Source organism: Delftia sp. 60 (assembly GCF_002754395.1).
GTDB lineage: Bacteria > Pseudomonadota > Gammaproteobacteria > Burkholderiales > Burkholderiaceae_C > Comamonas > Comamonas acidovorans.
In genome coordinates this window covers 3904047-3961516 of the sequence record NZ_PEFD01000001.1, presented here as the reverse complement: position 1 = coordinate 3961516, position 57470 = coordinate 3904047, and the positions used below count along the sequence as shown (strand labels likewise).

General features: G+C 65.6%; 48 protein-coding genes and 3 pseudogenes (1 of these 51 only partly in view). 20 read left to right on the top strand and 31 right to left on the bottom strand.

From position 1 onward, the window contains the following. The 3 genes in view from CLV01_RS17965 to CLV01_RS17955 are tightly spaced (at most 37 nt apart) and all read left to right on the top strand, a layout consistent with a single transcriptional unit that may run on beyond the window. Positions 1 to 184 carry the final stretch of an ABC transporter ATP-binding protein gene (locus CLV01_RS17965; RefSeq protein ID WP_099733621.1) on the top strand. It extends 605 nt beyond the left edge of the window, so 184 of the gene's 789 nt are visible here — the last part of the coding sequence; its start codon lies beyond the left edge, outside the window; it ends in the stop codon at positions 182 to 184. Next, entirely contained in the window at positions 171 to 950 is a 780-nt protein-coding gene (locus tag CLV01_RS17960; protein ID WP_257221372.1) for a (2Fe-2S) ferredoxin domain-containing protein, read from the top strand. Before CLV01_RS17965 ends, CLV01_RS17960 begins: the two co-directional genes overlap by 14 nt. Before the next feature lie 37 nt (positions 951 to 987). After that, entirely contained in the window at positions 988 to 1560 is a 573-nt protein-coding gene (locus tag CLV01_RS17955; RefSeq protein ID WP_052151713.1) for a zinc-ribbon domain containing protein, read from the top strand. On the opposite strand, the gene CLV01_RS17950 is transcribed toward CLV01_RS17955, so the two are convergent. Then, positions 1532 to 2488 carry a LysR family transcriptional regulator gene (locus tag CLV01_RS17950; protein ID WP_180288423.1) on the bottom strand — a complete coding sequence of 319 codons (957 nt, stop codon included), beginning with the start codon at positions 2486 to 2488 and terminating at the stop codon, positions 1532 to 1534. The two genes, CLV01_RS17955 and CLV01_RS17950, sit on opposite strands and share 29 nt — an antisense overlap. Before the next feature lie 166 nt (positions 2489 to 2654). On the opposite strand from CLV01_RS17950, the pseudogene CLV01_RS17945 reads away from it, so the two are divergent. Together CLV01_RS17945 and CLV01_RS17940 are read left to right on the top strand one after the other, a co-directional pair. Further along, positions 2655 to 3979: pseudogene (locus tag CLV01_RS17945) on the top strand (serine hydrolase domain-containing protein). 126 nt (positions 3980 to 4105) lie between these two features. Next, a complete protein-coding gene (locus CLV01_RS17940) occupies positions 4106 to 5938 on the top strand; it encodes a methyl-accepting chemotaxis protein (protein ID WP_099733625.1) in 1833 nt (610 codons plus the stop codon). A gap of 68 nt (positions 5939 to 6006) precedes the next feature. Here CLV01_RS17940 and CLV01_RS17935 read toward each other — a convergent pair whose 3' ends face one another. After that, the gene (locus CLV01_RS17935; protein ID WP_099735113.1) at positions 6007 to 6999 is read right to left on the bottom strand and encodes a Bug family tripartite tricarboxylate transporter substrate binding protein; all 993 of its coding nucleotides are present in this window, start codon (positions 6997 to 6999) and stop codon (positions 6007 to 6009) included. A 268-nt stretch (positions 7000 to 7267) separates the two neighbouring features. On the opposite strand from CLV01_RS17935, the gene CLV01_RS17930 reads away from it, so the two are divergent. Continuing rightward, positions 7268 to 7936, top strand: coding sequence for a GntR family transcriptional regulator (locus CLV01_RS17930; protein WP_099733626.1), 669 nt, complete (start codon positions 7268 to 7270; stop codon positions 7934 to 7936). A gap of 72 nt (positions 7937 to 8008) precedes the next feature. Here the strand turns inward: CLV01_RS17930 and CLV01_RS17925 are convergent. Next, a pseudogene (locus CLV01_RS17925) lies at positions 8009 to 9609 on the bottom strand (gamma-glutamyltransferase family protein). A gap of 283 nt (positions 9610 to 9892) precedes the next feature. Here CLV01_RS17925 and CLV01_RS17920 point away from each other — a divergent pair. Then, the gene (locus tag CLV01_RS17920; RefSeq protein ID WP_099733628.1) at positions 9893 to 10594 is read left to right on the top strand and encodes a GntR family transcriptional regulator; all 702 of its coding nucleotides are present in this window, start codon (positions 9893 to 9895) and stop codon (positions 10592 to 10594) included. Positions 10595 to 10615: 21 nt separating this feature from the next. On the opposite strand, the gene CLV01_RS17915 is transcribed toward CLV01_RS17920, so the two are convergent. Then, a complete protein-coding gene (locus tag CLV01_RS17915) occupies positions 10616 to 11599 on the bottom strand; it encodes a DNA-binding protein (RefSeq protein ID WP_013802420.1) in 984 nt (327 codons plus the stop codon). Positions 11600 to 11860: 261 nt separating this feature from the next. Between CLV01_RS17915 and CLV01_RS17910 the strand changes: the two genes are divergently transcribed. Beyond that, the gene (locus CLV01_RS17910) at positions 11861 to 13012 is read left to right on the top strand and encodes a site-specific integrase (protein WP_099735114.1); all 1152 of its coding nucleotides are present in this window, start codon (positions 11861 to 11863) and stop codon (positions 13010 to 13012) included. A 36-nt stretch (positions 13013 to 13048) separates the two neighbouring features. Here CLV01_RS17910 and bioB read toward each other — a convergent pair whose 3' ends face one another. Both bioB and CLV01_RS28885 read right to left on the bottom strand, forming a co-directional pair. After that, a complete protein-coding gene (bioB, locus tag CLV01_RS17905) occupies positions 13049 to 14110 on the bottom strand; it encodes a biotin synthase BioB (RefSeq protein ID WP_012205605.1) in 1062 nt (353 codons plus the stop codon). A gap of 28 nt (positions 14111 to 14138) precedes the next feature. Then, entirely contained in the window at positions 14139 to 14459 is a 321-nt protein-coding gene (locus tag CLV01_RS28885; RefSeq protein ID WP_143290025.1) for a hypothetical protein, read from the bottom strand. A 54-nt stretch (positions 14460 to 14513) separates the two neighbouring features. On the opposite strand from CLV01_RS28885, the gene CLV01_RS17900 reads away from it, so the two are divergent. Then, positions 14514 to 16493 (top strand): UvrD-helicase domain-containing protein, encoded by a 1980-nt coding sequence (locus CLV01_RS17900; RefSeq protein WP_099733629.1) that lies wholly within the window; start codon positions 14514 to 14516, stop codon positions 16491 to 16493. Positions 16494 to 16500: 7 nt separating this feature from the next. Here the strand turns inward: CLV01_RS17900 and CLV01_RS17895 are convergent, their stop codons facing one another. The 16 genes from CLV01_RS17895 to CLV01_RS17825 all read right to left on the bottom strand — a co-directional run bounded on the left by CLV01_RS17895 (position 16501) and on the right by CLV01_RS17825 (position 33521). Continuing rightward, on the bottom strand, positions 16501 to 16971 hold the full coding sequence (locus tag CLV01_RS17895) for a VOC family protein (protein ID WP_013802423.1): 471 nt from the start codon (positions 16969 to 16971) through the stop codon (positions 16501 to 16503). A 77-nt stretch (positions 16972 to 17048) separates the two neighbouring features. Beyond that, positions 17049 to 17891: a YdcF family protein gene (locus tag CLV01_RS17890; protein ID WP_099733630.1), complete on the bottom strand. Its 843-nt coding sequence runs from the start codon at positions 17889 to 17891 to the stop codon at positions 17049 to 17051. 9 nt (positions 17892 to 17900) lie between these two features. Continuing rightward, positions 17901 to 18728 carry a lectin gene (locus tag CLV01_RS17885; protein ID WP_034393555.1) on the bottom strand — a complete coding sequence of 276 codons (828 nt, stop codon included), beginning with the start codon at positions 18726 to 18728 and terminating at the stop codon, positions 17901 to 17903. Between the two features lie 156 nt (positions 18729 to 18884). Then, the gene (locus CLV01_RS17880) at positions 18885 to 19649 is read right to left on the bottom strand and encodes an enoyl-CoA hydratase (protein WP_099733631.1); all 765 of its coding nucleotides are present in this window, start codon (positions 19647 to 19649) and stop codon (positions 18885 to 18887) included. Continuing rightward, on the bottom strand, positions 19646 to 20833 hold the full coding sequence (locus CLV01_RS17875) for a CaiB/BaiF CoA transferase family protein (protein ID WP_043821980.1): 1188 nt from the start codon (positions 20831 to 20833) through the stop codon (positions 19646 to 19648). Before CLV01_RS17875 ends, CLV01_RS17880 begins: the two co-directional genes overlap by 4 nt. 9 nt (positions 20834 to 20842) lie before the next feature. After that, entirely contained in the window at positions 20843 to 21826 is a 984-nt protein-coding gene (locus CLV01_RS17870; RefSeq protein ID WP_099733632.1) for a Bug family tripartite tricarboxylate transporter substrate binding protein, read from the bottom strand. Positions 21827 to 21934: 108 nt separating this feature from the next. Further along, positions 21935 to 22834, bottom strand: a complete 900-nt coding sequence (locus CLV01_RS17865; RefSeq protein WP_099733633.1) for a LysR family transcriptional regulator — start codon at positions 22832 to 22834, stop codon at positions 21935 to 21937. Between the two features lie 70 nt (positions 22835 to 22904). Then, positions 22905 to 25202, bottom strand: coding sequence for a putative bifunctional diguanylate cyclase/phosphodiesterase (locus CLV01_RS17860; protein ID WP_099733634.1), 2298 nt, complete (start codon positions 25200 to 25202; stop codon positions 22905 to 22907). A 111-nt stretch (positions 25203 to 25313) separates the two neighbouring features. Further along, positions 25314 to 26318, bottom strand: a complete 1005-nt coding sequence (locus CLV01_RS29670; protein ID WP_257221370.1) for a methyl-accepting chemotaxis protein — start codon at positions 26316 to 26318, stop codon at positions 25314 to 25316. Further along, entirely contained in the window at positions 26315 to 26923 is a 609-nt protein-coding gene (locus CLV01_RS29665; RefSeq protein ID WP_257221369.1) for an MCP four helix bundle domain-containing protein, read from the bottom strand. The genes CLV01_RS29670 and CLV01_RS29665 overlap by 4 nt, the downstream gene beginning before the upstream one ends. 584 nt (positions 26924 to 27507) lie before the next feature. Further along, entirely contained in the window at positions 27508 to 28146 is a 639-nt protein-coding gene (eda, locus tag CLV01_RS17850) for a bifunctional 4-hydroxy-2-oxoglutarate aldolase/2-dehydro-3-deoxy-phosphogluconate aldolase (protein ID WP_099733636.1), read from the bottom strand. Beyond that, positions 28131 to 29957, bottom strand: a complete 1827-nt coding sequence (edd, locus tag CLV01_RS17845; protein ID WP_099733637.1) for a phosphogluconate dehydratase — start codon at positions 29955 to 29957, stop codon at positions 28131 to 28133. The genes eda and edd overlap by 16 nt, the downstream gene beginning before the upstream one ends. A gap of 110 nt (positions 29958 to 30067) precedes the next feature. Then, on the bottom strand, positions 30068 to 31087 hold the full coding sequence (locus CLV01_RS17840; protein WP_012205590.1) for a TRAP transporter substrate-binding protein: 1020 nt from the start codon (positions 31085 to 31087) through the stop codon (positions 30068 to 30070). A 28-nt stretch (positions 31088 to 31115) separates the two neighbouring features. Then, positions 31116 to 32396, bottom strand: coding sequence for a TRAP transporter large permease (locus tag CLV01_RS17835; protein ID WP_013802434.1), 1281 nt, complete (start codon positions 32394 to 32396; stop codon positions 31116 to 31118). Between the two features lie 12 nt (positions 32397 to 32408). Beyond that, positions 32409 to 32915, bottom strand: coding sequence for a TRAP transporter small permease (locus CLV01_RS17830; RefSeq protein WP_099733638.1), 507 nt, complete (start codon positions 32913 to 32915; stop codon positions 32409 to 32411). Between the two features lie 18 nt (positions 32916 to 32933). Continuing rightward, positions 32934 to 33521 carry a gluconokinase gene (locus tag CLV01_RS17825; protein WP_257221368.1) on the bottom strand — a complete coding sequence of 196 codons (588 nt, stop codon included), beginning with the start codon at positions 33519 to 33521 and terminating at the stop codon, positions 32934 to 32936. A gap of 156 nt (positions 33522 to 33677) precedes the next feature. On the opposite strand from CLV01_RS17825, the gene CLV01_RS17820 reads away from it, so the two are divergent. After that, positions 33678 to 34772: a LacI family DNA-binding transcriptional regulator gene (locus CLV01_RS17820; protein ID WP_012205586.1), complete on the top strand. Its 1095-nt coding sequence runs from the start codon at positions 33678 to 33680 to the stop codon at positions 34770 to 34772. A gap of 36 nt (positions 34773 to 34808) precedes the next feature. Here the strand turns inward: CLV01_RS17820 and CLV01_RS17815 are convergent. The 5 genes and pseudogenes from CLV01_RS17815 to scpA all read right to left on the bottom strand — a co-directional run bounded on the left by CLV01_RS17815 (position 34809) and on the right by scpA (position 43024). Continuing rightward, positions 34809 to 35779: pseudogene (locus tag CLV01_RS17815) on the bottom strand (chemotaxis protein). 152 nt (positions 35780 to 35931) lie between these two features. Continuing rightward, positions 35932 to 37980 (bottom strand): acetyl-CoA carboxylase biotin carboxylase subunit, encoded by a 2049-nt coding sequence (accC, locus tag CLV01_RS17810; protein ID WP_063326165.1) that lies wholly within the window; start codon positions 37978 to 37980, stop codon positions 35932 to 35934. A 211-nt stretch (positions 37981 to 38191) separates the two neighbouring features. Beyond that, the gene (locus tag CLV01_RS17805; RefSeq protein WP_012205581.1) at positions 38192 to 39724 is read right to left on the bottom strand and encodes an acyl-CoA carboxylase subunit beta; all 1533 of its coding nucleotides are present in this window, start codon (positions 39722 to 39724) and stop codon (positions 38192 to 38194) included. Between the two features lie 56 nt (positions 39725 to 39780). Beyond that, positions 39781 to 40821, bottom strand: a complete 1041-nt coding sequence (gene meaB / locus CLV01_RS17800; protein WP_099733640.1) for a methylmalonyl Co-A mutase-associated GTPase MeaB — start codon at positions 40819 to 40821, stop codon at positions 39781 to 39783. A gap of 25 nt (positions 40822 to 40846) precedes the next feature. Continuing rightward, positions 40847 to 43024 (bottom strand): methylmalonyl-CoA mutase, encoded by a 2178-nt coding sequence (gene scpA, locus CLV01_RS17795; RefSeq protein ID WP_099733641.1) that lies wholly within the window; start codon positions 43022 to 43024, stop codon positions 40847 to 40849. A gap of 114 nt (positions 43025 to 43138) precedes the next feature. Between scpA and CLV01_RS17790 the strand changes: the two genes are divergently transcribed. Beyond that, positions 43139 to 43774, top strand: a complete 636-nt coding sequence (locus CLV01_RS17790; RefSeq protein ID WP_012205578.1) for a GntR family transcriptional regulator — start codon at positions 43139 to 43141, stop codon at positions 43772 to 43774. Positions 43775 to 44050: 276 nt separating this feature from the next. Then, positions 44051 to 45994: an AMP-dependent synthetase/ligase gene (locus CLV01_RS17785; protein ID WP_099733642.1), complete on the top strand. Its 1944-nt coding sequence runs from the start codon at positions 44051 to 44053 to the stop codon at positions 45992 to 45994. 137 nt (positions 45995 to 46131) lie between these two features. Here CLV01_RS17785 and CLV01_RS17780 read toward each other — a convergent pair whose 3' ends face one another. The 4 genes from CLV01_RS17780 to CLV01_RS17765 all read right to left on the bottom strand — a co-directional run bounded on the left by CLV01_RS17780 (position 46132) and on the right by CLV01_RS17765 (position 49459). Then, positions 46132 to 47733 (bottom strand): methyl-accepting chemotaxis protein, encoded by a 1602-nt coding sequence (locus tag CLV01_RS17780; protein ID WP_099733643.1) that lies wholly within the window; start codon positions 47731 to 47733, stop codon positions 46132 to 46134. Between the two features lie 280 nt (positions 47734 to 48013). Next, positions 48014 to 48358 carry a FlxA-like family protein gene (locus CLV01_RS17775; protein WP_099733644.1) on the bottom strand — a complete coding sequence of 115 codons (345 nt, stop codon included), beginning with the start codon at positions 48356 to 48358 and terminating at the stop codon, positions 48014 to 48016. A 63-nt stretch (positions 48359 to 48421) separates the two neighbouring features. Then, on the bottom strand, positions 48422 to 48718 hold the full coding sequence (locus tag CLV01_RS17770; RefSeq protein WP_012205574.1) for an AzlD family protein: 297 nt from the start codon (positions 48716 to 48718) through the stop codon (positions 48422 to 48424). Between the two features lie 3 nt (positions 48719 to 48721). After that, a complete protein-coding gene (locus CLV01_RS17765) occupies positions 48722 to 49459 on the bottom strand; it encodes an AzlC family ABC transporter permease (protein ID WP_016446045.1) in 738 nt (245 codons plus the stop codon). Here CLV01_RS17765 and CLV01_RS28880 point away from each other — a divergent pair. From CLV01_RS28880 to CLV01_RS17725, 8 genes are all read left to right on the top strand, one after another. Next, positions 49450 to 49653 carry a hypothetical protein gene (locus CLV01_RS28880; RefSeq protein WP_143290026.1) on the top strand — a complete coding sequence of 68 codons (204 nt, stop codon included), beginning with the start codon at positions 49450 to 49452 and terminating at the stop codon, positions 49651 to 49653. The two genes, CLV01_RS17765 and CLV01_RS28880, sit on opposite strands and share 10 nt — an antisense overlap. 126 nt (positions 49654 to 49779) lie before the next feature. Further along, positions 49780 to 50094, top strand: a complete 315-nt coding sequence (locus CLV01_RS17760; RefSeq protein WP_099733645.1) for a DUF4148 domain-containing protein — start codon at positions 49780 to 49782, stop codon at positions 50092 to 50094. Between the two features lie 164 nt (positions 50095 to 50258). After that, entirely contained in the window at positions 50259 to 50795 is a 537-nt protein-coding gene (locus CLV01_RS17755; protein ID WP_043791990.1) for a MarR family winged helix-turn-helix transcriptional regulator, read from the top strand. Between the two features lie 69 nt (positions 50796 to 50864). Then, positions 50865 to 52340 (top strand): efflux transporter outer membrane subunit, encoded by a 1476-nt coding sequence (locus tag CLV01_RS17750; protein ID WP_099735115.1) that lies wholly within the window; start codon positions 50865 to 50867, stop codon positions 52338 to 52340. Positions 52341 to 52472: 132 nt separating this feature from the next. Then, on the top strand, positions 52473 to 53834 hold the full coding sequence (locus CLV01_RS17745) for an HlyD family secretion protein (protein WP_099733646.1): 1362 nt from the start codon (positions 52473 to 52475) through the stop codon (positions 53832 to 53834). Positions 53835 to 53879: 45 nt separating this feature from the next. Then, positions 53880 to 55514, top strand: coding sequence for a DHA2 family efflux MFS transporter permease subunit (locus CLV01_RS17740; RefSeq protein WP_013802448.1), 1635 nt, complete (start codon positions 53880 to 53882; stop codon positions 55512 to 55514). 168 nt (positions 55515 to 55682) lie between these two features. Next, positions 55683 to 56774, top strand: a complete 1092-nt coding sequence (locus tag CLV01_RS17730; protein ID WP_099733647.1) for an MBL fold metallo-hydrolase — start codon at positions 55683 to 55685, stop codon at positions 56772 to 56774. Positions 56775 to 56856: 82 nt separating this feature from the next. Beyond that, on the top strand, positions 56857 to 57267 hold the full coding sequence (locus tag CLV01_RS17725) for a polyhydroxyalkanoate granule-associated phasin (protein WP_013802450.1): 411 nt from the start codon (positions 56857 to 56859) through the stop codon (positions 57265 to 57267). The last annotated feature ends 203 nt before the right edge of the window (positions 57268 to 57470 follow it).

The following is a 57470-nucleotide window of genomic DNA, read 5'->3' as shown; positions in this document are numbered from 1 at the left end:
CGCCGCCTACTACTGCGACCGTCTCTATCTCATGGAACAAGGCCGCATCGTTGCCCATGGCACACCGGCCCAGGTACTGACCCCGGCCACCATCGGCCAGGTCTACGGCGTGGCTGCCGAGGTGGACATCCATGCCGCCACCGGCCGGCTGCGCATCAGCTTCATTCCCGATGAACTCCTCTGAAACATCCATCCCGCCCGGGCCCGACGCCGTGATCGTGCTGGGCCGCGGCGGCACGGGCGCAGCATCGCGCCAAAGCCTGATCGAACTGGCCGATGCCTTGCGCCAGACGCTGGAGCCGGCCTGCAAGGTCGTCACATCCTTCGTGGACAAGGCCGCACCCTCGCTGCCCGAGGCGCTGCAGCAATGCCTGCCGGCACGCTCCATCGTCGTGCTGCCCCTGTTCGCGCCCGAAGAGCCTGCCCTGCTGCGCTGGCTGCACAAGCTGGCCATGCGCTGGCGCTCGCAACTGCCGGACCAGACCGTGCAGGTGCGGTTTGCCGACCATCTGCTGGGTGCTGCGACCATGCCCGCGCTGCTGCTGTCTCAGATGGCCCAGGCCCTTCAGGCCCCAGACATTGCCGAGACCGCTGGCGACCAATGGCAGCACGATCCCCAGGCCTGGTCCCAGGTGCCGGACCACCAGCACCACGCCCTGGTCTGCACGGGGCCGCGCTGCACCGCCCTGGGCGCCGTGGCCGTCTGGCAAAGCCTGGGCGAGGCCGTGCAGGCCAGCAGCGAACTGCGTGCCAGGCTGCGCCTGCTGCAGACCAGCTGCCAGTACCCCTGCAACCATGGCCCGCTGGCCATCGTTTATCCGGACGGCGTCTGGTACGGGCGGCTGACAGTCGGGAATGCGGCCCAGGTGGTGGAGGCCCATGTGCTCTCGCGGCAGGTTTGTGCGGAGCACCACGTGCACGGGCCTGTGGAGCTTTTCTCGGACTCGTGAGACCATATTTCGCCAAGCATTCCCCTGATCAAATCCGATGACGCTTGATCTGCCCGACGATATCGTTGCCCATCCCCTATATGGCTCGAAGCCGATGCACTCAGGCGTCAGCCTGCCCAATGCGGTCTTTGCCCGCGCTCATTGGAGCTATGGCAGTGAACGCTTTTTCCCGGAATCAGCCCTCATCGCTGATACCACCAAGCAAAATTACAACGTCTTCCCCCGCTATTGCTACGTCGACATCCTCAAGCATTGCAGAGGCTGTGACCGCCCCTTCATCTTTTTTGCGATGGAGCAGAAGCACTGGTTCGAGACCTTGCGTTTCTATGTCGATGCTGACTGCGTCCATTGCACGGAGTGCGGCAAATCGCGGCGCAGGGCTAAACGACGCGTGACCCTCCATGCACATCTTGCGAAAAAGAAGGATTTGAGCGACGAGGAGTTCATGCATTTTGTGGACAACACAGTCCACTTGCTCCAGGCCGGCTTTCTCAAGAATCTCTCCAGACTGGGGCAACTGAAAAACCGGGCCATGGCACGCATGCCTGAGTACAGCGGCACCAGGCAGTTGGAAGAGGCCCTCAGGTGCCTGCGGGCAGGGTCTTCTTGACGGCAGGCTGTGCCGTCTCCAGCTTAGCCAGCCTCACCGCCACAAAATCCCGCAACGCACGCACCAGCGGCGTGAACTGCCTGCGACTGGGTGCGACCAGGAACAGGGGCACGCACTCGGTCGTCCAGTCGGTGCACAGCGCAAGAAGGCGGCCCCGGGCCAGGTCCTCGGCCACGTCGAAATACGACTTGTAGGCAATCCCCCGCCCAGCCACGGCCCAGCGCCGCACGGCATCTCCGTCATTGGCCACATTGCGGCCGCGCACCCGGACATGGACGGGCTCAGGTACGGCAGCCCCCTGCCCTGCCGGCCAGAAGCTCCAGCGGTCGTGTACTTCCTCGCCCAGCATGAAGCACAGGCAGTCATGGCCGGTCAGGTCGTGGGGGGTGGCGGGGGCGCCCCGCTGCTGCAGATAGGAAGGCGCGGCGCAGAGCACGCGGCGGTGCGTGTCCGACAGCGGCAAGGCCACCAGGCTGGAATCCTGCGGCCTGCCATAGCGAAAAGCCGCGTCCACAGGCTCGCTGTAGACATTGGCTGCGCGGTCGGACAGGTGCAGGCGCAGATCCACGCCTGCGTGCTGGCTCTGGAATTCGTCCAGCCAGGGCATGAGCACGTTGCGGCCCAGGTCGGAGGGGGCGGCCAGTTGCAGCGTGCCGCGCAAAGCGGCCTGGCCGCCAGCCAACTGGTCGCGCACCTGGCGCAGGCCGGCCAGCGCGGGGCGGCAGTGCTCCAGAAACAGCTCGCCCTCCTGCGTGAGCCGCAGGCTGCGCGTGGAGCGCACGAACAGGGTCACGCCCAGCTCTGCCTCCAGCCGCTTGAGCGCTGCGCTGGCGGCAGCCGGGGTCAGGTCCAGGGCACGCGCCGTGGCCGAAAGGCTGCCGCTGTCTGCGGTGCGCACGAAGATATCCAGGTCTTGCAGGCTTTTCATGGGCATTCGCCAAGCTTTGATTTTCAAAAACTATTTGAAGCTTAGTCCAACGAGAAAGCCATTTGTCGCGCTTGCGCCAACTGGGCGCAGGGCCTGGGATGGAAGCTGGCTTCCATCCTTTGGCAGCGGATCTTGGCGCCGCGGCAACCGTAGTATGGTTGCCGCCATGCAGCTCAAACATTTCGCCGGTGCCCTGGCTGGCAGCCTTGTGTTCGCCACAGCCACGGCAGGGGTCACCGCAGCCAAGACCCCCTCCTATCCCGATGCCGATGCCAGCGACCCCGCAAAGCTGGGCTGGATGGTGGGCTCGCCGCCACCGCCGGACCGCATGCTGCGCTTCGACGACGGCTCCTATTTCCAGTTTCCCGCCATGCGCTGGAGCGTCTCGCACTTTCGCCAGCTCATGCCCACGGTGAATGTGTCACGCGGCCTGGCGCCTGCGGCGCCGCTGGCCCAGGCGCTGCGCGAAGACATTGACGAGTTGCGCTTCACGCCATTGGGTGCCAGCCAGCCCATGACCTGGCGCGATTCGCTCAAGGCCAACTACACCGACGGCATCGTGGTGCTGCACAAGGGCCGCGTGATCTATGAGCGCTACTTCGGCGTGCTCAAACCCGAAGGCCAGCACGGCGCCATGTCGGTGACCAAGTCCTTCGTCGGAACACTGGCGGCCATGCTGGCTGCCGAGGGGCAGCTCGACCCTCGCGCCGCGTGTCGGAATACGTGCCTGAGCTGGCGGCCTCGGCCTTCGGCAATGCCACGGTGCGCCAACTCATGGACATGACCACGGGCATTCGCTTCAGCGAAGACTATGCGGACCCCCAGGCCGAGGTCTGGGCGCACGCGGCAGCGGGCAACCCGCTGCCCAAGGCCAAGGACTACACCGGCCCGCGCAGCTACTACGAATTCCTGCAGACCGTGAAGCCCGAAGGCGTGCACGGCAAGGCCTTCGGCTACCGCACGGCCAATACCGATGCGCTGGGCTGGGTGCTGGCGCGCGTGAGCGGCCAATCGGTGGCCGAACTGCTGTCCGAGCGCATCTGGAGCCGCCTGGGCGCCGAGCAGGATGCCTACATGTCGGTGGACTCCACAGGCACGCCCTTTGCAGGCGGCGGCCTGAACCTGGGCCTGCGGGACCTGGCGCGCTTTGGCGAGATGCTGCGCAACCGGGGCCAGTTCAACGGCCAACAGATCGTTCCCGCAGCCGCCGTGGACGACATCCGCCGTGGGGGCGATGCGGCGACCTTTGCCAAGGCCGGCTACAAGCTGCTGCCGGGCTGGACCTACCGCAACATGTGGTGGGTCACGCACAACGCCCATGGCGCCTTCGCGGCACGCGGCGTGCATGGCCAGACCGTCTACATCGATCCCAAGGCACAGATGGTGATTGCGCGCTTCGCCTCCCACCCGGTGGCTGGCAATGCGGCCAATGATCCGACCTCGCTGCCGGCCTACGAGGCCCTGGGCCGGATGCTGGCTGGGGAGCGCTGAAGCACTGAAGGGGCGGCAATTCCCCGCATAGGCTTCGGCGGCCAGGGGGCACCGCCTGCAAGGACGCGTATTGTCAAGAAAATTTGCTAACGTATGTAGCATCTTCTTGCAATAAGTAATTCTTCTATGTTCCAGTCCCTGCGTGCGCGACTCATCGCGCTCAGCGTGGCCATCGTCACCGTGGCCATGCTGGCCCTGGCCATTGCCAACTTCCTCACGGTGCAGCGCCATGTGCTGTCCACCCTCGACGACCAGAGCCGCCAGCTGGTGAACGCCCAGGCCCAGGTTCTGGGCGAATGGGTGGCGACCAAGCGCCTGCTGACCCATACCCTGGCGCAGGCGGTCGATACGCCGGACCCGCGTGCCGTGGTCCAGGCGCTGCGCGATGGCGGAGGCTTCTCCGACGCCTATTTCGGCTACACCGACAAGCGCATGTTCTTCCTCAACGAGATGGCTGCCGACTACGACGTGACGGCCCGCCCCTGGTTCAAGCAGGCGCTCAAGGAAGGCAGGCCCATCGTGACGGCGCCCTATCTGTTTGTCTCTCCACCCGAAGTGGGCGTGACCTTTGCCGAGCCCGTGGGCCCGGCCGGCAATCCTGTCGCCGTGGTCGGCACCGACGTGCTGCTGACCACGGTGGTGCGCACCGTGGGCGCCATCCGGCCCACGCCGGGCAGCTTTGCCTTCTTGGTGGATGAGGCCGGTGCCATCGTCACCCACCCCGATCCGGCACTCACGCTCAAGCCCGTCTCCGCGCTCTCGCCCCAGTTGCGTGCCGACGCCATCCAGGCCCTGCCCAAGGCGGGCACGGGCATGCGCACGGCCGTCGGTGGCAAGGACTTCCTGCTCTACGGCCAGGGCGTGCCCGGCACGAACTGGCAACTGGTGGTGGCCGTGCAGCGCGACGAGGCGCTGTCCGCGCTGGGTTCGCTGCTCAAGGTGTCGGGCGCCATCGTTGCCATTTCGCTGATCCTGGCGATTGCGCTGCTGGGCGCCGTCATCGCCCGCGTCACGCGCCGGCTGGCCGTGGTGCGCGATGCGCTGGAAGACATCGCCTCGGGTGACGGCGATCTCACGCGACGCCTGTCGGTGCAAGGCAATGACGAACTGACGCAGATCGCACGCGCGTTCAACCACTTCACCGACAAGATCGCCTCGGTGCTGGTGCGCATCCGGGAATCGTCCGAGACCGTGCGCCATGCCTCCACCGAAATCGCCAGCGGCAACCAGGACCTGTCGGCACGCACCGAGCAGCAGGCCAGCTCGCTGGAGGAAACGGCTGCCGCCATGGAGCAGCTCACAGCCACCGTGCAGCACAACGCCGAGAATGCGCGCCAGGCGCGCCAACTGGCCAGCAGCGCCTCGGACATCGCCACGCATGGCGGCACCGTGGTGGACCAGGTGGTTCGCACCATGGGCGGCATCGAGCAGTCCTCGCACCGCATCGCCGACATCATCGGCGTGATCGACTCCATTGCCTTCCAGACCAACATCCTGGCGCTGAACGCCGCTGTGGAAGCGGCCCGCGCCGGCGAACAGGGCCGGGGCTTTGCCGTGGTGGCCTCCGAGGTGCGCACCCTGGCCCAGCGCAGCGCCACGGCCGCCAAGGAGATCAAGGCGCTGATCGACGATTCCGTGGGCCAGGTCGATGCCGGCAGCCGCCTGGTGCAGGACGCAGGCGCCACGATGGGCAAGGTGGTGGAAAGCGTGCAGCGCGTGACCGCTATCGTCACCGAGATCAGCAATGCCAGCCAGGAACAGAGCACGGGCATTGCCGAGATCGGCACCGCCGTCAGCCAGATGGACCAGTCCACCCAGCAGAACGCGGCCCTGGTCGAAGAGGCCACGGCCGCGGCGCAGTCGCTGCAGCAGCAGGCCGCGCAACTGGCGGACGTGGTGGCAGGCTTTCGGCTGGACAGCGAATCATCCTGGTCCAGGAGCATCGCCCTGCATAGATGAAATCGGCGCCGCACGGCAGGCAACCCACCGCCGTGCCCCACCGCTCTGCCCCGGCGGCGCCGGTCCGGTTACTGCAGCGCGATTGCGGCCTGCCGTACCAGCTTCTCCGTGCGAGGGACCTCGGTTTTGACGAAGGCCTCGAAGTCGGCAACGCTGCCGCCACGGGCTTCGGCGCCGGTGGCCACCAGGCGCTCGCGGAACTCAGGGGTGTTCAGCAGCTTGTTGATCTCGGTGTTGAGCCGGGAGACCACGGCCGGCGGCGTGCCGTGGCTGGCCACGATGCCGTACCACGGGGCGATGTCAAAGCCCGGATAGCCTTGTTCGGCAATCGTCGGGATGTCCGGGGCCATGGCGGCGCGGCTTGCCGTCGATACGCCCAGAGCCCGCAGCTTGCCGGCCTTCACCTGGGGCAAGGCGGTCATGATGGTGTCGAAGTACAGGGAGACCTGGCCCGATATCAAGGCCGGGATGGCCTCGGCCGCACCCTTGTAGGGCACATGCACTATGTCGATGCCGGCGGCCTGGCGCAGGAACTCGCCAGCCATGTGCGAGGTCGTGCCGGCCCCGAATGAGGCATAGGTCAGCTTGCCGGGGTTTGCCTTGGCATAGGCCACCATCTCAGCCAGCGTACTGAACGGCAGGGACGGGTTCGCCAGCAGCACATTGGGCGTGACCGCCACGATGGCCACCTTCTCGAAGGCGTCCGGGTTGTAGCTCAGCTTCTTGTACAGAAAACGGTTGGTGACCATGGAGGCCGGCCCGCTCATCAGCAGGGTGTAGCCGTCGCCCGGGGCCCTGGCCGCGGTGTCGCTGCCGATCATGGCGGCGGCACCCGGCTTGTTTTCCACCAGCACGGGCTGCCTCAATGAAGTGCTCAGCCCGGCCCCCACTTGCCGGCTCAAAAGATCCGTGGCGGACCCGGCCTGAAAGGGGACGACGATGCGTATGGGCTTGCTGGGCCAGGCGCCGGCCCCCTGGGCAGAGGCTTGAGCGGCAGCGACAAGGGCCAGGGCAGACAGCAGGGCCGTGGCCAGGGGAGTGCGGAGCGTTTGGAGAGGCATGGTCTTCATCAGGTTGGAGAGCAGGCATGGCGAAGGAACAGGTTCCGGTTGCCACGAAGAAAATGCATAGATATTTAGATATTTGTATCCAATCATGCGGAAGACTAGCAAGCAATAATCGAACCAGCTCTAGGGAAAACCGCCTCTTGCCATCAGCTGCACAGGCATGGCTGCGTGGAAACCGGCACAAAAGGGGTCCAGGGAGGCGCAGGCAGGTCCCCGTAGAATCGGCGGGGCCCTGCCCTGGGCGAAAGACACCGGATAAACCATGCTGACCGACCGACGCGCCTCGTTTGAAACTGTCCATGCCACGGCACAGGAAGAGGCCTACCAACACATCAAGCGAGGCATACGCACGGGCGAACTGCGCCCGGGCATGCGGCTGGCACCGGATGACATCGCGGCCGAAATTGGCACCAGCCGCATGCCCGTGCGCGAGGCGCTGAACCGCCTTGCCACGGAAGGGCTGATCGTCAACCGCCCCAACCGTGGCTCGGTGGTCCGGGTGCTGACCGAAAAAGAGGTGCGCGAGGTGTTCGCCATGCGTTCGGTGCTGGAGGGCCTGGCGGCCACCCTGGCGGCCGAGAACGTGACCACCAATGACATCCACGATCTGGAGCAGTTGCTGCAGCGCATGCACCGCAGCGGCCTGAATGCATCGGAGTGGATCACGGCGCACCGCCAGTTCCACGAGCGCCTGTGCACCATTGCCGACGCTCCCCAGCTGATGCGGCAGATCGCGTCCCTGCACTCGGTCTCCGAGCCCCTGATGCGGGTGTGGCTGGAGGGCAAGCCATCGACGGACTACGTGCACGACAGGCACGAAGAACTCATAGGTGCATTGAAGGCCAGGGATGGCGCAAAGGTGGAAGCCCTGATGCGCGCCCACATCCTGCGCACGCTTCCAGGCATCCTCCAGGCGAACCAGGCCGACTGAAATCCGCACTAAAAGCCGCGCCGGCCCCTTCGCGGTCACGAAGCGTGAAGCCAGCGCGCAGGCTGCCGTCTGTCAGGAAAGGTTGGCGCCCATGGCGCAGCCGTCCTTGCGGTGGTCGGATGCGCCGTGCAGCACACCGTTGTCCCAATCCACCCGAATGGCCTGGGCGCCGCCGATGGCAGGATAGCCGGGCGCCACCAACCGGTAGCCCTGCTGCTCCAGCGCCTGCGCGACATGCTGCGGCAAGGTGCTTTCAACCTCGACCTTGTCGGTGCCGGGAATGGGGAACAGCCGTGGCAGATCGCTGGCGGCCTGGATGTCGCAGCCGTAGTCGATGACCTTGGACAGAAAGTGCGCATGGCCCATGGCCTGGTAGTGGCCGCCCATCACGCCGAACACCAGCTCCACGCGGCCATCCTTCGTGGTCATGCCGGGGATGATGGTGTGCAGGGGCCGTTTGCCGGGCCCGATGCAATTGGGGTGGCCCTCAGCCAGTTCAAAGCTCTGGCCCCGGTTGTGCAGCAGCACGCCTGATTTGGGCGCCATCAGGCCGGAGCCGAAGGGGTGGAAGATCGAGTTGATGAAGCTGGCGCAGTTGCGATCCTTGTCCACCACCGAGATGTAGACCGTGTCCTTGTGCTCCGCTGCCGAATTGGTCGCCGGGGTCTTGAAATGCTCCGGGAACTCGCCGTTGCGCAGCTGGGCGGCCAGCTCCTGCGACAGCAGATAGTCGATGTCCACATCGGCAAAGCGCGGATCGGCCAGCAGCGCATCCCGCACGCGGTAGGCCATGCGCGTGGCATCGATCTCGGCCTTCAGCCGCTCGGGCGAGAGCGGGTCCGTGCCCGGCTCCAGGCCCTGCAGAATGTTCAGCAGCAGCAGGGCAATGATGCCTTGGCCCGGAGGGGGCACTCGTGCACCACATGGTCTCGGAACCTGCTCTTGACCGGCTGCACGAACTCGCCACGATAGGTGGCGAAGTCCTCAAGCGTGTGCACGCCACCGAGGCTGCGCAGATAGGAGACGATGTCCTGCGCGACCTCTCCCTCGTAGAAGCCGGCGCGGCCTTGCTCGGCGATTTTGCGCAAGGTGGCGCCCAACTGCGGCTGGCGGTGAACCGATCCGATGGCCGGTGCCTGGCCATCGACCAGCATGATGTCGCGCGCGGTGGTGGCGGCCAGCAGTTGCGTGTGCATGGCCCAGTCGGTGCCGGCGCGCGGCGCCACGGCATAGCCCTGCTCGGCGAAGCGGATGGCATCTTCCAGAAGGCGGCCCATGGGCAGCCGGCCGAACCGGTCCGTCAGGGCGACCCAGGCGTCCACGGCGCCAGGCACCGTGACCACGTAGGGCGACTGGCGGCGCAATTGCTTTTCCTCGCCCGAGGCAAGAACGGCCTTCAGGGAGGTGGCCTGGGGCGCCCAGCCGGCGCCGTTGTAGGCCGTGATCTGGTCGGAGCCCTTTTCGCTGTACAGCGCAAAGCAGTCTCCTCCAATGCCGGTGGAGCCAGGCTCCACCACGCACTGGACCGCACAGGCCGCGACGGCGGCATCCATGGCGGTGCCGCCGGCCTCCAGGATGCGAACAGCGGCCTGGGTGGCGGCCGGGTGCGAGGTTGCCGCCATGCCGTGCGTGGACATGACGACGGAACGGCCAGGATTCTGGAAATTACGCATAACGGTTCTTCTTCCTTGTGTTGCTGGGACTTGGATTTCGGGCAATGAATGGGGGCCGGGAGGCTGCCAACGCTGCTTGCAGCGGACCGCCATCGACGCAGGGCGCGATGGCAGCCTCGAGATTACCGTATCCTGATATCTTTGTATCCAATTTTTCCAAAGATACCCAAGCAATCACCATGCCTGGATTGGCCGTACACAATGCACCATCAGAGTGCGCCCTGGACCCTGACAGCCAAACCTAGAATGACGACCGGGCTCCGTCCACCCCAGAACCATCACCATGCCGCCACTTGCCACCCCCTCGCCCGATGCGGCACAGACCAGTGCCCACGAAGAGGCCTACCAACACCTCTCTCATGGCATCCGCATGGGGCTGCTGAAGCCGGGCGACAGGCTGGTGGCCGATGACATCGCCAACTCCATCGGCATGAGCCGCATGCCGGTCCGCGAGGCCTTGCGCCGGCTGACTGCGGAAGGCCTGTTGGTCATGCCGCCGAACCGGGGCGCGATCGTGCGGGAGCTTTCCGAGAGCGAGGTCATCGAGGTTTTCGAGATGCGTGCCGTGCTCGAAGGCCTGGCCGCAGCCATGGCCGCCAGGCGCTGCACCCAGGCGGATGTGGACGACCTGCAGGACCTGCTCTCGAAAATGAAGCGTTGCGAGAGTGACCAGTCGGAATGGATCACGGTGCACCGGCGCTTTCACGAGCGCTTTTGCCGCATCAGCGCAGCCCCGCGCCTGTGCGAGCAGATCTCGGCCCTGCATTCGGTGGTCGAGCCGCTGATGCGGATCTGGCTGGAAAACAACGAGCCCTCGCCTAGGTTGCAGGAGCACCACCAGCAACTGGTGGCCAGCCTGCAGGCCGGTGACCCGGATCGCATGGAGCGCGAAGTGCGCGCGCATGTGCGTGGAACGGTAGACAGCATCACGCAGGCCATGCGCAGACATCGGCCGCCCCAAGGCAAATCGCGCGCCAAGGCCTGACCTTGGCCTGGGCGATACGCCCTAGCCTCTCCTGTCCTTGAGGCGCGTCATGGAGCGGCGCGCCGCGGACAGGCTGCCGCGCCGGCCCAGCGAAAGCCCCGCGCCGGCATCCGGCAAGGCACCGCCAGCGGCCAATCGCTGCTGTGCCTCCAGCAGGCTGCGCAGGTCCGCCGCACGCTCCTGCGCCAGGGCGGCCGCATTCTGGGCGGTCTGCAGCTGGGAGTGCAGGCTCAGTTGTTCCTCCTCACTCTTTTCATAGCGGCCTTGCAGCTCTGCAAGGCGGGTCGCTGCCTTGCGCTCCTGCTCGGTGGCTGTCTTGCGCGCAGCCGCCAGTTCCTGGCGTGCACGGTCCACTTCGTTGAGCATGTGGCGCTCATTGCCCGCGTATTGCTCGGCCATGCGCTGGCGTTCCAGCGCGGCAGACTGCATTTCCTCGCCATGCTTTTGCTGCAGCGCCTCGCGCTGGCGGGCGGCTTCGGCCAGCGCATCGCGCATTTCCTCCAGACGCTCGTCGCGGTCCTGCAGCTGCTGCTGCATTTCGTCCAGCCGGCGCGACAAGTCCTGCGACTGCGCCTGGGCCACTTGCAGGGCCTGGTCCATGGCCTCTTTCTGCGCCTGCATGGACGCCTCGCGTCGCGCCATTTGCTCTTGCTGCTCCTGCAGCTCGGCCTGCGTGGCCTGCGCCGCTTCCTCGCGCGATTGCAGCGCGGCGCGGGCGGCCTCCATGGCGGCTTCCTGGGCAGCGTCCCAAAGCTGCTGCGCCAGGCGCTGAACGGGATCGGGCACGGACGAGGGCAGCAACTCGCCCTGCCCTGCCGCCACGCCCAGGCGCTGGCCCAGGGTGGCAAACCAGGTCTCCAGCATCGGGCTGACGGTATTTGGCGAGCCTCGGCCGATTTGCTGGCGCACGCGCTCGATGGTCGGCCGCAGGCCCTGGGCGATCAAGGCGTCTGCCGCGGCCCAGACATCGGCTTCCTGCACGCCGCGGGTGGATGTTTTCTGCATATCGTGAACTATTTTCCAGATTACCAACGATAAGTGATTGTTATCGTAACTTATTTTAATATTACGTAATACATCATATGTGCCATGTATTAAATATTACATATGAAATTTTCATACAGTATGGATACGCACATTACACGGCTTTGCCCAGGCAAAAGGCCGCGGCAGCCTCTGGAAAGCTTGGAAACTGAACTTTGCATGGCCTGCACGGCCACAGGCTCCGCGGCGGGCGGCCATGCTGTGCCGGGCGACAATCCACGGATGCGCAACGGCCCCTTTTCGCTGATTCCCCAAGACCAGCCTATGGAAGACACACAGCAAGGCAGCACCCTGCCCTCTGCGGGGCTGGAGCCTGCCGCCCAACAGGCCGTGCGCGAGTTGCTGCGCGAGGGCGAATCCACCAACACCAGAAACAGCTACCAGAGTGCGATGCGCTACTGGGCCGCCTGGCATGCGCTGCGTTTTGAGCAGCAGATGCAGCTGCCGCTGAATGTGCCCTGCGTGCTGCAATTCATCATCGACCACGCCCAGCGGCAGACCGGCGCGGGCCTGGCCAGTGAAATGCCGGCGCACATGGACCGCGCCCTGGTCGAGGCCGGATACAAGGCCCGCGAAGGCCCCCTGTCGCACAACACGCTGGTGCACCGCATGGCGGTGCTGTCCAAGGCCCATCAGGTGCACGGTTTGGCCAACCCCTGCCAGGACGGCGCGGTGCGCGAGCTGATGTCGCGCACGCGCAAGGCCTATGCGCGGCGCGGCGAGCAGCCCGCCAAAAAGGATGCGCTGACGCGCGACTTGCTGGAGCAATTGCTGCAGACCTGCGATGACAGCCTGCGCGGCCGCCGTGACCGCGCCCTGCTGCTGTTCGCCTGGTCCAGCGGCGGGCGCCGCCGCTCGGAGGTGGCCGGGGCCGACATGCGCCACCTGCGCGCCGTGGGGCCGCAGGAATTCATCTACACGCTAGCCCACTCCAAGACCAACCAGTCCGGGCGGGATGTGCCCGAGAACCACAAGCCCGTGACCGGGCGCGCGGCCCAGGCGCTGGCCGATTGGCTGCGTGCCGCCGTCATAGAGGAAGGGCCGATCTTCCGGCGCATCCGCAAAGGCGGCCATGTGGGCGAGCCCCTGTCGCCAGCGGCCGTGCGCGACATCGTGAAGCAGCGCTGCGCGCTGGCGGGCGTGGAGGGAGATTTCTCGGCGCATTCCCTGCGCTCGGGCTTTGTGACCGAGGCCGGGCGCCAGAACGTGCCCTTGCCCGACACCATGGCCCTGACGGGGCACAGCAGCGTCAATACGGTGCTGGGCTATTTCCGTGCGGATTCCGCGTTGAGCAACCGTGCGGCCCGGCTGCTCGATGCCGGCGACGACGATGCGGCCGCCGCCGCGCAAGGCAGCGGCCGGCCGCAGTCCTGAGCCGCTGGCTCAAAAGAGCTCAAAAGCTCAAAAAGCTCACTCCTGTACCGAGGTCCGCGTGCCGCTCAGGCCCAGCTTGCGCAGCAGCGTGGTGTCGGCTTCCACATCGGGGTTGCCGGTGACCAGCAGCTTGTCCCCGTAGAAGATGGAGTTGGCGCCAGCCATGAAGCACAGGGCCTGCACGGCGTCGCCCAGCTGCTGCCGGCCTGCCGACAGGCGCACACGCGCCGTGGGCATGGTGATGCGCGCCACCGCGATCACGCGCACGAAGTCCAGCGGATCGACCGGCTCGCTGTCCGCCAGCGGCGTGCCGGGAACGCGCACCAGGCTGTTGATGGGCACGGATTCGGGATGGGGGTTGAGATTGGCCAGCTGAGCGATCAGGCCCGCGCGGTGCACAGGCGCCTCGCCCATGCCGATGATGCCGCCGCAGCACACGCTGATGCCCGCGCCGCGCACGGCCTTGAGCGTGTCCAGACGATCCTGGTACTGGCGCGTGCTGACCACGTCCTGGTAGTACTCGGGCGCGGTGTCCAGGTTGTGGTTGTAGTAGTCCAGGCCCGCTTCGCGCAGCGACTGCGCCTGGTGCGGCTGGAGCATGCCCAGCGTGGCGCAGGTCTGCATGCCCAGGCCCTTCACGGCGCCGATCAGCTCGTTCATCTTCTCGATGTCGCGGTCCTTGGGCGCGCGCCAGGCCGCGCCCATGCAAAAGCGCGTGGCGCCCGCGTCCTTGGCGGCCTGGGCGGCCCGCGTGACTTCGTCCACGCTCATGAGCTTTTCCGCCTTGACGCCGGTATCGAACTCTGCCGCCTGCGGGCAGTAGCCGCAGTTCTCGGGGCATCCGCCCGTTTTGACCGACAGCAGCGTGGCCAGCTCGATGTCACCCGCAGGCCAGTGCTCGCGGTGCACGCTCTGGGCCTGGAACATCAGGTCCATGAAGGGCTTGTCCAGCAGTTCCTGGATGGCCTGCACGCTCCAGGCGCCTTCAAACGGCAGCGTGTCGCTTTTGGAGGGGCGTGCATGCCATTGCAGGGGGCTGCCGGCCGCAGGCTGTGCGGAGGTGGCGGAAGTCGTCGGGGTGGTGCTGCAGGCGGTCATCAAAAACTCCTCTGTGGGTCTGCTTTTTTCATTCTGATGAGCAAAAAAAGCCTTGGGAATGAAAAAGCCGGCTCCTTGGCAAAAATAGTTGCCCCATTTTCATGGCCTGCAAAAAGAGCGAACTTCGCTTATTTTTGAGCGATGTTCGCTGCGTTTTGGCAGAAGTTTTTCTGCCTGCATGCTTCATGCCGCAAGCGCGCAGCCATTGGCGGCCAACATCGCTCAATTGTCCGATGCAGGCCGAAAAAGATGTGCAAGCGGGCGCCGGCCTTGATTCCCAATACCTGCCAGATGCCTCTCCAAAACGACCACAATGGGTGCCCGCCGTCGTCGACACGGCGGTTTTCATTGCCACGGCCCGTGCCTCCACCCGCTTTCCACCACTTTCCCCCGATTCGCTCCGATGTCCCTGCGCTCCCTGGAATTTCCCACCGATCACGGCCAACCGCTGCTGCTGTCGCGCGAGCAGCAGGCCATCCTGGCGCATGAGGGACGTTCGGCCATCGTGGCGGCGCTGGCGGGCGTAGGCAAGACGACCACGCTGGCCTGCAAGGTGGTTCAGGCCTGCCGCAGCGGCCAGGCCCAGCGCATCCTGGTGCTGGCCTATTCGCGCTCCGGCGTGGCGGCCTTTCATCACCGGCTCAAGCAACTGGTGCGCGAAGTGCCGCCCCAGGTACAGATCACCACGGTGGAGCGCTGGGCGGCCCAGCAGATCCGCCGCCGCGACCCTGCGGCCCGCTTTCTGGCCGACCGCGTGGCACTGCAGGCCCGTGTGCGCGAGGCACATGCCGCGCTGTGCGAGCGGCTGGCCTGGCAGCCCGACCCTTTGTTCGAGCAGCCCGGCGATCTGGATCTGGACGCCTTCTGGGACTTCAACCTCAACGCCAAGAAGTCGTTGCTGCCCCAGCGCCTGGCCGAGGAAGGCATGGGACTGGCCAGTTTCTGCGAGGAGTATTTGCTCGACTACCGCATGGCCGGCCTGTTCTTCGAGTACGAGCGCCGCCGCATCGACCACTGCGGCGACCCGCTGTACTACGCCGAAGGCGACTGCAGCCATGCACTGGCCAGCGACGCCCTGCAGGGCCAGGCGCTGGACCTGCCGCGCTACGACCTGGTGGTGTTCGACGAGATGCATGACCTGGACCCGGCCTCGCTGCAACTGCTGCGCGCCCTGGTCGGAACCAGCGGCTGCGCCTTTCTGGGTGCAGGCGACTTCAACCAGCACATCGAGGCACAGGCCTGGTCCGTGTTCCGCGACAAGCTCCACCAGCTCGATGACTTCCTGCCCCAGGCCACGGCCACGCTGGCGCTGACCCAGTCGCGGCGCTTTGGCCCGCAGATCGCCAAGGCGGTCAATGCGCTGTTCAACGTTGGCCTGACTGCGGCGCCCACGCGCTTCAGCACCGTGCAGCAACTGCAGCACACCGATGACAGCCAGTGCATTGACCAGCTGCTGCAGATCCAGGCCAGTCTGGCGCGCGGCACGCCAACGGCGGCGCCGGGTGAGCCCCCGTCGCCCGGCGCGCGCAATCCCTCGCTGACCGTGATCCTGCGCCATGAGCAAGATGCCTGCGCGCTGGAATGGGCCATCCACCGCGCCGGCAAGTCCGCCAGCTTCTACGGCTTCAAGCGCTTTTACCTGCAGCGCGAGATTGCCCTGCTGCTGGGCCTTTGCTATGCACATGGCATGCAGGCGCTGTCATGGAAGGCCGAGGTCAGCGTGCTGGGCAGCGAGACCCTGGCGGCCTTTGTGGAAGGTGCGCTTTTCTACGGCAAGGGCAGCGTGGATGGTGCCGACATGGCTGATCCGTCAAGCCGCCACACGCTGGCCCAGCGCATGGCGGGCGAGATGCTGCACAACCCGCAGATCATCTGGCGATTTCTGGGCAACCAGTCCAGCCTGCAGGGCGGGCAACGCAACTTTCAAGCCTTTGGCCGCTTTTTGCAGCTGCCCCTGGCGCTTCAGTCAGACGCGCGCAGCCTGCTGGAGCAGGCCGACGTCTGGGGCCTTTTTGCGGGCGTGGCCCTGTCGCAGGCCCAGACGGCGGCCTTGCGTCAGCGCGTGAAGGCCTTCATGGATTCGGTGGAGGGCATGGCCGTGCCCGACATGCTGGCCCAGGTGGCCGCCATGGCCACGCGCTTTGAACGAACCGTGCGGGCCGAGCGCGGCTTCGATTTTCATCTGAGCACCATCGAGGAAGCCAAGGGCAAGGAATACGAGCATGTCGCCCTGCCCTTCATGGAGCCTGGCCGCTTTCCGGCCTCGGCCCCGCACGCGCTGGCCTTTCTGGAGCGCAACCGCCTGTACGTGGCCATGACGCGCGCCCGAAAAAGGCTGTGGCTGCTGGAGCATGCCCAGCGGCGCGTCCAGCCTTTCGCCTGAAGGCGTTTCAGCCCAGGGCGGCAATCACCTCGGCCGGCGCCTGTACCAGCTCGATCAGCACGCCCTCGCCAGCGATCGGAAACTCGTCATTGCTCTTGGGGTGAAGAAAGCAGATGTCGTAGCCGGCCGCGCCCTTGCGGATGCCGCCGGGCGCAAAGCGCACGCCCTGCTCCGTCAGCCACTGCACGGCCAGCGGCAGGTCGTCGATCCACAGGCCGATATGGTTCAGCGGCGTGGTGTGGACGGCGGGCTTCTTGTCGATGTCCAGCGGCTGCATGATGTCCACCTCGACCTTGTGCGCGCCTTGGCCCATGGCCAGGATGTCTTCGTCCACGTTCTCGCGCTCGCTCTGGAATGTGCCGGTCTGGGTCAGGCCCAGCATGTCCACCCACAGGCGCTTCATGCGCTGCTTGTCGGTGCCGCCGATGGCCACCTGCTGTATGCCCAGAACCCGGAAAGGACGCTGTTCGCTTGCCACTGTCTCACTCCTGTTGATTTATGAAGAATCACATTGTGGAGCCAATCCGCAAGGCCGCAGCCCATCGCACAGGCGGCTCAGAATTCCCCCAGCACCCAGCCGCTGATCACCGCAAAGTACTCGCGCAGCCAGGCGTTGGCGCGGATCGTCAAGGGCGTGGGCGCACCCACGGTGAAGGCCTGGCCGTAGCCGCTGCGCTCGGCTATCCAGCCGGCGCGCAGGGTGTGGAAGTCGCTGGTGACGATGGCGATTGCCGCCTGCGGCTCCACCCCGCGCGCCTGCAGCAGGGGCAGGCTCCAGGCCAGGTTCAGCGCCGTGCTGGTGCTGCGTTCCTCCATCAGCAGGCGCTCGGGCGGCAGGCCGTGGCGCTGCTGCAGATAGCGCGCCATGATGGCGCCCTCGCTCTCGCTTTCCCCAAAGTCCACCCCGCCGCTGGTGAGCACCAGCGCCTTGGGTTGGCGGGCGGCTAGCTCGGCAGCGCGGTCCAGCCGCTGGGCCAGCGTGAGCGACGGCTGGCCGTCACGCGTGGCACTGCCCAGCACCACGATGGCCTGCACCGGCTGTTCCGGTGGCAACCCGGACGAGGCGGACAGCAGGTGCGCCCAGAACACCAACAGGCTGACCAGCCACATCGCCAACGCCGCCCAGCCCAGCCACCAGGCGCGCCGCAGCCATGCACTGGCGCGCAGCCTGCGCGCAATGGCCGAGCGCCAGAAGCTGCAGGCCATGAACAGCAGTCCCAGCACCGCTGGCAGCGTCACGCCCAGATTGAACATGCCGCGCGCCATCAGCACCACGGCATCGCCCAGCAGCACGGCGCCAGTGATCAGGCCCAGCCACTGCAAGGGCCCCAGCCGCCGTAAGCCCGAGACGGCGTTGCGTCCGGGCACAGGGCCGGGCGCGGGAGAGAGCTTGTGCAACAAGCGTCCTCAGTTCCAGCGCTGGTTCGGGCCGCCGGCGCAGGACCACACGATCACGGGCTGGCCCGGCCGGGCATTGCCGCCTTCGATGTCCAGGCACTTGTTGGCAAAACGGCTGCGGATCTGGCCACGGCTCCAGTCCCATTTCTGGTTGGGCTGGTTGCGGCATTGCCAGGCAATCACCCGCGCACCATTGCGGGTGTTGCCATCGGCCACGTCCAGGCACAGGTCGCCCACGCGCATCTCGCCATCACGCGTCAACGTGAAACGCTGATTCTCACCGCCGCTGCAGTGGTAGACGATGAGCCCATTGCCTGGGCGAAGACCCCCGGATATATCCAGGCACAGGCCGTTCTGGCCCCGCACCTCCCGCCCGCCCCACGAGGGATAGCCCGGCTGCTGGCCTGGGTAGCGGTCATCGTTCCATTGCTCGTCGCGGTCACGCTCGCGGTCCTTGTCGCGCTTGTTCGCCAAAATGGCGGCGCCGGCAATGGCTGCCACGGCGGCACCGGCGATCCATGCGCCCGTGTTGTCGCTTCCGCCTTCCTGGCCCTGCGCGCCCTGGGGCAGGCCGGTCAGGATGCGGAAACGCCCGCCGCAGCCGTCCTTGACCCACATCTCCCGGCGGCCCAGGTCATAGCCCCAGTTCTGGTTGTAGCTGCAGTTGCCAGCCAAGGTCTCGACCAGTTGTACCTGCTGCGCATCGTCGGGCAGGCTGTAGGTCTGGTAGCGGCCATTGGACATGAGCTGCACCGTCTCTTCGCCTGCATGCGCAGGCAGAACCGGCAGGATGAAGCTGCTGGCCAGCAGGACGGAAATGCATTTCTTGATTTGCATGGGATTTCTCGGGCTGCGTTGATCTGAGGGGCGGCTACGCGCAGCAACCGGCCTTTTCTTTCAGGCCAAGAATGCAGCCACCGCCTCTTTCCAGGCTGTGGAGTTTAGCCAAGCAATTTGTAGGATTGCGCCAGATTCTGGCAAGGCTGGCTCAAATCATTGCCTGTTGAATCCCGCCACCCCCGCCCGAAACTGCCCACTCCCATACACCGCCGACACCAGATCCTCATCATCCAGCCGCTGCTCCACGACGATGCGCCTCAGGCTTTCCTTGACCGCTGACTGGGTGGTTGCCGACAAGGCCATGAGCTGCTCGGCCAGCGCCTGTGCCTGGGCTTGCAATTGATCTGCCGGCACCACCGCATGCACGAACCCGCAGGCCTCGGCCTGCTCGGCTGAGAGGTAGTCCGCCAGCAGCAGCATGCGCTTGACGCGCGGCACGCCCAGGCTGGCCATCAGGCGGGCGATGTTGCGTGACGACAGCGTGTTGGACAGCGTCTTGGCAATCGGCGCACCGAAGCGCGAGCCGGTGCTGCAGATGCGAAAGTCGCAGGCCGTGGCCAGGGCCAGGCCGCCGCCGACGGCCCAGCCGTCGATGACGGCGATGGTGGGCATGGCGATGCGCTCCACGGCGTCGATCACGCGCTCCACGAAGGCTTCATAGGCAATGCCTTGCTGGCCGTCATGGAAGTCCTTGAAGTAGGCGATGTCCGTGCCCGAGATGAAGGATTTGCCGCCCGCGCCGCGCAGCATCACGCAGCGGATGGCCGGGTCGGCCTGGCAGCGCTCCAGGGCCGTGAGCAGTGCCTCGTACATGGGCAGTGTCATGGCGTTGTGGCGTTCGGGGCGGTCGATGAGGATCTCGGCCGCGCCCCCGGCGTGAACGGTCAGTGCCACGGATTCATGCAGGGCCGTGCTCATGCGGCGGCCTTCAGTGCCTGGAGTTCGGCCATGATTTCTGCGTTGTGCTCGCCCAGCAGCGGCGGATGGCGGCGCACCTGCTGGGGCGTGCCGAGCATCTTGACGGGAAAGCCGATGTTCTTGACCTTGCCTTCGATGGGATGGTCGATCTCCATGCACATGCCGCGGTGCTGGCCGTGTTCACCCTCGAAGGCCTGCGGATAGGTGAGCAGCGGGCCTGCGGGAATGCCTGCCTCCAGCATGCGGTCCACCCAGTCGGCGCTGTCGTGGTGGGCAAATTCCGCTTCCAGTGCCTCTATCAATGCCTCCCGGTGCTTGAGGCGCAGCGCCACGGTGGCGTAGTCCGGATGTTCGACCAGGTCCGCGCGCTCGATCAGCGCGCACAGCCTGGCCCAGAGCTTCTGGTTGGTGGCGCCCATGACGAAGTAGCCATCGCGCGCCTTCACGGCCTGGTAGGGGGCGCTCATCTTGTTGCTGGTACCCAGCGGCGCGGGCGGCACGCCGGTGCCCCAGTATTCGGACATGTCCCAGATCGAGAAAGCCATGGCCGAGTCGAACAGCGAGGCGTCTATGTGCTGGCCCTGCCCTGTCTTCTGTGCTCCGATGTAGGCGGCCAGCAGTCCGTAGGTGGCGAACAGTGCGCAACCGATGTCGGCCACGGGCACGCCGGCCTTGACGGGTTTCTCTCCCTTGTAGCCGGTGACGCTCATCACGCCCGACATGGCCTGGGCCATGAGGTCGAACCCCGGCCGCTGGGCCCAGGGGCCGCTCTGGCCGAAGCCCGAGATGCTGACATAGACGATGCGCGGATTGATGCGGCGAATGCTTTCGTAGTCGATCTTCAGGCGCTGGACCACGCCTGGCCGGTAGTTCTCGACGATGACATCGGCTGTCGTGGCCAGCTGGTAGAAGGCCTCACGCCCCTCCTCGCTCTTGAGGTCCAGCGTCAGCGACCGCTTGTTGCGGTTCATGTTCAGAAAGCCCATGCTGTCCGGGCCCTTCATCTTGAAGCCCATGGCGCCGCGCGTCTGGTCGCCGGTGCCCGGAGGCTCGACCTTGATGACATCGGCGCCCAGGTCGGCCAGCAGCATGCAGGCAAATGGGCCGGCCATGACCTGGCTGACGTCGAGCACGCGGATGCCTTGCAGGGGCAGTTGCAGCGGGTTGGATTGGGGATTGCTCATGCCGGGTCCTCAGCTTTCTTCGGTCACTTTTGCGGCGCGAACGACGTCGCCCCACTTCTTGTATTCGGCAGCCATGAAGGCCGCGAACTTGTCCACGGAGCCGCCACCGTCCTCCACGCCGTATCCGTCTAAGCGGCTGACCACGTCGGGCATGGCCAGCACGCGGTTGATGTCGGCATTGATGCGCTGGGCCAGTTCCCTGGACATATCGCGCGGGCCGACGACGCCGTACCAGCTCGAGGCGTCAAAGCCCTTGAAGCCCTGCTCGTCCATGGTGGGCATGGCCGGGAATCCCTTGGCACGGTTCACGCGGGTCTGGGCGATGCCCAGCATTTTTCCGGCGCGCACCTGGGCAGTGGCGGCCGTCATGGTGTCGAAGCTGAAGTCGATCTGTCCTCCGATCAGGTCGGTCTGCATGGGGCCGGACCCTTTGTAGGGAACGTGGATGCTCTTGACACCTGCAGCCATGTTGAACATCTCGGCCGCAAGGTGCTGCACCGAACCTGTGCCCGAAGAGCCGAAGCTGACCTTGCCGGGGCTTTTGCGGCACAGCTCCACCACTTCCTGCACCGAGGCATGGCCGTTCCTGCTGCTGGTCACCAGGATGTGGGGCGTTGCGCCGATCAGGGCGATGGGCGCGTAGTCCTTGAGCGGGTCATAGGTGATGGATTTGAAGATCTGCGGCGAGATGGCGTGCGTGTTCACATGGGCCATCAGCAGGTTGATGCCTTCTGTGAAGCGGGTCTTGGCAAAGTATTCGGCCGCCAGCGAGCCTGTGGCGCCGGGCTTGTTCTCCACGATCACGGGCCGGCCCCAGATCTCGGACAGCTTCTGGCCCACGATGCGCGCGAACACGTCGGTGCCGCCGCCCGGCGCCCAGCCCACCAGGATCTTGACGGGCCCCTTGGGCAGGTCGGAGGCAGGGGGCGCGGCCCCTGCCCAGGGTGCGGCCAGCGCGGTGGCGCCGGCCGCGATGAAGTCGCGGCGTTTCATGTCTGTCTCCTGCACATCGTTGTTGTGCAGTCACTGTCGCCGGGCACCGATATCGCGGCAAGCCTGTGTGCCACATGCCTGGTTTCGCAATCTGCGAAACCAGAAGGGTCAGATCGCGCGTTCGCCCTGCAGCAGGGCGGCGACGACGTTGCGCAGCGCCTGTTCCTGGGCCTGGCCTTCGATGAAGGACAGCACGTAGCAGCGCTCGTGCCAGTCGCCTTCCAGGGTGGCCCAACCCAGGTCGGGCTCAGGGTGGAAGCTGCGCAGCACACCGGGTGGCATCAGCCCCACACCCAATCCTTCGCGCACCAGGGCCAGCATGGTGTCGAAGCCGCTGACGGCGAAATCGTTGCGAAACACCCTGCCCCGGCTGCGGTGGGCGCGTCGCAAAGCGGCCAGGATGGCCGAGCCCCGGCCCAGGCTGACGATGGGGCAGTCCAGCAACTGGTCCAGTACCACCGGCTCGACGGCAAAGCTGAAATGCCTGCGGCTGTAGACCAGCACCAGGCTGTCCTTGCGGTAGTCGGAGCGTGGCAGATCCACGAAGCCGCTGGTCTTCTCGAAGATGCCGATGTCGATGACCTTGTCGCGCAGCAGTTGCTGGACGATGCGGCTGTTCTCCTCCATCACCTGCAGCGTGATGTGGGGATAGCGCCGCTGGGTGATGGCGATGTCGGCGGCCAGGAACTGCAGGATGGCGGATTTGGGGGCGCCGATGATGATGCGGCCGTCGCGCCCGCGGCCCAGGGCCTGGGCGTCGGCTTCCAGCCGCTCCACCAGGTTGCCTATCTGGCGGATATGGGCCAGCAGCTTGAGGCCAGGCTCGGTGGCGCGCACTCCATGGGGCTGCCGCTTGAACAGCCTGGCGCCCAGTTGCTGCTCCAGGTCACTGAGCCGCCGCGAGGCCGCTGCCACCGCCAGTTGCAGCCTGTCGGCCGCGCGCGAAATGCTGCCCTCTTCGGCAATCGCAAGCACAAGCTGCACGGTGGTGGAGTCGATCTTCATCATGGCGGCAAGGCCCTCTTGCGCAGGCTGCGTCTGCTGAGGGCGCGATTGTGCCCCAGTGCCGCAACTGTGCTCAGGCCTGTGCGGGACACTCCAGCACGTCGCCGAGCCTGAAGCTCTCCAGGAACGGCAGGACATGCTCCTCGTTCATCGGGCGGGAGATCAGAAATCCCTGGACGTACGTGCACCCGAGCTGCTGCAGGTGCAGAAACTGCTCCGTGGTTTCCACGCCTTCCGCGACGACTTCAAGGCCCAATCTGCGGCTCAGTGCCAGCGTGGCCTCGACAATCGCGGCAGCCCCGGCGTCCTTGTCCATGGCCTGTATGAAGCTGCGATCGATCTTGATCAGGTTGAAGGGAAAGCGGTGCAGGTAGGAAAGACTGGCATGGCCGGAGCCAAAGTCATCGATGGCGAGATTCACGCCCAGTGCCTTCACTTGCCGCATGACGGACAGCACCTGCTCATCATCTTGAAGCAGGGCCGATTCCGTCACCTCAATGTAGCAGCGCTCGGGGTCCAGGCCGGCGCGGTCCAGATGTTCCTTCAACTGCACCGCCATGCCTGGATCGAGAAATTCAAAGGCCGGGCAGTTGATGGACACCGAGATATCGGACGGCCATCCGTTGGCAACCAGCAGCGGGGAGCGCTCCACCATTTGGTCGATGGGAAGCAGCAGGCCGCGCCGCTCTGCCATCGGAATGAAGACGCCTGGCGGGACAGACCCTCTGGCCGGGCTGTTCCAGCGCATCAGCGACTCGAACCCCGATATTTTTCCCGTGGCCACATGGCAGATCGGCTGGTACGCCATGAACAACTGGCTTGTTCCGATGGCGGACCGGAAATCCTGCTCCAGCAGCAGTTGCTCCTGCATGGGGCCATCGGCGGAAGGCTCGAATTTCACGAATCGCCCACGTCCCTGGGATCGCGCCCGCTCCATTGCCGCGCGCCCGTCGCGCAGCAGCTGATTCCAGTCCTCGTTGTTCTTGCAGACCGCCGTCCCTACGCAGACAGACAGCAAAATGCTGCGCTCACCCAGCATGTAGCGCTTTTCACCCAGTCGGATGGAGAGTGTTTCCGCCATGGAATCGGGGTTCCCTTCATATTGGGCGACACAGAATTCCTCGATGGCAAGGCGGGCGGCGACGTCATTCTGGCCAATACAGGAGCGCAATTGTTTTGACAGTTGCGAGATCAGTGGGTTGTCCATTCCAGGAATCAGCGTATCTGCCAGCACTTGCAAATGCTCAATACCGATGACATGGGTGGCAACAGGACGCCGCTGTGCTTGCGTTCTGCTCAGCAGTTGCTCAAATCCGGTTGAATTGAGCAATTCGGAAGCAGGGTCATGGACAAGATGGTGCCTCAGCTGTGAATGCACCTGCACCAGATCCCTTGCCTCAAAATAGGATCTTCTGCGCTCACGCATCCACAATTGCGCCAGTAATAAGAATGAAGCCAGGCTGATGGCCGCCCATGCCATGATGGTTTTTCCAAACCTCCACCATGGAGCCGCGAGTTTTGCCTTGGCGGCCAGCGTGGCATAGGCGAGATCCATGCCGCCTTGGCTGGAGTGGTGCATGGCGACGATCCAGCCGTGTCCAAAGCCATCGTCAGCGTCCAATATGCCCTCGCCTGCAGCCATCATTTTTGCAAGCCCGGAATCCATCCCGTCCAGAATGTGCGGATGCTCCTGGGGAATTCTGACCAGGTCTTTGCCGTTTGGCAGGCTGACCATGACCTGATGGCCATCCAGCAGCAGTGAACCGAATGCCTGGCGAATGGAATCCACGGCAATGAAGGCCACCACAATGCCAGTCAGCGCCCCACTGGAGTCACGTACCGGACGCCCCAGCACCAGGGACGGTATATCGAAGACCGGCGATTTGCTTGAATCCAGCAAGAAGAAGCCGCCAGGCTTTGTCTGCAGCGCTGCATTCCAGATGGGGCGCTCGGGGTTGTCGGGAGACAGCGGCAGCTTGCTGAAACGTGAGGAAATGGACCATTTCCCATGTCGATCAAGCACGCTCATGCTGATGACCCCGGGCAGCGCCGCCACCTCTTGGATCAAGGCATTGCGGATATCGGTGCTGGCATCAGGGTCTGCCGTGATTTCGCCTTGGCGGCCCGGTGCCAGCAAAAGTTGTTCTGTTCTATCTACCGCCAAAGAGGTGGCAAGAATGATCTTGTTGGTTTCAGCGGTAGAGGCAGACAGCGCATGCAGGAGATTCGACTTCTCTTCTTGGAGCGATGTCTCGTAGCTGGAGATCAGAGAAACGCCCGCAACGCCAATGATCACCAAACATGCGATGAAAATACAGGCATACCAGCGCCTGGGCTGCCAGCTTGGTGGTCTTCTCTCTGCATGCATCATTCAACGCTCATCTGGTCAAAATACCAGCGAACAGGCACCGTTCTCCTGGCAGGCAAGCCTGCCAGGAGAAACGCTTCCCCGTTGGCTGTGACGCACTGGTCTGAATTTCCGTCAGGACGCGGAAAGACTCAGCGGTCTCATGGATGAGGGGATTTTCCTCAAGACAGGGGCCTCCTTTTCCGCGGGGTCCAGCTTGAAAATGGAAACTGCCGAAACCAGGGCCTGCGCCTGCTGGCTGAGACTTCCGGCCGCCGCTGCCGACTCCTCCACCAGAGCGGCATTTTGCTGGGTGACCTGGTCCAGCTGGATGATCGCATCATTGATCTGATCGATGCCCTGGCTTTGCTCCCTGGTGGCCCCACTGATCTCTTCGATCATGCTGGATACCTTCTGTACCTGGGTGACGATATCTTCAATGCTGCTGCCCGCAGCCTGGGCAAGCTGGTGGCCATTGCCGACCTTGGAAACACTGTCCTCGATGAGAGACTTGATCTCTTTTGCGGCCTCTGCGCTTTTCACTGCAAGGCTGCGAACTTCGGCGGCAACCACCGCAAAACCACGGCCCTGCTCTCCGGCGCGGGCTGCTTCGACAGCAGCATTCAAAGCAAGAATATTGGTTTGAAAAGCGATTGAATCAATGACGTTGATGATGTCCTCGATTTTCTTGGAGGACGTGTTTATTTCATTCATCACGTCTACCATCTGCCGGGCCATGCCCCCGCCGTGCGCTGCGGCATCGCGCGCTGACTGGGCGAGCATGGTGGCAGTGATCGCCGCATCGGAATTGCTTTTCACCGTGCTGGCCAGTTCCTCCATGGAGGCGGCAGTCTCTTCAAGGTTGCTGGCCTGCTCTTCCGTTCGGCTCGACAGGTTGGCATTGCCTGCATCAATCTGCGTGGCGCCTGTGGCAATGCTGTCGCTGCTGCTGCGCACGGTGCCCACGACGCGTTGCAGCGATACCTGCATTTCCTGCATGGCCGTGATCACACTGCCAGGGCGTGCCCTGGACAGGTCGATCCGGGAGGTCAGGTCCCCTCTTGAGATGTTTTCCGCAATGTGCGCCACATCTGCTGGCTCTCCGCCCAGCTGGCGTGTGATGGAAATTGTGATGATCACGCCAATGGCCACCCCACAATCACGCCGGAGATGGTCAGGAGGGTGAGCATCAGCCGGATCTTTTCGTAGATTCTGTCGGTCTCGTCATTGAGCCAGCTGGCATTCTTCTTCTTGATATTGACAACCTCCGTCATCAGGCTGTCGATCTTGTCGGACTCCACCCGGAATCTGTTGATCAGATCAATCGATTCCCTGGATTCCGAAAGATGCTCTGACTTGATTCTTTCAATCGTCTGGAGCAGACCCTTTTCATAGATGACGAGGGTTTCATCAATGGACTTGAGCTTTTCCTTGCCATCGCCCTCGGCAAAAAGCCTCTTGCTGTTGTTCAGCGCCTCTTTCATCAGTTGCAGCCTTTGCAGCACGGCGTCCGTGTGCCGGTTTCTGCTTTCATCATCGTTTGCAAGCACGGCATTTCTGATGGCCCGGCCCGCCGCGATCAGCTGGACATTGGCCTCGGATATTTGTGACAGGCCCAGAAGTTCCTTCTCGTACATCTGCGTTGCGAGATCATTGATTTCCCCTGCCTTCAGTATTCCATTGATACCGATGAATGCACCAATGCATGAGACCACAAGAAAGCCCATGGTCAGTTTGGTGATCACTTTTGATTTTTTGAAGCTCAACATCTTGATTGCCGAATGAATAATTTTCAACTATGAAATATTTGCCCTGACACCGGGATTCTTCGGCCGTAGAAAATCGGGAACTTGAAAAAGAATAATCCACCTCTTCTAAAAAAGACGTGGATTATTCTTGAAAATGATGTATTGATGTTATAATTGCTCGATGCATCGATGCTCGATCAATAAAAATTGGCACTGGCGCCGCGAGGCGCCAGTGCCAATTTTTATTTTCAGGCCCTGCAACGGCAATTGCATTTTTCTTGGTCGGTAAAGAATGATTGCGGCGGAAACTTCAGGTGGCAATTATTCTTGTGCATATGCGAATGTTTCAAGACAGCCTATTGATATCGTCTTGTCAAAAGGCTGTTTGAAGGATAAGCAATGATTGTAACGTTGTGTTATGAAATCAATCCCTCCTTTGCTCGCATCTTGACTTTGCATTTTGCGCAAACATTGCCGCAATGCGCATAATTTTCAATGGATTCAAGTCCCCATCCCCAATCGATGGCCCAGAAAAACAAAAGCGGCCCCTTGGGGGCCGCTGGTTCCGGGGCAATGGCGACTCAGGCGCTGCGCAGGTTTTTGGCTGCGCCGGCCAGTGCGGTGATCCGCTGCCAGTCACCCTGCTCCAGCGCATCGGCAGGCACCAGCCAGGAGCCACCCACGCAGACCACGTTGGACAGCGCCAGGAAATGCGCCGCATTGTCCGCAGACACGCCGCCCGTGGGGCAGAACCGCACGTCGCCGAACGGGCCTTGCCAGGCCTTGAGCATGGCCGAGCCGCCCGCCTGTACGGCGGGGAAGAATTTCAGCTCGTTGAAGCCGTCGTCCTGCGCGGCCATGATTTCGCCGCTGGTGGCCACGCCGGGCAGCAGCGGCAGCTGCAGGGCCTGGCAGGCCTGGCCCAGTGCGCCGGTGTAGCCGGGGCTCACGGCAAAGCGCGCACCGGCGCTGGCGGCGGCACGGGCATCGGCGGCGCTGCGCACGGTGCCGGCACCCACGATGGCCTCGGGCACGGCACGTGCGATGGCTTCGATGCTGGCCAGGCCCTCGGGCGTGCGCAGCGTGACTTCCAGTACGCGGATGCCGCCCGCGACCAGGGCCTGGGCCATGGGCACGGCATGTGCGACGTTGTTCAGGACAATGACCGGGATGACCGGCGCGTCCTGCATGATGGCCAGTGCCGTCAGTCGTTGATCCATGTGCAAGCTCCCTCTTCTGCGCTGAGCGCGTGGCGCCGGAATCCGGCAAACAGTTCGCGGCCAAAACCCCGGCCGTTGGCCTGGCGCAGTGCCTGCGGCATGGTGGCCAGGGGCCGCTGCTGCCATTCGGTGTCGTCGACCAGCACGGCCAGGGTGCCGGCCACGGCGTCCAGGCGTACCAGGTCGCCGTCTTGCAGGCGCGCCAGCGGTCCGCCCACGCAGGCCTCGGGCGAGACATGGATGGCGGCGGGCACCTTGCCCGAGGCGCCGCTCATGCGGCCGTCCGTGACCAGGGCCACCTTGTAGCCCTTGCCCTGCAGCACGGCCAGCGGTGGGGTGAGCTTGTGCAGCTCGGGCATGCCGTTGGCGCGCGGACCCTGCCAGCGCACCACGCAGATGACATCGCGGTCCAGCTCGCCGGCCTTGAAGGCCTGCTGCAGTGCTTCCTGCGAGTCGAAGACGCGCGCGGGCGCCTCGACCACATGGCGGTCCTCGGGCACGGCGCTGACCTTGATCACGCTGCGCCCCAGGTTGCCGGACAGCAGCTTGAGCCCGCCCGTGGTGCTGAAAGGCGCATCGGCCGGGCGCAGCACGGACAGGTCGCCGGAGACTTCGGCCTCGTGCCAGACGAGATGGCCGTCGTCCACGGCGGGAATGCGCGCAAATTCCTGCAGGCCCTCGGGCCGCACGGTGAGCACATCGCCATGCATGAGGCCGGCCTTCAGCAGCTGGCCGATCACATAGCCCGGCCCGCCTGCCGCCTGGAACTGGTTCACGTCGGCGCTGCCGTTGGGATAGACGCGGGCCAGCAGCGGCACCACGCCCGAGAGTTCCGAAAAATCATTCCAGTCGATGACGATTCCTGCCGCACGCGCTACGGCCACCCAATGGATCAGGTGGTTGGTCGATCCGCCCGTGGCCAGCAGGGCCACCATGGCGTTGACGATGCAGCGCTCGTCCACCACATGGCCAATGGGCGCGAAGCGGCGGTTCTTGGTGATGGCCAGCGCGCTGCGCATGGCCTCGCGCGTGAGCAGTTCGCGTTCGCCTTCGGCCGGGTTGATGAAGGCCGTGCCCGGCACATGCAATCCCATGGCCTCCAGCAGCATCTGGTTGCTGTTGGCCGTGCCGTAGAAGGTGCAGGTGCCTTCGCCGTGGTAGGCCGCCGTTTCGGCGGCCAGCAGTTCCTTGCGGCCCACCAGGCCCTGCGCGGCCTGCTCGCGCACCTTGGCCTTGTCGCCATTGGACAGGCCCGAGGTCATGGGGCCGGCCGGCACGAACACCGTGGGCAGATGGCCGAAATGCAGGACGCCAATCAGCAGGCCCGGCACGATCTTGTCGCAAATGCCCAGCATCAGCGCGGCGTCGAACACGTCATGCGACAGCGCGATGGCCGTGCCCATGGCAATGGCGTCCCGGCTGAACAGGCTCAGTTCCATGCCGGGCGCGCCCTGGGTCACGCCGTCGCACATGGCCGGCACGCCGCCGGCGACCTGCGCCGTGGCGCCGAGCTTGCGCGCCTCGTCCTTGAGGATGTCGGGATAGCGTGCCAGCGGCGCATGGGCCGAGAGCACGTCGTTGTACGCGGTGACGATGGCGACGTTGGGCGCCTTCTCTTCCACGATGCGTATGCGGTCGCCGCCTGGAATGCCCGCAAAGGCATGGGCCACATTGGCGCAGCCCATGGACTGGGCGCCGGGCGGGCGCGCGGCCATGGCGTCCACCTGCTCCAGGTAGGCGGCGCGTGATTGGGCACTGCGCTCGCGAATGCGGCGCGTGACCTGCTCGACGATGGGGTGGATGGTGCTCATGCGGGGTTCCTGCGGATGCGCTGGTGCGCGTTTTCTCTCTGTCGCGTTGTCTTTATGGGAAATGTCGGCCGGGGCATCCCTCCCAGGTGCGTCCGGCCCTGTTCCGAAGCTTACTTCACTGCGCGCGCCTGCTTGACGGCGGCCTGCACCTCGTCCCACGTGCCCTGGCCCACGGTCTTGGCAATGCCGGCATTCACCGCGGCGAGCTTGTCGCGCATGCGGCTGGCTTCTGCGGCGGGCAGCTCGTTGACCTGCATGCCCTTGGCCTTGATGTCGGCCAGGGCCTTGGCGGCTTCCTCGCGCGTGTCCTTGCGTTCGAACTCGCGGCTCTTGACGGCGGCATCCTGCAGCACCTTCTTCTCGGCCGGGCTCAGCGTGTCCCACCACTTCTTGCTGACGGTGACGATCCAGGGGCTGTAGACGTGGTTGGACACCGTGAGGTACTTCTGCACTTCATAGAACTTGCTGGACAGCACGGTGTTGAAAGGGTTTTCCTGGCCATCGACGGCACGGGTCTCCAGCGCCGTGAACAGCTCGGAGAACGGCAGCGGCACGGCATTGGCGCCCAGGGCCTTGAAACTGTCCAGGAAGACGTTGTTCTGCATCACGCGCAGCTTCACGTCGGCCAGGTCTTCCATCTTGGCGATGGGGCGCTTGTTGTTGGTGAGGTTGCGGAAGCCGTTTTCCCAATAGACCAGGCCCACCATGCCCTTGGGCTCCAGCGTGGCCTTGACCTTCTCGCCCACGGGGCCGTCCAGCACGGCGTCGGCTTCCTTGACATTGCTGAACAGAAAGGGCGTGTCCCAGACGGCCATTTCGGGCGACAGGCCCACCAGGGTGGCGGTGGAGCCGACCATCATTTCCTGTGCGCCGCCGATCAGCGCCTGCTGCATCTGCGTGTCCGAGCCCAGCGAGGCATTGCCGATGGCACGCACTTTCATCTTGCCGCCCGTGGCCTTCTCGACCTCCTTGGCAAAGAAGCGCGCCGCGCGGCCCTGGTTGGACTCATCGACCAGGCCATAGCCGAAGCGCACGATGCGCGGCTTGAAGTCCTGGGCCATGGCCTGGCCCGTGGCGGCCAGCGTGGTGACGGCGGCCATCAGGCCGGCGAGTGCAAAGGGAATACGCATGTTCATCTCCTTGGGTTGTAGTGAGGGATCAATGCATCCAGCGCAGAGGGGCCAGGATGATTTGCGGAAAAATCACGAAAAGCACGGCAAGCAGCACATAGACCATCAGGAACGGGTTCGTGCCCTTGATCACGGTCTCCATGCGCAGCCGGCCCACGCCGGCGACCACGTTCTGCACCGTTCCCACGGGCGGCGTGATCAGGCCGATGCAGCCCACATAAATGAACATGAAGCCGAAGTAGATGGGATCGATGCCGGCCTTGACGGCCAGCGGCGCGCACACGGGGCCGAAGATCAGGATGGTTGGCGTCAGGTCCATGGCCGTGCCCACCACCAGCAGGAACAGCATCATCGTGGCCATGAACAGCACGGGACTGCCCAGCAGGCCCGAGAAGCTGTCGGCCAGCATGTTGGGCAGGTCGGCCAGGGTGATCATGTAGGCCGTCACCGTGGCGGCGCCGCACAGGAACATGACCACGGCCGTGGTCTTGGCGGCGGCCAGGAACACGGCGTAGAGCCGGGTCCATGTCATCTCGCGGTAGATCACCATGGACACGAACAGCGCGTAGACGGCTGCGACCACGGCCGCCTCGGTGGGCGTGAACACGCCGCCCTTGAGGCCGCCCAGGATGATGACCGGCATCATCATGGCCCAGAAGCTCTTGGCCAGTGCCTTCAGACGCGGGCCCCAGGCCATGCGCTCGCCGCGCGACAGGTCGTACTTGCGGGCGATGGACCACCAGGCAAATATCAGGAATACGCCCATGATCAGGCCCGGCACCACGCCCGACAGGAACAGCTTGCTGATCGAAGTGTTGGTCGTCACGCCGTAGATCACGAAGGGCATGGACGGCGGAATGATGGGCGCAATGATGCCGCCCGAGGCCAGCAGGCCCGCGCTGTAGCTGTCGGGATACTTCTGGTCGCGCATCATGGGCAGCAGGATGGTGGCCAGGGCGGCGGTATCGGCAATGGCCGAGCCGCTCATGGACGCCAGCAGCACTGCCGCGCCAATGGCCACATAGCCCAGGCCGCCACGGATATGGCCCACATAGGCACGTGCCAGGTCGATGATGCGGCGCGACAGGCCACCCGCGTTCATCAGCTCGCCGGCCAGGATGAAGAAGGGCACGGCCAGCAGCGGGAAGTTGTCGAAGCCGGCCTGCAGGTTCTGCGCAAGCAGCTGCGAGTCGAAGAAGTCCAGGTGCCACATCAGCGCCACGCCGGTCAGCACCAGCGCCTGGGCGATGGGCATGCCGATCACCATGCCGCCAATCAGCACGGCCAGAAAGATCAGGGTCACAACCATGGTGCGTACTCCTTACTCGACCGTCGTTTCGGCATGGTTTTCTGCCGGCGCGCCACGGCGCAGGTCGCGCAGCGTCACCACCAACAGGCCCACGGCCAGCACCAGGGTGGCCGCGGCGCCCAGGGCCAGCGGGTAGCCCAGCACCGTGCTGTAGCTGTTCAGCCCCGCCTCCACCTGGGCCCAGGAGCCCCACAGCAGCAGGCCCATGCAGACCAGGACCAGTGCCTGCGACACCCAGAACAACGCCTTGCGCGCGCCAGGCCCCACGCGGGATGTCACAAGGTCGAAGCCCAGGTGGCTGCCCTCGAAAGCGGCCACGATGGCGCCAATGGCCACCAGCCAGACGAAGAGCAGGCGCGAGATTTCCTCATAGGAAACGATGCTGGTATGGAACACATAGCGCAGCACCACGTTGATGAACACGGCAATGACCATGCCGGCCAGGGCCAGCACCATCAGCACCTCGGCAAAGTGCTGCAGGCGCGGCTTGGGCCGGACTGCGGTGGAATCGGATTGCATGGGGCTTGTCTCCTGGCGTTATGGGTTTTGGGAGAAGGTGTCGGCCTGCGCCGCGGGCAGGAGCTGCCAGCTTTGGGCGCGGTGCACGATGTCGGTCAGCGGCAGCGTGGCGTCCACGGACAGCACGGCGCATTCGCCATCAGGGCGTTCCAGCGTGGCGAACTGGTTGGCCACCAGCTCGGGCGAGAAGAAGTGGCCGGCGCGCTCCTGCACGCGCTGCAGCGCCGTGTCGTAGTTCAGGTCCAGGAACACGAAGCCCACGGCACCGGCCGGGCCGGCGGCACGCAGCCGGTCGCGGTACTTGCGCTTGAGGGCCGAGCAGGTCAGCACCACGCCCTGCCCCGGCATGGCCTGGGCCAGCAACTGAGCCAGGCGGTCCAGCCAGCCGCTGCGGTCGTCGTCGGTCAGGGGGATGCCGGCCTGCATCTTGCGGATGCTTTCCTCGGCATGGTGGGCATCGCCCTCGTGCAGGGTCCAGCCCAGGGCATCGGCCAGGGCCTGCCCCACGCTGGACTTTCCGCAGCCGGAAACGCCCATGACGACCAGCGCCCGTGGGCGGGTGTCTGCGGGGGCGGTCTCGGTGATTGTTGGGATAGCGCTATCCATGTTCTTGCAAAAATTGGCAGACCAGGGTCTGCCTTGGATTTCGTTGTGCTTCAGAGGCCTTCGTCCGGGTTTACACGCAGGAGCAAGGGCCTTCGAATGATTGGGATAGCGCTATCATAATCTTCAACCCTCCCGCCCCCGACCTAGGACAATCCCTTGGCCCGTCAGATTCCGCCTGCCTCCCCAGAATCGCCCTCCGCCGATGTTTCCGGCCCGGCCCTGCCCGCCACGGGCCGCGCCCGCTCCTCGCGGGCCAGCGGGCGCATCACGCTCAGCGATGTGGCACAGGCCGCTGGCGTCAGCCCCATGACGGTCTCGCGCGCCCTGCGCGGCGAGCGCCGCGTGGACCCGGCCCTGGTCGAGAAAATCCGCACGGCCGCCGCACAGATGGGCTACGTGCCCGACCCCGCCGCACGCGCCCTGGCCTCGCAGAAAAGCGCCCAGGTGCTGGTGCTGGTGCCCATGCTGTCCAACACGCTGTTCGTGGACCTGATCGAGGCGGTTCACAAGGTGCTGTTCTCTGCGGGCTACCACGCGCTGATCGGCGTGACCCACTACGACCGGGCGGAAGAAGAACAGCTGCTGCGCACCTACCTGCCCATGCGCCCGGCCGGCCTGCTGCTCACGGGTTTCGACCGCAGCCCCGCTGCGCGTGAACTGGTACAGGCCAGCAAGGTCCCCTGCGTGCACCTGATGGAACTGGGCGGCGAGCCTGGTGCGCCCAGCGTGGGCTTTTCGCAGGCCGAGGCCGGGGCCGCCATCACGCGGCACTTGATGGAGCGCGGACACAGGCGCATTGCCTTTTGCGCAGGCCAGCTCGATGCTCGCGTGATGCAGCGCGCCGCGGGCTACCGCCATGCCCTGCAGGCGGCGGGCCTGCATGACCCCGCCCTGGAACTGCTCTGGCCCCGCCCCACGTCGATGGCGCTGGGCGCCGAGCTGCTGGACGCGGCCCTGCGCCTGGACCCTGCCGTCGATGCCCTGTTCTTCTGCAACGACGACATCGCCCAGGGTGCGCTGCTGGAGGCTCTGCGCCGGGGGATACGCGTGCCCGAGCAGATCGCCATCGCAGGCTTCAACGACCTGCCCGGCAGCGACCAGATGGTGCCGCCGCTGACCACCATCCGCACGCCGCGCGGCCATATCGGCACCGAAGGTGCGCGCATGCTGCTGCAGCTGATGCGTGGCGAGGCCGTGGAGCCGCCCAGCGTGGATCTGGGCTACGAACTGGTGGTGCGGCAGAGCAGTTGAAGCGAAGAGGGCTTTGTGAGCCCTCCTCCGTGGCCATCAGCCCGGCAGCAGGCGGCGCAGGGTCTCGGCCAGATCCTCTGCCGCGAACTTGGCCACGTAGCCGTCCGCGCCAACGCTGCGCACATGGTCTTCGTTGGCCGATCCGGACAGCGAGGAATGGATGAGCACGGGAATGGAATGGAAGCGCGCGTCCTGCTTGATGTGGCGGGTGAGCGTGAAGCCGTCCATCTCGGGCATCTCCAGGTCGGTCAGCACCAGGGCGACCTTGTCGGCCACCGTCAGTCCCTCCGCCTGGGCGCTGTCGGCAATGGCGTTGAGGCGGTCCCAGGCCTCCTTGCCGGACTTGAGCATCTCATACGGTGCCTGCAGGACCTTGAGCTCCTTCTCGATCAGCGAGCGCGCCACGAAGGAATCATCGGCGGCCAGCACGATGGCGCCGGGCTTGAGCTTGAGCCTGGCACCCACTTTTTCCGGCGTGATTTCCTGGGCGTCGGTGGGAGACACCAATTGCAGGATGGCCTCCACATCCAGCACCTGGGCCAGGCGCGAGTTGTCGGTGTCGCCATCCAGGCGGGCGATGCTGGTGACCAGCTTGCCGCCGGTGCCGCTGGCTTCGGCCGACAGCACCTGCTTCCAATCCAGGCGCACGATGTCCTCGACGGACTCCACCGCGAATGCCTGGGTGGTGCGCGCATATTCGGTGACCAGCATGATGTTCAGGCCGGTCTGGGGCTTGCAGCCCATGATGGCGGGAAGATTCAGCACCGGGATCACCTGCCCGCGCAGGTTTGCCACACCCAGCGAATGGGCCGTGCCCCCGCGATGGGCGTGATATGCGGCATGGCCACGATTTCGCGGACCTTGAACACATTGATCCCGAACAGCTCGGACTGGCCCAGGCCGGAGTCGCTGCCCAGCCGGAACAGCAGCAGCTCGAACTTGTTGTTGCTGGTGAGGTTGGTGCGCTCGTCGATCTCTCTTTGAGCTGCCTTGGAATTGAGGTTCATGCCGGTCCTGGAGAGTGACACATATTTTTACAAATTCTAAAGCGAGCGCCTCGGATTTAGCAAAAATTTATTGCACCTGAGTCGGAACAGCAACGCCGGGCGGCCGGCGACATGCTTCATGCATGCCACCGCCCCGCCCCGCGGCGCAGGAATCACTCGAATTCCAGGATCACATCGTCCACGGCCAGCGAATCGCCCTTGCTGGCGCTGATCTTGCCGACCACGCCGTCCTGCGAGGCGAACAGGATGTTCTCCATCTTCATCGCCTCGATCACTGCCAGCTTCTCGCCCGCCTGCACCTTCTGGCCCGGCTGCACGGCCACGTCCACCAGCAGGCCCGGCATGGGCGACAGCAGGAACCTGGACAGGTCCGGCGGCGCCTTGTAGGGCATGAGGCGGTGCAGTTCGCCGCCGCGCGGCGAGAGCACCAGGGCGTCGATCTGCGTGCCGTTGTGGATGACGCGCAGGGCCAGCGGGTTCCTGGCCGTGCCGCGCTCGACCTGGGCCGTGAAGGGCTTGCCGTTGCAGCTGCCCTGCACGCACATGGCACGCATGGGGGTTTCGCTGCGGAAGGTGTAGGGCTTGCCATCCACCGTGACGGTGCTGGCGCGGCTTTCGGCATCGAAGTCCGAGACCTGCACGGCGCGGTACTGGTGCTGGCCTTCGGCGCCCAGCACGACCACGCAGTAGTCGGCCGAGACCTTGAGCTCGTGCCCCCGCATCTGGCCGCTGATGGTGGCGGCGCGCGCGCGGTAGCGGCGGTTCATGTGGCCGGCCAGGGCGACCAGGAAGTCCGGGTCGCCGTGGGGCACGTCCTCGGCGTGGAAGCCGTGGGAGTAGTGCTCGGCGATGAAGCCGGTGTTGAAGTCGCCGCTCTTGAACTTGGGATGGGCCAGCAGCGCGGCCTGGAACGGGATGTTGGAGCTGATGCCCCGGATCACGAAGGCATTGAGCGCCTCGCGCATCTTGGCGATGGCGTCGTTGCGGTCGCTGCCGTGCACGATGAGCTTGGCGATCATCGAGTCGTAGAACATCGGAATTTCGCCGCCCTCATAGACGCCCGTATCCACGCGCACGCCGTGCAGGTGGCCGGTGTCGGCCTGCCACATGGTCTGCTCGGGCGGCGCAAAGCGCACCAGGCGGCCCGTGGAGGGCAGGAAGTTGCGGAACGGGTCCTCGGCGTTGATGCGGCACTCGATGGCCCAGCCATTGCGCTTGACGTCTTCCTGCGCGATGGCCAGCTTCTCGCCAGCGGCCACGCGGATCATCTGCTCGACCAGGTCCAGGCCGGTGATGCACTCGGTCACCGGGTGCTCCACCTGCAGGCGGGTGTTCATTTCCAGGAAGTAGAAATCCTGGTCCTTGCCGACCACGAATTCCACCGTGCCCGCGCTCTGGTAGCCCACGGCCTTGGCCAGGGCCACGGCCTGCTCGCCCATGGCGCGGCGCGTGGCGTCGCTGATGAAGGGTGACGGCGCCTCTTCGATCACCTTCTGGTGCCGGCGCTGGATGGAGCATTCGCGCTCGTTCAGGTAGATCACGTTGCCGTGGCCGTCGCCCAGCACCTGGATCTCGATGTGGCGCGGCTCCTGCACGAATTTCTCGATGAAGATGCGGTCGTCGCCAAAGCTGTTGCGTGCCTCGTTCTGGCAGCTGGCAAAGCCCTCGAAGGCTTCCTTGTCGTTGTAGGCCACGCGCAGGCCCTTGCCGCCGCCGCCGGCGCTGGCCTTGATCATCACAGGGTAGCCAATGCCCTTGGCGATTTCCACGGCGGCCTCGGGGCCGGCAATGGGGTCGTTGTAGCCGGGGATGGTGCTCACGCCCGCCTTGTCGGCCAGCTTCTTGGAGGCGATCTTGTCGCCCATGGCCGCAATGGCCGCGTGCTTGGGGCCGATGAAGGTGATGCCCTCTTCCTCCACGCGCCGGGCGAAGGCCTCGTTCTCGGACAGGAAGCCGTAGCCCGGGTGCACGGCCTGGGCGCCGGTCTGCTTGCACGCGGCAATGATGCGGTCGGCCTGCAGGTAGGACTCGCGGCTGGGCGCGGCGCCGATGTGCACGGCCTCGTCGGCCAGCTTGACGTGGCGTGCCTCGCGGTCCGCATCGGAGTACACCGCCACGGTCTGTATGCCCATCTTGCGGGCGGTGGCGATGACGCGGCAGGCAATCTCGCCGCGGTTGGCAATCAGGATCTTCTTGAACATCTTCTTAGCCCATTCTTGGAACTAAATCATGGGAACCGGAGCTGTCGTCAGCTTCGCTGTCCCTGTTTTGCGCTTCGCCAGCACTGTCAGTAACCGGCGCGACCAAAGCGAGGGACACCGAGGAAGGGCCGCCCCGCACCGAGGGTGTCGTCCCCCTCCCTCGCGAAGCGAGTTAGAGAGGGGGAAGCGGCGTAGCCGCTCAGGGGGTGCTTCACAAGGGGATGTTTCCATGCTTGCGCCACGGATTTTCCAGCTGCTTGTTCTTGAGCATCTGCAGCGAGCGGCAGATGCGCTTGCGCGTCTCATGCGGCTGGATCACATCGTCGATGAAGCCGCGCGCTCCTGCCACGAAGGGGTTGGCGAAGCGGGCCTTGTACTCCGCCTCGCGCGCGGCCAGCTTGGCAGGGTCGTTCTTGTCCTCGCGGAAGATGATCTCCACGGCGCCCTTGGCGCCCATCACGGCGATCTCGGCATGGGGCCAGGCCAGGTTGACGTCGCCACGCAGGTGCTTGGAGGCCATCACGTCATAGGCGCCGCCGTAGGCCTTGCGCGTGATGACGGTGATTTTCGGCACCGTGGCCTCGGCGTAGGCGTACAGCAGCTTGGCGCCGTGCTTGATGATGCCGCCGTACTCCTGGCTGGTGCCGGGCATGAAGCCGGGCACGTCCACGAAGGTGACCACGGGGATGTTGAAGGCATCGCAGAAACGCACGAAGCGCGCGGCCTTGATGGAGCTCTTGATGTCCAGGCAGCCGGCCAGCACCAGGGGCTGGTTGGCGACGATGCCCACGGTCTGGCCGTCCATGCGCGCAAAGCCGGTGATGATGTTCCTGGCGTAGTCGGGCTGCAGCTCGAAGAAGTCGCCGTCGTCCACGGTCTTGAGGATCAGCTCCTTCATGTCGTAGGGCTTGTTGGCGTTGTCGGGCACCAGGGTGTCCAGCGACTTGTCGGCGCGGTCCACGGGGTCCGAGGTGTAGCGCACGGGCGCCTTCTCGCGGTTGTTCAGCGGCAGGTAGTTGTAGAGGCGGCGCAGCATCATCAGCGCCTCCACGTCGTTGTCGAAGGCCATATCGGCCACGCCGCTGCGCGTGGTGTGGGTGATGGCGCCGCCCAGCTCCTCGGCCGTGACCTCCTCGTGCGTCACGGTCTTCACCACTTCGGGGCCGGTGACGAACATGTAGCTGCTGTCCTTGACCATGAAGATGAAGTCCGTCATGGCCGGCGAATACACGGCGCCGCCCGCGCAGGGGCCCATGATCATGGAGATCTGCGGCACCACGCCGCTGGCCAGCACGTTCTTCTGGAACACGTCGGCATAGCCGCCCAGGGAGGCCACGCCTTCCTGGATGCGGGCGCCGCCCGAGTCGTTGAGGCCGATCACGGGGGCGCCGACCTTCATGGCCTGGTCCATGATCTTGCAGATCTTCTCGGCATGGGTCTCGGACAGCGCACCGCCGAAGACGGTGAAGTCCTGGCTGAAGACGAAGACCAGGCGGCCGTTGATCATGCCGTAGCCGGTGACCACGCCGTCGCCGGGGATCTTGCTGTTTTCCATGCCGAAGTCGGTGCAGCGGTGCTCGACGAACATGTCCCATTCCTCGAAGGTGCCGTCGTCCAGCAGCAGCTCGATGCGCTCTCGCGCCGTGAGCTTGCCCTTCTTGTGCTGTGCGTCTATGCGCTTTTGGCCGCCACCCAGGCGGGCCTGTTCGCGCTTTGTCTCCAGTTGATCCAGGATGTCTTGCATGCTGCGATTCCTCTAACGTCTAACGGTACGGGTTGCTGGTGTTGTCTTGTCTGCGGTCACTGCGGCGCTGCGGCGGGTGCTGCCGCTGGAGCCGGCGCCGTTGCGGGCCCGGCCTGCGCCTGCAGCAGATTTCTGGCGGCCGTGCTGGCCGCGATCCGCCCTGCTGCCACGTCGGCCTGCAGTTGGGGCAGCAGCGCCCGCACCTGCGGATGCTGCCGGAAGGCCTGCTTGAGGCCGGAGTCGATGCGCTCCCACATCCAGGACAGGGCCTGGCGTTCGCGGCGCAGCGCCAGGCGGCCGTTGGCATGCTGCAGGCGGCGGAATTCCTCCACCGCGCTCCAGAAGCCGTCAACGCCCTCTTGCTTGAGCGCGCTGATGGTGATGACCCTGGGCTGCCACAGGCGCTCGTCGTGGTGGGCGTGCTCGGGATTGCCGTGCATGCCCAGCAGGCGCAGGCTGGAGGTGATCTGGGCCTGGGCGCGCGTGGCGGCATGGGGATCGATGTCGGCTTTGTTGATGACGACCAGGTCGGCCAGCTCCATCACGCCCTTCTTGATGGCCTGCAGGTCATCGCCCGCATTGGGCAGTTGCAGCAGGCAGAACATGTCGCACATGCCCTGCACGGCGATCTCGCTCTGGCCCACGCCCACGGTCTCGACGATGACCACATCGTAGCCAGCCGCCTCGCAGACCAGCATGGCCTCGCGGGTTTTCTCGGCCACGCCGCCCAGGGTGCCGCTGCTGGGGCTGGGGCGGATGTAGGCGTCCAGGTGAACGGACAACTGCTCCATGCGCGTCTTGTCGCCCAGGATGGAGCCGCCCGACACGGTGGATGAGGGGTCGATGGCCAGCACCGCCACCCGCAGGCCGCGTGCGATGAGGAACAGGCCCAGCGTTTCGATGAAGGTGCTCTTGCCCACGCCCGGCACGCCGCTGATGCCCAGGCGGAAAGACCCGCCCGTATGCGGCAGCAGGGCCGTGAGCAGCACATCGGCCGCCGCACGGTGGTCGGTGCGCGTGGATTCCAGCAGGGTGATGGCCTTGGCCATGGCCCGGCGCTGAACGGCGGGGTTGCCGTTCAGGATGCCGTCTTGCATTTGCTCGGGAGTCACTGCGGCGGGCTCAGAGGCTGTTGGCCTGGCGGATCTGTTCGAGCACATCCTTGGCGCTGGCCGGTATGGGTGTGCCCGGGCCGTAGACGCCCTTGACGCCGGCGTTGTAGAGGAAGTCGTAGTCCTGCGCAGGAATCACGCCGCCCACGAAGACGATGATGTCGTCCGCGCCCTGGCGACGCAGCTCCTCGATGATGGCCGGCACCAGGGTCTTGTGACCGGCCGCCAGCGTGGACACGCCCACGGCGTGCACGTCGTTCTCGATGGCCTGGCGCGCGCATTCCTCGGGCGTCTGGAACAGCGGGCCCATGTCCACGTCGAAGCCCAGGTCGGCAAAGGCCGTGGCCACCACCTTGGCGCCGCGGTCATGGCCGTCCTGGCCGAGCTTGGCGATCATCACGCGCGGGCGTCGGCCCAGCTGCTCGGACGATGCATCGATCTCGCCCTTGAGCTTTTCCCAGCCCTCGGCCGAGTCGTAGGCTGCTGCATACACGCCGGTCACCTTTTGCGTATCGGCGCGGTGGCGCCCGAAAACCTTCTCCAGCGCATCCGAGACCTCGCCCACCGTGGCACGCAGGCGCACGGCCTGGATGGCCAAGTCCAACAGGTTGCCCTCGCCGCTTTCGGCGGCCTGGGTCAGCGCCTGCAGGGCGGCCTCGACCTTGGCTGCATCGCGGCTGGCCTTGATCTGGTTCAGGCGTGCGATCTGGCTGTCGCGCACCTTGACGTTGTCCACCTCGAGGATGTCGATGGCGTCTTCCTTGGCCAGCTTGTACTTGTTGACGCCGACGATGACATCCTTGCCCGAGTCGATGCGCGCCTGCTTCTCGGCGGCGGCGGCCTCGATCTTGAGCTTGGCCCAGCCCGAGTCCACGGCGGCCGTCATGCCGCCCATGGCCTCGACCTCCTCGATGATCTTCCAGGCGGCGTCGGCCATGTCCTGGGTCAGCTTCTCCATCATGTAGCTGCCGGCCCAGGGGTCGATCACATTGGTGATGTGGGTCTCTTCCTGGATGATCAGCTGCGTGTTGCGCGCAATGCGGGCCGAGAACTCGGTGGGCAGCGCAATGGCTTCGTCAAAGCTGTTGGTGTGCAGGCTCTGCGTGCCGCCGAACACGGCGGCCATGGCCTCGATGGTGGTGCGCACCACGTTGTTGTAGGGGTCCTGCTCGGTCAGCGACCAGCCCGAAGTCTGGCAGTGCGTACGCAGCATCAGGCTCTTGGCCTTCTTGGCGCCGAAGCCCTTCATGATGCGGCACCACAGCAGGCGGGCCGCGCGCATCTTGGCGATTTCCAGGTAGAAATTCATGCCGATGGCCCAGAAGAAGGACAGCCGGCCCGCGAAATCGTCCACATCCATGCCCTTGGCCGTGGCGGTCTTGACGTACTCCTTGCCGTCGGCCAGCGTGAAGGCCAGTTCCAGCGCCTGGTTGGCGCCCGCCTCCTGCATGTGGTAGCCCGAGATCGAGATCGAGTTGAACTTGGGCATGTTCCTGCTCGTGTACTCGATGATGTCGCCGATGATGCGCATCGACGGCTGGGGCGGGTAGATATAAGTGTTGCGGACCATGAACTCCTTGAGGATGTCGTTCTGTATGGTCCCCGACAACTGGTCCTGGGCCACGCCCTGCTCCTCGGCCGCCACCACGTAGCCGGCCAGCACGGGCAGCACCGCGCCGTTCATGGTCATGGACACGCTGATCTTGTCCAGCGGAATCTGGTCGAACAGCACCTTCATGTCCTCGACCGAATCGATGGCGACGCCGGCCTTGCCCACATCGCCCGTCACACGCGGATGGTCGCTGTCGTAGCCCCGGTGCGTGGCCAGGTCGAAGGCCACCGACACGCCCTGCCCGCCGGCGGCCAGCGCCTTGCGGTAGAAGGCGTTGGACTCCTCGGCCGTGGAAAAGCCCGCGTACTGGCGAATGGTCCAGGGCCGGCCCGCGTACATGGTGGCCTGCGGGCCGCGGATGTAGGGCTCGAAGCCTGGCAGGCTATCCGTATGGGGCAGGTTGGCCGTGTCTGCCGCCGTGTACAGCGGCTTGACGTCGATGCCGTCGGGCGTGGTCCAGTGCAGTGCCTGGATGTCGCCCCCGGGAGCGGCCTTGGCGGCCGCCTGGGCCCATTTCTGCAGGTCGGCAGTTGCGAATTCCTGGCCGTTCTGCGCTGTCGGATGTTCTTGTCTCATGTTCTCAGGCTCGTGAATGACAGGTGCCCTTGAGGGCATGCCCCAGAGCTGCCGCAGTTTACATCATTCATAATTATTCATTCAAAATATCTTTGCCGATACAATCCGGGCCACATGTCGACAAACACCCTCACTCCCCGCGCTCTCTACGAACAGGTTGCAGAGAAGCTGCGCCTGCGCATCTTCGAGCACGAGCTGGCGCCCGGTGACTGGATCGACGAACTGAAGATTGCCGAGGAATACGGCATCAGCCGCACCCCGCTGCGCGAGGCCCTGAAGGTGCTGGCCGCCGAGGGCCTGGTCACCATGAAGGTGCGCCGTGGCGCCTATGTGACCGAGGTGTCGTCCAAGGACATTGCCGATGTCTATCACCTGCTGAGCCTGCTGGAATCCGATGCCGTTCAGGTGGTGGCCGAATCGGGCAGCGACGAAGAGCTTGCCGCCCTGCAGCAGACCCACGAGGAACTCAAGGCGCAGACGCGCGATGCAGACCGCTTCTTCGAACTCAACGAGAGCTTTCACATGCAGCTGCTGCAGATTGCCGACAACCGCTGGCGCAACCAGCTGGTGGCCGATCTGCGCAAGGTGATGAAGCTCAACCGCCACAAGTCGCTGTTCAAGCAGGGCCGCATCGAGGATTCGCTGGCCGAGCACGAGACCGTCATGCAGGCCCTGCTGCGCCGCGATGGCGCTGCAGCGGCCCAGGCCATGCGTCAGCATTTTCAGAACGGCCTGGCTGCGGCGTCCTGAAGCCTGCCGTTCGGCGCTCTTGCACAGCCGGCACCCTCTGGCGCGGCCATGACGCGCAGGCGGCCGCCCCGTCTGGAATCGGGCCCGGTGTGCAACGGTGGCGACGTAGGCAGACATGCGGCTCCTGGTTGGTTTCAGAGTGGACACACGAAAACGCTGCAGTGCAGCATAAACGCGTGCGCCGCACCCTCTCATGTCCGAAGCTGACGCCAGGGCCTGCGGAAAGCCCCGGCTATCATCAGCGGCTACATCCACTTCGGCCTGCACCCTCCTCGCATGAGCATCCAAGACCCAGCCCGCGCCCCTTCCCTGGCCATGAGCCTGCCAGCCGATGCCAGCATGGCCACGGCCTCCACCCTGGTGGAAATGCTGGCCCTGCGCGTGCAGCAGACGCCCGCAGGCGAGGCCTACCGGGCCTATGACGAGGATGCGCGCAGCTGGAAGACGCTGAACTGGGCACAGGCCGGCGAGCGTGTGGCCCTCTGGGCGCAGGCGCTCGCCGCGCAGGAGCTGCCGGCAGGATCGCGCATCGCCATCCTGCTGCCCAACGGTCTGGACGCCATGTCCATCGACCTGGCCAGCCTGCGCTGTGGCCATGTGCCCGTGCCGCTGCACGCCATAGACAACGCGGGCAGCATTGCCTACATCCTGGCCAACGCCCAGGTTTCCATGCTGTTCGTGGCACAGCAATCCACCTGGGACAAGATCTGCGCCACGGGCCAGGCCCTGCCTGCGCTGCGCAAGGTGGTCGTGGCGTCGGCCAAGCCGGCTTCCCGGGCCGCAGAGCCTGAAGCCGAAGGCGATGCCGCCGCACTGGAGGCCCTGCGCCAGATCCCCGTGCAACCGCTGGCCCAATGGCTCGCTGAAGGCGGCGCAGTCCCCCTGCCCCCGCCTCCCTCTGCCGAGGACCTGGCCGCCGTGGTCTACACCTCGGGCACCACGGGCAAGCCCAAGGGCGTGATGCTCACGCACCGCAACGTGGTCTCCAACGTGCAGGCCGTGATGCAGCGGCTGCAGCCGCGCAGCGACGATGTTTTCCTCTCCTTCCTGCCGCTGTCGCACACCTTCGAGCGCACGGCTGGCTACTACCTGGCGCTGGCCGTGGGCGCCTGCGTGGCCTATGCGCGCTCGGTGGCCCAGCTGGCCGAGGATCTCAAGACCCAGCGCCCCACGGTGCTGGTGTCCGTGCCGCGCATCTACGAGCGCGTGCACGCCAAGGTCATGGAGACGCTGGCCCGTGCACCGCTCAAGGCCCAACTGTTCGAGCTGGCCCAGGCCAGGGGCTGGCAGCGATTTTGTGAAACACAAGGCATTGCCGATGCGCAAGCGCCCCAGCCCGAAGTGCCGGGCTGGATGCAATGGCTGCCCTGGCCGGTGCTCAACCACCTGGTGGCCAAGCCGCTGCTGGCCCAGTTCGGTGGCCGCGTGCGCGTGGCCGTCAGTGGCGGCGCGCCGCTGTCGCCGACGATTGCGCGCTGTTTTCTGGGCTTGGGACTGCCGCTGATCCAGGGCTATGGAATGACGGAAACCTCACCCGTGGTCTGCGCCAACACGCTGGAGGACAACCACCCCGCCACCGTGGGCCACGCCTTGCCCGGCGTGGAGGTGCGGATTGGCGAGAACCGGGAACTGCAGGTGCGTGGCCCCTGCGTGATGCGCGGCTATTGGGAGCGCCCCGAAGACACCGCCAAGACCTTCACCGACGACGGTTGGCTGCGCACGGGCGACCAGGCGGTGATCGAGGACGGGCGCGTGCGCATACAGGGACGCATCAAGGAAATCATCGTCACCTCCACCGGCGAGAAGATTCCACCGGCCGACCTGGAGCTGGCCATTACCGGCGACCCGTTCTTCACCCAGGTCTTTGTCGTGGGCGAAGACCGCCCTTTCATCGCCGCCGTGGCCGTGATCGAGCGCGGCGAATGGCAGGCCATGGCCCAGCGCCTGGGCCTGGATCCCGAAGACCCCAAGAGCCTGAACCACTCCGCCGCCGAACGCGAGGCACTGGCACGCATCGAAAAGCAGGTGGCCAGCTTTGCCCGCTATGCCGTGCCACGCGCCGTGCATCTGGAGCTGGAGCCCTGGACCATAGAAAACGGGCTGATGACGCCTACCCTCAAGCTCAAGCGCAATAACCTCATGACCCGGTTCGAGTCGCAGATCGCCGCCATGTACAGCAAGCCTGCCGAGCGCTGGCAAGGCCGCAACAGCGCGGGTTGACCCCCTGTTCCTGACAAGCAGCCGCCGCGCAAAACGGCGGCTTTTTCTATTTTTGATATGGATTCAATTCATGTAAGTTACATTGATTGATCAAAAGAAAGGAAGAGCGCACTGCGCACGCTCTTCCTGGGTCTGCGTCAAGCAGCTGCCAGTGGCAGGCTGGGGCTCGCCATGCCGATCTCCTTCGCCGAGCTGATCTGGAACGTGGCCACCGCCTGTGCAAGCACCCGCGCCTGCCGTTCCAGGCTGGCTGCAGCGGCTGCCGACTCTTCCACCAAGGCGGCATTCTGTTGCGTGACCTGGTCCATCTGGGAGACGGCCTGGGTGATCTGCCCCAGGCCACCGCTTTGCTCCACGCTGGAGGCAGAGATGGCCTCGATCAGCGATGCCACCTCGCTCACCTGGGCTTCAATGGCATCCATGGCCTTGCCTGCTTCCCGGACCTGGTTGCCGCCCATTCGCACCTTGTCGGTGGACGCCGTGATCAGTGCCTTGATCTCCCGCGCCGCAGCGGCGCTGCGCTGGGCCAGGGAACGCACTTCCCCGGCCACCACGGCAAAGCCCCTGCCCTGCTCGCCTGCCCGCGCGGCCTCCACCGCTGCATTGAGCGCCAGGATATTGGTCTGGAAGGCAATGGAGTCGATCACGCCCGTGATCTCGGCAATCTTTCCACTGCTGGCCGAGATTTCGTCCATGGTGCCGATGACCCTGGCGACCGCGCCGCCGCCCACGCCGGCCACCTCCTTGGCACGCACGGCCAGGGCGCTGGCCTGCCGCGCGTTCTCGGAGCTCTGGCCCACGTTGCCGGCCAGCTGCTCCATCGACGCCGCCGTTTCCTGCAGGCTGGAGGCCTGGTGCTCGGTGCGGCTGCTCAAATCCTGGTTGCCGGCAGCGATCTGGCTGGAGGCCGTGGTCACCGACTCCACGCCGCGCCGAACATCGCCAACGATGTTTGCCAGCGACTCGCGCATGGCGCTCATGGAGCGCAGCAGGTCGCCGACCTCGTCACGACCAGTGGCCTGGATCTCGGACGCCAGGTCGCCCTGCTCGATGTGCCGGGCCACTTCCACGGCCGACTTCAAGGGCACCGTGATGGAGCGCGTGACCATGTAGCCCAGGGCCACGGCCAGGATGACGGCAGCCGCCACAAAACCGTAGATCAGCATCTGCGAGCGTGCAAAAACCTCCCTGGAGTCCCCATAGACATCCTCCGACGTCTTGAGCTGCAGCTCGACCAGCTCGCCGATCTTGGCGCTGATGGGATCGATGCTGGCATACAGCGCGCCGTCGAACTCATCCAGGCTGCCGGCCTTCTTGCCGTCCAGCTGCTTGAGGCGCTGCAGCAGTTTGTCGATGCTTTGGTTGGCCGGCGCGAAAAGTGCCTGGGCCTGCTTGGCCAGCACGGCCTCCTGCGCTGTGAGCTGGGTGGACGAGTAGCTGCGCCAGGCGGCCTCGATCGCGGGCAGCGTGCCCGAGATGCTGGCCGATGCCTCCTGCGCCGTGATCAGGCCCGCATTGGCTTTATTGACCGTGTCTATGACGTTGACGGCATAGGCATCCGCAATCTGCTTGAGCTGCTTGAGTGGAACCACACGGTCCTGGTACAGGGTCTCCGTGCCCGAAAACACATGGCCCAGCGCCCTTGCGCCGACGCCCCCTACGGCCATCAGGCAGACCAGCAGGACAAGAAAGACGGCTGTAAGCCGGGTACCGATACGCACATCGCTGAGTTTTTTCATCGCAGAACCTCTGGCCCAGTGCTGCCGTCGGTATAGGCCATCGCTATCGCATCCAGGCAGTCACATTAGCTGCCTTATCGGTAGCGGTGGCCGATTTCTTGAGAGACAAAACTCAATAAGTTCCGCGAGATGTGTAAAGACGCCCGCCACAGTGCGGATGCCCGCCCCTGCCCTCAACCCCGTTGCCAGGTCAACCCATCCAAGGCACGGCCAATCCATTCATGTAAGTTACATTGATATCATCAAAAAAATGGCCCGTGAAAGCACGAGCCATTTCCATTCAGACGTAGACGTCGACCACGCCACCCAGTCCGGGCGCCTTGTTGCTCTTCGGCTGGGACGGCGACTTGGCTTCAGCCGCCTGCTGCTGCTCGCGCTGTTTGTCGATCTGGGCCTGCTGCCTGGCGCGCATGAGCGCCTCGATCTGGCTTTGCACCATCATGATCTGCGACTGCAGCAGCTTGGCCTTCGTCTGCTTGGCCTTGGCGTCGATGTTCTCGGAAGACACTTCCTTGAGCGCCTGCTGCAGCTCCATGAGCTTGCGCTGCAACGCAGCGATGTCATTGCCGCCGGAGGATGAAGCGGCTCCCGAGGCGGAAGCCGATGTGGAGGATGAGACTTGCATGCCTCATACATCGTCCACCGCCGCACAAACTGAAGGCCGAAAACACGCCTGCCCCGCCAGTAGTCACCCCAGCCAATGCCGCAGCGCTCCCGCCGATGCAATGCCGATCAGCACCGTCGGCAGAATGGGCAGCCGGCTGGCCGCCACCAGCGTCACCACCAGGGCCAGCAGATCGGCCGGCCGCTCGGACACAAACGCCGGGGCAATCACCGAGATAAGCACGCAGCCCGGCAGGCTTTCCATCACGTACTGCATTCGCGGGCTCAGCGTGCGCCCGCGCAGCAGCAGGTAGCCGATCACTCGCGTGAAATACGTGCTGCACGCCATGAGCACCAGCGTCAGCAAGGTTGTGGCTTCCATCGCTCAGCTCCTGGGCGCCAGCAAGGCCGCGCAGATCAGGCCCGAAACGGCGCCGGCCGCCACATACCAGGCGCCAGGCACCAGCTTGTAGACCAGGGCCGCCGTCAGCAGGCTCACCAGCCAGGGCCGGCAAGGCCTGACGCCCTTCCACATGCCGCGCAGCAGCACCAGAAACACGGCGGTGAACGCCATGTCGAAGCCGTACTGCTCCAGGTCACCAATACGCGGTCCCAGAAAGGCACCGGCCGCCGTGCACGACACCCAGGCCATGTACAGGCCTGCCGACACGCCCATGTAGTAAGGCAGGCTCACACGCCGGGCAGCACTGCGCTGGGCGTCTGCCAGGGCCAGCGCCCAGCTTTCGTCGCACATGAAGAACAGGGCCGGCAGCGCACGGCGCCTGGGCAGATGGCGCAGATACGGCGCCAGCGCCGCACCCATCAGGATGTGCCGGCAATTGACCAGGAAGGACATGGCGACGATCAGCAGCACATGCGGCGGCGAAGTCCACAGCCGTATGGCCGTGAACTCCGAGCCGCCGCCGAAGTTCATCCCGGTCATGAGAGGAACCTCCAGCGGTGCCAGCCCCTTTTGCACGGCCTGGGCGCCCAGCACCAGGGCAAAGGGCACGAAGCCCAGCATCACGGGAATCGCATCCCTGAAGCCGCGAAAGGCCTCGGAACTGCGGGAGACGGAATCTGCCGAAACGGCAGCGGGGGAAAGTGGAATGGATGAAGACATGGAGAGCGGCGATTGTCGGCCTGTGCCGCTGGAATTTGCTGCCGATTCATGCTTTCGCCAGCCATTTCACGGACGTTTATGCCGGTTTATTCAAGCAACTGGAAATAATCTGCCGCACAAGTGCTGCACAAGCGCCGCTCAACCCATTTCCATGGCTGGCGGCGCTCCTCGGACGGCCGCGCCTGCCCTCCTGACATTTCACGAAACCCAACAGCCATTGGCTCCCGCCATGCTGCAGTGCGTCGCAAACGGCTGTGCCGGCCAGGGCGGCGGCGGGACCATGCAGCCCTCATCACTTCGCTTCACCTGAAAGGTTCCCCATGCGCACTTCCGACTTCACCCGCTTCATCGCCCTGGCCGCCCTCAACCTGGGCCTGGCCGGCACCGCCCTCGCCCAGGACGCCACGCCCTCCTCCACTGCTGCCCCCACCGACCTCAGCCGTGCCCAGGTGCTGGCCGACCTGGAAATGTGGCACCGCGCCGGACTCACCTATGTCTCGGACCGCGAGATCGATGTCCGCTCCACCGAGTACCAGCGCGGCCTGGAGCGTTACCAGCAACTGCGCGCCAGCCCCGCCTACCGGGAGGCCGTGGCAAGGCTGGAGAAGGGACATGCCCTGGCCCAGGACAAGTGAGCTTGAAGGCGGCCGGTTGCGGATCTGGGGAGCTGAAAGCCACCGGCGAGTCTGGATAACCCTGATCCCGTCCCCGGCACCCTCGCGTCACACGGTCAACCGGTGTTTCTGCAATAATTGCCGCAACAATCATTGCGCAGTCAATTATTTCACCCGCAGACACCATGACCCAGCCTCCCCTGCCCAACGGCCTGCAGCCCTCGGACTTCTACAGCCCAGGCAGCTACACGCCCTTCGAGAGCGTGGGGTTCCTCATGCGCAAGGTGCTCAGTTCCATCCTCCAGCAGGCCGATGCGCAGTTGGCCGAGCATGAGCTGACCTATGTGCAGTGGCTGCCGCTGTACAAGCTGCTGCTGTGCAGCGACGCCACGAATGCCGGCATGGCGCGTGACCTGGGGCTGGATCCGGCCTCCATCACGCGGGCGCTGGACCGGCTCGAATCCAAGGGCATGCTGCGGCGCGAGCGCTCCACGGTGGACCGGCGCGTGGTCAAGCTGGTGCTGACCGATGAAGGCCGTGCCATGGCGGCCAAGGTGCCGCAGGTGCTGTCCAGCGTGATGAATGCCCATATGGCCGGCTTCAGCCATGACGAGTCGCGCCAGCTGCTGGACATGCTGCGCCGCCTGCTGGCCAACGGCGATGCGATGCGCGCGCCGGAAGCTGCGCCGCCGGCCCCTGCGCCTGCCACGCCCGTCGGCTGACAGCGCCAGCCCCTTTTTCCGCCCCGGTTTCCGATTTCCTGATTCTTGACCCCCAACAGGCAGACCACCATGCCCAAATCCTTTGTTTCCGTGTCCGCCGCGCCCCGCCGCGTGGCCGCCGCAGCGACCACCCTGTGCGCCGCGCTGGCCCTGGCCGGTTGTGCTTCCCAGGGCCCGGCCCATGAGCCGCTGGCCCGGCTGGCCGCCGCCGACCTGGGGCTGACGACCCAGTCCGAGACAGGCGCCAATACCAGCCTGCCCGCCGCCGATTGGTGGAAGTCCCTGGGCGATGCCCAGCTGGATGCGCTGATCGCCCAGGCGCTGCAGGGCAGCCCCAGCCTGGCCATGAGCCGCGCCCGCTTCGACAAGGCGGCCGCCCTGGCCACGGCAACCAGCACGGCCACCGATGTGCGCGGCACGCTCGGCGTCGACGCCACGCGCCAGCACTACAGCGCCAACGGCCTGGTGCCCGCACCCATTGCCGGCCATACCTACAACACCGGCAACCTGCAGGCCGGCCTGAGCTGGACGCCGGATTTCTTTGGCCGCCATGCCGCCGACCTGCAGGCCGCCCTGGGCCAGGCCCGTGCCGCCCAGGCCGACAGCGCCGCCGCCGCCAACCAGCTCGCCGCCCAGGTGGCGCGCAGCTATGTGGCGCTGGCTCGCCTGATTGCCCAAAAGGATGTGGCTGGCCGCACGCTGACCCAGCGCCAGTCGCTACTGGACCTGAGCCAGCAGCGCACGCGCGCCGGGCTGGACAGCCAGGTGGAGCTGACCCAGGCCCAGGCCGGCCTGCCCGATGCCGGCACCCAGATCGAAATGCTGGACGAGCAGATCACGCTGGCGCGCCGCACCATCGCCGTGCTCTGCGGGCAGGCGCCCGAGGCGCAGCTGCAGCTGTCGCCCCGTCTGGCCGCGCTGCAGATCCAGGCCGTGCCCGGCCAGTTGGGTGCCGACCTGCTGGGCCGCCGGCCCGATGTAGTGGCCGCGCGCTGGCGCGTGGAGTCCGCAACGCAGGGCATAGAGAGCGCGCGGGCGGATTTCTACCCCGATATCAATCTCACGGCCTTCATCGGCCTCAATGCCATCGGCCTGGACAACCTGTTCAAGGGCAGCTCGCGCCAGATGGGCATCACGCCCGCGCTGCGCCTGCCCCTGTTCGACGGCAAGCGCCTGCGCGCCCAGTTGCGCGGCACGCAGGCCGACCTGGACACCGCCATTGCCCAGTACAACGGCGTGGTGCTCGATGCGGTCAAGGAAGCGGGCGACGCCATCACTTCCGTGCAATCGCTGGTGCGCCAACAGCAGCTGCAGGCCGAGTCGCTGGAGAAGGCCGAACGCGCCTACGACTTTGCCGTGCAGCGCTACAAGGCGGGCCTGGCCAGCCAGGTGACGGTGCTGAACACCGAAACCCAGGTGATCACCCAGCGCCGCCTGGACGTGGACCTGCGCGCCCGCGCGCTGGACACGCGCGTGTCGCTGATGAAGGCGCTGGGCGGCGGCTGGACCGATGGCACGGCTGCCGTGCAGGTCAGCCAGCACTGAGATCGCAACCCGCACAGGAATCCACCGCACTCTTGACCCTCCACCGGGCAGACCGCCAGCCAGCGTGACAGACCGCCAGCTCCCTGCCCCGGCCGCACAACCACATTCACAGATAACAAAGCGCCGTACACCATGACCGACACCAACAAGCAAGCACCCAGCCCTGCCGCCGCACCGGCCGCAGCCTCGCCCGTGGCCAATCCGCAGGGCCGCCGCAAGGGCCTGACCCTCATCGCCGCCGCCGTCGCGGTGGCCGCCGTCGCCTGGGGCGGCTGGCACTGGATGGTGGCCCGCAACTACCAGACTACGGACAACGCCTATGTGGCGGGCAACGTGGTCCAGATCACGCCGCAGATCGGCGGCACGGTGATCAGCATCGGCGCCGACGACACCGACTACGTCAAGCCCGGCCAGCTGCTGGTGCAGCTGGACTCGGCCGATGCCCTGGTCGCCCTGTCCCAGGCCGAGTCGCAACTGGCCCAGACCGTGCGCCAGGTGCGCACCCTGTATGCCAACAACGCGCCCCTGGTCGCCCAGGTGGCCCAGCGCGAGGCCGACCTGGCCCGCCTGCAGGCCGATGCCGCCCGCGCCCGCGAGGACGTGGACCGCCGCCGCCCGCTGCTGGCCACGGGCGCCGTGGGCAAGGAAGAGTTCGACCACGCCCAGTCCCTGGCCCGCACGGCAGGCAATGCCGCCTCTGCAGCAGAAGCCGCCGTGCGCGCCGCCAAGGCGCAGCTGACCGCTGCCGAAGCCCAGACCAAGGGCAGCAGCGCCGAAGAGCACCCCAGCGTGATCGCCGCTTCCGCCAAGGTGCGCGAGGCCTATCTGGCGCTGCAGCGCACGCGCCTGGTCTCTCCCGTGGAAGGCTATGTGGCCAAGCGCGGCGTGCAACTGGGCCAGCGCGTGGCCTCGGGCGCGCCGCTGATGACGGTGGTGGGCCTGCACAACCTCTGGGTGGATGCCAACTTCAAGGAAAGCCAGCTGGCCCAGCTGCGCATAGGCCAGAAGACCGAACTGACGGCCGATGTCTACGGCGACAAGATCAGCTACCACGGTACCGTGGTCGGCATGGGCGCAGGAACCGGCGCGGCCTTCTCGCTGCTGCCCGCGCAAAACGCCACCGGCAACTGGATCAAGGTGGTGCAGCGCGTGCCCGTGCGCATTGCGCTGGCGCCGGAAGACCTGGCCCAGCACCCGCTGCGCGTGGGCCTGTCCATGGAAGTCAAGGTGGACGTGCGCGACCAGCAGGGTGAAGTGCTGGCAACCGCCACGCGCAATGCCCCCGTGGCCCAGACCTCCATCTACGACATGGCATTGCCCCAGGCCGAGGAACGCATCGCCCACATCGTGGCAGGCCAGAACGTGGCGCCGCTCAAGCAGTTGCCCGAGCTGCCGCCCGTTGCCATGGCCGATGCGCAAGACAGGTCACAGGGCAAGGCGCCAGCCGCCGTGGCCTCCGCGCCGGTTGACGCGCAGGCCACGCAGTCCAAGTAAGCAGGCATCGCTTCCCCGCCTTCCCAGAACCTACGCGGACTGCCTATGACTTCCTCTACCACCGCCGTGCCGGAGCCGGCGCAGCCGGGTGGGCCGACCGTGCCGCCTGCCGCGCCACCCTCGGCACCGCCTGCCATGCCCGCACGGCCCGCACCGCTCAAGGGCGCCCAGCTGGCCCTGGGCACGCTGGCCCTGTCGCTGGCCACCTTCATGAACGTGCTGGACTCGTCCATTGCCAACGTCGCCATTCCGGCGATCTCGGGCGACGTGGGCGTCAGCCCCAGCCAGGGCACATGGGTGATCACCAGCTTTGGCGTGGCCAATGCCATCTCGGTGCCGCTCACGGGCTGGCTCACGCAGCGCTTCGGCGCCGTGCGCCTGTTCACCATGAGCGTGCTGCTGTTCGTGCTGACCTCCTGGCTGTGCGGCTTTGCCTCGTCGCTGGAGATGCTGGTGCTGTTCCGCGTGCTCCAGGGGCTGGTTGCCGGCCCCATGATCCCGCTGTCGCAGACGCTGCTGCTGTCCAGCTACCCGCCGGCCAAGGCCGGGGTGGCGCTGGCGCTGTGGGGGATGACCACCCTGGTGGCGCCCGTGGTCGGGCCGCTGCTGGGGGGCTGGATCACGGACAACATCTCCTGGCCCTGGATCTTCTACATCAACGTGCCCGTGGGCCTGCTGTCGGCCCTGATGACCTGGAGCATCTACCGCAGCCGCGAGACCCCCACGCGCAAGCTGCCCATCGACTCCGTGGGCCTGGCCCTGCTGGTGCTGTGGGTGGGCGCGCTGCAGCTGATGCTGGACAAGGGCAAGGAGCTGGACTGGTTCGCCTCGGGCGAGATCGTCACGCTGTGCGTGCTGGCCATCGTGAGCTTCGTGGTCTTTCTGGTCTGGGAGCTGACGGATGCGCACCCGGTGGTGGACCTGCGCCTGTTCATGCGCCGCAATTTCGCGGCGGGCTCGGTGGCACTGTCGATTGCCTACGGCCTGTTCTTCGGTAACGTGGTGCTGCTGCCGCTGTGGCTGCAGCAGTGGATGGGCTATACCTCCACCACGGCCGGCATGGCGCTGGCGCCGGTGGGCATCTTCGCCATCATCCTGACGCCGCTGGTGGGCCGCAAGGTCACGCAGTGGGACCCGCGCAAGATGGCCACGGGCGCCTTCGTGGTGTTCGCCCTGGTGCTGTGGATGCGCTCGCGCTTCACGGTGGAGACGGACTTCATGCACATCCTGGTGCCCACGCTGATCCAGGGCGGGGCCATGGCGTTCTTCTTCATCCCGCTGACGACGATCACGCTGTCGGGCATCTCGCCGGACCGTATCCCGGCCGCCGCAGGCCTGAGCAACTTCGTGCGCATCACGGCGGGTGCCATGGGCACCTCCATCGCCACCACGCTCTGGGAAAACCGCGCCGCGCTGCACCACGCCCATCTGACAGAAGGGCTGATCCAGGGCCAGGGCGTGTTCGGCGTCACCCTGCAGGGGCTGCAGGCCGCAGGCCTGAGCCAGGCGCAGGCGCTGGCCCAGATCAACCGCCTCATCGACCAGCAGGCCTACACGCGGGCGGCGGACGACATCTTCCTGGCGTCGTCCGTGCTGTTCCTGGTGCTGATCGTGCTGATCTGGATGACCAGGCGCCCTGCGGGCCATGCCGGCGGTGCCGAGGCGGCCGGCGCCCATTGAGGCCCAGCTTGCGGCCATCACGACAAGGAGCTGCCTGCAGGGGCAGCTCCTTTTTTGTTTACATGACGACACGCAAGGCGCCTTGAATCGGGCCGCCAAGACCACCATCTCGACAGGGCTGCGCCACCGGTTCCATGATGGCGGCGGCCTGAACACCGACGGAGCACCGTGAAAACACCCCGCATCTTCCGCGCCCCGATTGCCGACTACGCCCAATCACCCCAGTCGGTGGGCGGGCGCTTTCGCAACGTCCATCCCCGCCCCGCCAACGCGCCCCAGCCCGACGCCAAGGTGATGTGGGACTTCTTCTTCAACAAGCCCAAGGACACCGAGCCTGCGACGCCCCTGCCCGTGCAGCGGCTCACCCCGGCCGACCTGGTCGCCGCGCCCGAGCGCAGCCTGTACCGCCTGGGCCACTCCACGCTGCTGATGAAGCTGCGCGGCGGCTGGTGGATCACCGACCCGGTGTTTGCCGAGCGCGCCTCGCCCTTTTCCTTCATCGGCCCCAAGCGCTTTCATGCGCCACCCATCGCCCTGCATGAACTGCCCGCGCTGCGCGGCGTGGTGCTTTCGCACGACCACTACGACCATCTGGACAGTGCCACCATCCGCGCCCTGGCGCCCCGGGTCGACTTCTTCCTGTGCACGCTGGGCGTGGGCGACCGGCTCATGGACTGGGGCGTGGCCCCCGAGAAGGTGCGCCAGTTCGACTGGTGGCAGGACGTGCAGGTGGACGGCCTGCGCTTCACGGCCACGCCGGCCCAGCATTTCTCGGGCCGGGGCCTGCGCGACGGCAACCGCACGCTGTGGGCGTCCTGGGTCATCGAGGACCTGGAAAGCGCCGACACGCTGCGCGTCTTCTTCAGCGGCGACGGCGGCTATTTCGACGGCTTTGCGCAAATCGGCCGGCGCTTCGGCCCCTTCGACCTCACGCTGATGGAAACCGGCGCCTACGACCCGCACTGGCCCTATGTGCACATGCACCCGGCCCAGACCGTGCAGGCCCACCGCGACCTGGGCGGACGCTGGCTGCTGCCCATTCACAACGGCACCTTCAGCCTGGCCATGCATGCCTGGTGGGACCCCTTCGAGCGCGTGCTGGCCCTGGGTGCCGAGCACGGCATTGCCGTGGCGACCCCCATGATGGGCGAGCGCGTGGACCTGGATGCCCCCCATGCAGGCGAGCGCTGGTGGCGTGCCCTGGTATCCCCTGCCGTGCAGGACGCAGCCGCGTCAGCGCCACAGGCCCAGCCGCGATAAATCCGTTTTTGCTGCATTGCGTCATCGGCCTACGCGGGCCGGCATCCATCTGGATAAAGTGAACCCAGCTTCAGGAGTGCACATGGCAAATCGCAAAAACCCCCGGGCCGCCCTGGTCGCCCGCCAGGCCACCGACCTGGCCGTCGCAGCGCCCCAGGTCGTGGCCCATCGCCTCACCCGCATGGCCATGGCAGGCGCCAATCCCTCCGCACGGGACCGGCGTGAATTCACACGCATGGTGTCCGAGAAACAGACAGCCTTCCAGCAATCCTGGGCGGCGATGGGCATGCAGTCCATGGTTGCCAGCCAGGCCCTGATGCAGGCCTGGATGCGCATGTGTTGGACACCCTGGAGCACCGCCACCTGGAACGGCGGTGCCCTGGCATCGCAGGCCTCGCAATGGCAGAACGCCATGTGGGGCGTGGTGGGCAAGGGCCTGGCCCCCGTGCACCGCACGGCGGTGGCTAATGCCAAGCGCCTGGCGCGCGGCTGAGCACGGCTGATCCACCCATATCAAGCCCGCTCCATTCACCGGAGCGCGGCCACGCGGCAGGGCCGATGCGAGGGCGAGGTTCGGGTATCCTCGCGGCCTTCGTTCCGTTTTGCTGCGCTGCCGCATTTCCAGGCATGGACTCCATGCAGAGACTGAAAACACGGCCGCGGCAGGCGGATTCCCCCTTTCTGCCATCGCTTTGC

Bases quoted from the DNA above. Each gene is read 5' to 3' on its own strand.
- CLV01_RS17765 (WP_016446045.1), bottom strand. From the start codon at position 49,459: ATGTCTTCATCCATTCCACTTTCCCCCGCTGCCGTTTCGGCAGATTCC.
- CLV01_RS17960 (WP_257221372.1), top strand. From the start codon at position 171: ATGAACTCCTCTGAAACATCCATCCCGCCCGGGCCCGACGCCGTGATC.
- scpA (WP_099733641.1), bottom strand. From the start codon at position 43,024: ATGAGACAAGAACATCCGACAGCGCAGAACGGCCAGGAATTCGCAACT.
- meaB (WP_099733640.1), bottom strand. From the start codon at position 40,821: ATGCAAGACGGCATCCTGAACGGCAACCCCGCCGTTCAGCGCCGGGCC.
- CLV01_RS17840 (WP_012205590.1), bottom strand. From the start codon at position 31,087: ATGCGTATTCCCTTTGCACTCGCCGGCCTGATGGCCGCCGTCACCACG.
- accC (WP_063326165.1), bottom strand. From the start codon at position 37,980: ATGTTCAAGAAGATCCTGATTGCCAACCGCGGCGAGATTGCCTGCCGC.
- CLV01_RS17940 (WP_099733625.1), top strand. From the start codon at position 4,106: ATGTTCCAGTCCCTGCGTGCGCGACTCATCGCGCTCAGCGTGGCCATC.
- CLV01_RS17900 (WP_099733629.1), top strand. From the start codon at position 14,514: ATGTCCCTGCGCTCCCTGGAATTTCCCACCGATCACGGCCAACCGCTG.
- edd (WP_099733637.1), bottom strand. From the start codon at position 29,957: ATGAGCACCATCCACCCCATCGTCGAGCAGGTCACGCGCCGCATTCGC.
- CLV01_RS17775 (WP_099733644.1), bottom strand. From the start codon at position 48,358: ATGCAAGTCTCATCCTCCACATCGGCTTCCGCCTCGGGAGCCGCTTCA.
- CLV01_RS17910 (WP_099735114.1), top strand. From the start codon at position 11,861: ATGCGCAACGGCCCCTTTTCGCTGATTCCCCAAGACCAGCCTATGGAA.
- CLV01_RS17780 (WP_099733643.1), bottom strand. From the start codon at position 47,733: ATGAAAAAACTCAGCGATGTGCGTATCGGTACCCGGCTTACAGCCGTC.
- CLV01_RS17805 (WP_012205581.1), bottom strand. From the start codon at position 39,724: ATGCAAGACATCCTGGATCAACTGGAGACAAAGCGCGAACAGGCCCGC.
- CLV01_RS17790 (WP_012205578.1), top strand. From the start codon at position 43,139: ATGTCGACAAACACCCTCACTCCCCGCGCTCTCTACGAACAGGTTGCA.
- CLV01_RS17770 (WP_012205574.1), bottom strand. From the start codon at position 48,718: ATGGAAGCCACAACCTTGCTGACGCTGGTGCTCATGGCGTGCAGCACG.
- CLV01_RS28885 (WP_143290025.1), bottom strand. From the start codon at position 14,459: ATGAAAACCGCCGTGTCGACGACGGCGGGCACCCATTGTGGTCGTTTT.
- CLV01_RS17825 (WP_257221368.1), bottom strand. From the start codon at position 33,521: ATGGATAGCGCTATCCCAACAATCACCGAGACCGCCCCCGCAGACACC.
- CLV01_RS17755 (WP_043791990.1), top strand. From the start codon at position 50,259: ATGACCCAGCCTCCCCTGCCCAACGGCCTGCAGCCCTCGGACTTCTAC.
- CLV01_RS17915 (WP_013802420.1), bottom strand. From the start codon at position 11,599: ATGCAGAAAACATCCACCCGCGGCGTGCAGGAAGCCGATGTCTGGGCC.
- CLV01_RS17880 (WP_099733631.1), bottom strand. From the start codon at position 19,649: ATGAGCACGGCCCTGCATGAATCCGTGGCACTGACCGTTCACGCCGGG.
- CLV01_RS17865 (WP_099733633.1), bottom strand. From the start codon at position 22,834: ATGATGAAGATCGACTCCACCACCGTGCAGCTTGTGCTTGCGATTGCC.
- eda (WP_099733636.1), bottom strand. From the start codon at position 28,146: ATGGATCAACGACTGACGGCACTGGCCATCATGCAGGACGCGCCGGTC.
- CLV01_RS17875 (WP_043821980.1), bottom strand. From the start codon at position 20,833: ATGAGCAATCCCCAATCCAACCCGCTGCAACTGCCCCTGCAAGGCATC.
- CLV01_RS17740 (WP_013802448.1), top strand. From the start codon at position 53,880: ATGACTTCCTCTACCACCGCCGTGCCGGAGCCGGCGCAGCCGGGTGGG.
- CLV01_RS17750 (WP_099735115.1), top strand. From the start codon at position 50,865: ATGCCCAAATCCTTTGTTTCCGTGTCCGCCGCGCCCCGCCGCGTGGCC.
- CLV01_RS17930 (WP_099733626.1), top strand. From the start codon at position 7,268: ATGCTGACCGACCGACGCGCCTCGTTTGAAACTGTCCATGCCACGGCA.
- CLV01_RS17830 (WP_099733638.1), bottom strand. From the start codon at position 32,915: ATGCAATCCGATTCCACCGCAGTCCGGCCCAAGCCGCGCCTGCAGCAC.
- bioB (WP_012205605.1), bottom strand. From the start codon at position 14,110: ATGACCGCCTGCAGCACCACCCCGACGACTTCCGCCACCTCCGCACAG.
- CLV01_RS17725 (WP_013802450.1), top strand. From the start codon at position 56,857: ATGGCAAATCGCAAAAACCCCCGGGCCGCCCTGGTCGCCCGCCAGGCC.
- CLV01_RS17835 (WP_013802434.1), bottom strand. From the start codon at position 32,396: ATGGTTGTGACCCTGATCTTTCTGGCCGTGCTGATTGGCGGCATGGTG.
- CLV01_RS17860 (WP_099733634.1), bottom strand. From the start codon at position 25,202: ATGATGCATGCAGAGAGAAGACCACCAAGCTGGCAGCCCAGGCGCTGG.
- CLV01_RS17745 (WP_099733646.1), top strand. From the start codon at position 52,473: ATGACCGACACCAACAAGCAAGCACCCAGCCCTGCCGCCGCACCGGCC.
- CLV01_RS17955 (WP_052151713.1), top strand. From the start codon at position 988: ATGACGCTTGATCTGCCCGACGATATCGTTGCCCATCCCCTATATGGC.
- CLV01_RS17885 (WP_034393555.1), bottom strand. From the start codon at position 18,728: ATGCAAATCAAGAAATGCATTTCCGTCCTGCTGGCCAGCAGCTTCATC.
- CLV01_RS17760 (WP_099733645.1), top strand. From the start codon at position 49,780: ATGCGCACTTCCGACTTCACCCGCTTCATCGCCCTGGCCGCCCTCAAC.
- CLV01_RS28880 (WP_143290026.1), top strand. From the start codon at position 49,450: ATGAAGACATGGAGAGCGGCGATTGTCGGCCTGTGCCGCTGGAATTTG.
- CLV01_RS17785 (WP_099733642.1), top strand. From the start codon at position 44,051: ATGAGCATCCAAGACCCAGCCCGCGCCCCTTCCCTGGCCATGAGCCTG.
- CLV01_RS17920 (WP_099733628.1), top strand. From the start codon at position 9,893: ATGCCGCCACTTGCCACCCCCTCGCCCGATGCGGCACAGACCAGTGCC.
- CLV01_RS17870 (WP_099733632.1), bottom strand. From the start codon at position 21,826: ATGAAACGCCGCGACTTCATCGCGGCCGGCGCCACCGCGCTGGCCGCA.
- CLV01_RS17935 (WP_099735113.1), bottom strand. From the start codon at position 6,999: ATGCCTCTCCAAACGCTCCGCACTCCCCTGGCCACGGCCCTGCTGTCT.
- CLV01_RS17950 (WP_180288423.1), bottom strand. From the start codon at position 2,488: ATGAAAAGCCTGCAAGACCTGGATATCTTCGTGCGCACCGCAGACAGC.